Raw genomic sequence first — 57,671 nt, forward strand, 5'->3', positions numbered from 1 at the left:
TACTTCGCAGGGTTCAATTCCTGATTACTATAAACTGGAGGACATGTGGCAGCAGCCGGGGGATAATGCAAAACTTCCGAAATTCAAGTACGGGAATACACGAGTTAATTCTTCACGTTGGTTGATGCCTACCGATTATTTGCGTGTTAAAAACTTGTCACTTGGTTTTAACGTGCCGGAAAACTACCTCACAAAGTTAGGATTCAATAAAGCTCGTATTTATTTCTCAGCAAGTAATTTGCTGACGTGGAAATCGAAAGACTTGTATGTAGACCCGGAAATGCCTGTTGACGGATTGTGTACTTTCGAAACTCCAGCCTTGAGAACTTATACATTTGGTATTGAAATCGGTTTTTAATGAACACTAATTATGATAAAGTTAATATATAAAACATTAGCATTCAGCCTCGTGCTGACAGGTATGACTTCATGCGCAGGCGATTGGTTGGATCGGACTCCGGTAGACGGAGTTGAGGATACGGAGGCTATCAAGTCGAGTTCAGACCTGAATACGGCACGTATCGGCATGTATCAAATATTGAAAGGTTCGTCTACGTTCCCTGATTACTACGGTGCACGTATGTTTTATTACGGTGATGTGCGTGGTGAGGATATGCAGAACGAAGCATCGGGTTCTCGAACTAAAACTTGTTATGATTTTACTTACTCTACAGCGAATAATGCCCCGAATATGTGGCAGGTGCCTTATTTAGTCATTGGACGAGCAAACCGTGTGATTGCTGCTGCCGAAGCAGGCGGTCTGTCTGACCAAGAAACGGCTCAAGCTATCATTTCACAATATGCAGCAGAAGCGAGGGTAGTACGTGCGTTGGCACATTTCGATTTGGTAAGGATTTACGGAAAGACTTATACAGCCGATGATGGAGCTTCTTTGGGAGTTCCAGTGGTAACTTCAGTAATAGATGCGGAAGAGAAACTACCTCGAAACACTGTTGCCGAGGTATATAGGCAAGTTATTACCGATTTAACGGATGCCATTAATTCGGGGGCATTGTCTACCGATGCTTCATCAAATGTTTATATGAATGTATGGGCAGCAAAGGCGTTATTGGCAAGAGTGTATCTCACAATGGGCGAAAATGAAAATGCGTTGGCTGTAGCAGAAGATGTGATTAAAAACTCATCTTATACATTGTGGAGCAATGCTGAATATGCAGGAGCATGGCAGGAAACAAGTTCCGCCCACGGCAAAGAAATCTTGTTCGAGTTTGCTATCACGAACTCTACCGACTGGACTGACCGTGAAGGCATCGCTTATCTGTATAGCGAGGATGGCTATGCCGATGCAATCGTTACCAAAAAATTTCTTGATTTGCTAAATGAAGACCCTGATGATGTGCGTCACAGTATTTTGGTTGCACCGGTAAAGGCCGATTTTATTGATAAGTATAAAACAAATCCGGTCTTTATGATTAAGTTTGGGGATACGAACTCTCAAGATACGGATATCCGTTACAACAATATTCCGTTGTTCCGCTTGTCTGAAGTTTATCTGAATGCTGCCGAAGCTGCTGTTAAAGGAGGAGAGCAAGACAAGGCATATACATATTTGGATGCCATTGTCAACCGTGCGAACCCTACCAAACATGCTGCTTCTCCGGTAACATTGGAGGCTATATTGAAAGAACGTCGTAAAGAGTTGGTAGGAGAGGGACATCGTTTCTTCGACGCTATGCGTAATAACGAGACGATAGTACGTTATATATCTACAGCTGATCAAGGCTGGCAGCAAGCGTTAACCGAAGAAGCGCGTAGTTTTAATCGTGATTTTTATAAAACGTTACTTCCCGTTCCCGAATACGAAATGAATGCTAACCCTGAAATGAAACAAAATCCGGGTTACTGATTTGTTTCATCAGACAATGAATAATAACAGAGAATATTTCGGTTTAAGCCTGAAAGTAACTAATAAAAAAATCCTCCCGATTTCAAAATTGAGACTGGGAGGATTTTTTATAGAATTGGAATGAGATTAAAGATTCGTCTTATCGAACCTGAATAACCAGATAGCGTGATACGCTCCAGAAATCCGTGGGGTTAGTGATTTTCAGCGTCAACTGTCCTTCGCTGTCTTTCTCCAATACGTAAGAACCTTCGGGATGAGTAGTCAGCAGTTGGGCACGTTTTGAATATAACTTGATAACCTTGTCGGTACGGATGTCAATCTGAGTAAAGTAATCTTTGTTAAAGTCATTGTCTTTCAACACGTCTCCGCGTTTTAAAATCTTTTGGTCTTTCAGCTCCGATTTTGTTCCGAAAACATACCATGCCGTGTTCAGAGCCTTGTCTTGAGCCTCCACCGTGCGGGTTTTTACTTCGTTTTCAGCACTCAGCTCGTCAACGTTCTTGTTCAAGTCGCTTACAGCCTCATCAAGTTCCGCTATGCGGATATTCTTGGCAGCCAGTTCCGATTGGAGCGTTTCTATTTGCTGTTGCTTTGCGTTAAGTTCGGCAGTCAGGTTTTTGATGGCTTTTTTGAGCTGTTCCGACTGATAGTTGCTGTTAGCCAACTGTTTCTCCAATTTGGCAATCTGTTCGCGGTTCGACTTTAATTTTTCGCTGATAAAACGGATGTCTTCTTTTATCTTCTCGGCAGCCGATTTGCTTTCAAGTGTTCCCCCTTGCAGGTCTACGCGATTTTCTGCTTCATTGATTTCGCGGAAGCCTTCTTGGATTTCGTTAAATGACCCCATGATGTCATCCAACTCTGAGTCGCGGTTAGAAAGTTCAAGTCTCAAAGAGTCGTTTTGAGCTTGCAAGGTCTCGTTCTGTTTTCCAGTATTCGTACATGATGCCATGAATGCGGCAGCACATAATGAAAATAATACAACCTTCTTCATACTTATTCAGTTTAGATATTTATAATTTAGTTTCTTTCCCTCCTAATACGATAACTATTTCTCCCCGGGGAGGGGTTGCTGTGAAGTGGGCGATAACCTCTTCGAGCGTTCCTCGTACGCTTTCTTCGTGAACTTTCGAAATCTCCCGGCAAACGGAAACCGGCCGTTCTGCGCCAAATGTTTCGGCAAACTGGGTTAAGGTTTTCAGCAGGCGGAAAGGAGATTCGTAAAACACCATCGTACGTGTTTCTTCACGTAAAGCGTTCAGCCTTGTCATGCGTCCTTTCTTTTGGGGCAGGAAGCCTTCGAAGCAAAAACGTTCGTCCGGAAGTCCGGATGACACCAACGCCGGCACAAAAGCCGTGGCTCCCGGCAGGCACTGGACTTCAATGCCGTTTCTCACACATTCACGCACGATGAGAAATCCCGGATCAGATATGCCCGGCGTGCCTGCATCCGAAATCAGTGCAACCGTTTCGCCTGTCTTGATGCGCTCTACCACGTTTTCCACCGTCTGGTGTTCGTTGAATTTGTGGTGCGATTGCATGGTATTTTTTATTTCGAAATGTTTCAGCAAGATGCCGGAGGTGCGCGTATCTTCTGCCAGAATCAAATCTGCTTCTTTTAACACGCGGATAGCTCGCAGCGTCATGTCTTCTAAATTTCCTACCGGAGTAGGTACCACATACAGTATTCCCATCTGCTTAAATAATTACTATAGAAAACAAAGGTAGAAAGTTTTTGCATCCGTGGATGTCATTTACTTAATATTTAACAGATGTTGTGTTTTCCCATCTCGGAGGGGTGCTTTAATTAAACTCTGAATGAGGCTGGAATGGCTTGAAAAACACCTGACCGGCAGGTGGAAAAATTCTACCCATAGGACGTGGCATTTCTATGGGAAGCGTTGGGTAACGCTACCGCTTGCGTATGGCAACGCTACCCGTAGCGTTTTACACTGCCAACTTGAGCCTCAAAACCGCCTGTCCGACTGACAGGTTGTCAGCTAAAATGTCATACTTCGCCGAAAGAAATAAATGGCAGAGAGCCATTTGCTTTTTGGCACGCCGTTTGTGTAATAGAAAGCGTAACGTTTCGGCGTTACAGAATAAACTGATTTGAAAATAATAAAAATAGATACAATTATGGGAAAGATTATTGGTATTGACTTAGGAACTACAAACTCATGTGTAGCAGTATTCGAAGGTAACGAACCGGTGGTAATAGCCAACAGCGAAGGCAAGCGTACCACTCCGTCAGTAGTAGCATTTGTTGACGGCGGCGAACGTAAGGTAGGCGACCCTGCCAAACGTCAGGCTATCACGAACCCGAAACGTACCGTTTATTCAATCAAACGTTTCATGGGTGAAACTTATGATCAGGTTCAGAAAGAAATTGCCCGTGTTCCTTACTCAGTAGTTAAGGGTGACAACAATACTCCGCGTGTCGACATCGACGGACGTTTGTATACACCGCAGGAAATTTCGGCTATGATTCTTCAGAAGATGAAGAAAACGGCTGAAGATTATTTGGGACAGGAAGTAACCGAAGCCGTTATTACCGTTCCGGCTTACTTCTCAGATTCTCAGCGTCAGGCAACTAAAGAAGCCGGTCAGATTGCAGGTCTGGATGTAAAACGTATCGTAAACGAACCGACTGCCGCAGCGTTGGCTTACGGTGTAGATAAGTCGAACAAAGACATGAAAGTCGCTGTATTCGACCTCGGTGGTGGTACATTCGATATCTCTATCTTGGAATTTGGCGGTGGCGTATTCGAAGTATTGTCAACCAACGGTGATACTCACCTCGGTGGTGATGACTTCGACCAAGTAATCATCGACTGGTTGGTACAAGAATTCAAGAACGATGAAGGTGCTGATTTGACTGCCGATCCGATGGCAATGCAACGTTTGAAAGAAGCTGCTGAGAAGGCTAAAATCGAATTGTCTTCTTCTACTTCAACCGAAATCAACCTGCCGTACATCATGCCGGTAGGAGGAGTGCCTAAACACTTGGTTAAGACGTTGACCCGTGCTAAATTCGAACAGTTGGCTCACAGCTTGATTCAGGCTTGTCTCGAACCGTGTAAGAAAGCCATGAGCGACGCCGGACTGAACAATGCAGACATCGACGAAGTAATCCTTGTAGGTGGTTCTTCACGTATCCCGGCCGTTCAGAAACTGGTTGAAGACTTCTTCGGTAAAGTTCCGTCAAAGGGCGTTAACCCCGATGAAGTAGTAGCCGTAGGTGCAGCCGTTCAAGGTGCAGTATTGACCGATGAAATCAAAGGCGTGGTATTGCTGGATGTAACTCCGCTGTCAATGGGTATCGAAACAATGGGTGGCGTAATGACGAAGTTGATCGACGCCAACACTACCATCCCGTGTAAGAAGAGCGAAGTATTCTCAACCGCAGCCGATAACCAGACCGAAGTAACCATCCACGTATTGCAAGGCGAACGTCCGATGGCAGCTCAGAACAAGTCAATCGGTCAGTTCAACCTGACAGGTATTGCTCCGGCACGTCGTGGAGTACCTCAGATTGAAGTAACTTTCGATATTGATGCCAACGGTATCTTGAAAGTGTCTGCAAAAGATAAAGCAACCGGTAAGGAGCAAGCCATCCGTATCGAGGCTTCATCAGGTTTGAGCAAAGAAGAAATCGAACGTATGAAAGCAGAAGCTACAGCCAATGCAGAAGCCGACAAGAAAGAGCGTGAAAAGGTAGATAAACTGAATCAAGCCGACAGTTTGATTTTCTCAACTGAAAATCAGTTGAAAGACTTAGGCGATAAGATTCCTGCCGACAAGAAAGCTCCTATCGAAGCTGCTCTTCAGAAGCTGAAAGACGCTCACAAGGCGCAAGACTTGGCAGGTATCGATGCTGCCAGTGCAGAACTTCAGACTGCATTCCAAGCCGCAAGTGCTGAGATGTATGCCCAGACAGGTAATGCTCAGGCAGGTCCTAATGCCGGACAAGCTAATAACAATGCCGGTCAGAACAGCAATAAGAATGATAATGTTCAGGATGCTGATTTTGAGGAAGTCAAATAATCCTAACTAAAATATAGAAAAAATCCGTGTAGCTCATCGAGTTGCACGGATTTTTTTATGCCCTTATACCTTGTGTTTTCATTGCTTTGTCGGAAATAAGCAGAAAGCTGAACATCTCAGATTTTTAACGAAATTGAGATTAATAGAGTATTTTTACTCATTCATGGAATAAGATAATCATGAAAAATTTGCATTTTTGCAGTAAAATAGTAGTGTTAATCTTAATTGAATTAAGATATTTATGAAAAAAACTTATGTCCTCTGTCCTTTGTTGTTGCTGACTGTGACCGGTAGAGCACAAGTGAGTGAAGCAACTCGTGAGAAACCGAATGTGGTGTTTATTTATGCGGATGATATCGGCTATGGAGATTTGAGCTGTAACGGTAGTCGTACGATTCACACGCCTAATGTAGAGCGTTTGGCGGAAAGTGGTATCCGATTTACTAATGTACATGCTGCTGCGGCTACAAGCACTCCTTCGCGTTATGCCATGCTGACAGGAGAGTACGCATGGCGTCGGCAGGGGACGGGGATTGCCGATGGCGATGCTGGGCTTATCATTCGTCCGGAGCGTTATACGATGGCAGATATGTTTAAGGATGCCGGTTATGATACCGGAGTTGTCGGTAAGTGGCATTTGGGATTGGGGGACAAGCAGGGTACGCAGGATTGGAATCAAGTGATTACGCCGGGTGTCCGCGACCTCGGATTCGATTATTCTTTTATTATGGCTGCTACGGGCGACCGTGTCCCTTGTGTGTTTGTTCATAATGACATGGTTGAGAATCTCGACCCGTCAGACCCTATTCAGGTGAGCTATAAGCATAATTTCCCCGGAGAACCTACGGGGAAGGATAATCCGGAACTGTTAAGAATGCATCCTTCTCACGGGCATAATCAGAGTATTATAAATGGTATTTCTCGCATTGGGTATATGAAAGGTGGAAAGAAGGCTTTGTGGAAAGACGAGAAAATAGCCGAGACCTTGACTGAAAAGGCGGTGGGATTCTTGGAGTCGCATCAAGACCGTCCGTTCTTTTTGTATTTTGCTACGCAGGATGCCCACGTTCCTCGTGTGCCCGATGCTCGTTTCGTGGGAAAGAGTGGCATGGGACCTCGCGGAGATTGCCTGTTGCAGTTCGATTGGTCGGTCGGACAAATTCTGGATGCTTTAAAACGGTTGGGCTTAGATAAGAACACGATTGTAATTCTTTCCAGTGACAATGGTCCGGTGGTAGACGACGGTTATAAAGATGAGGCTGTAGAGTTACTTGGTAATCATAAACCCTCCGGAATTTATCGCGGTGGTAAATACAGCTTGTTCGAAGCTGGTACGCGGGTTCCTTGCGTGCTGAGTTGGAAGGGGAGAATCAAGCAAGGACAAGTATCTGATGCGCTGTTGTGTCAGATTGATTGGATGGCTTCTTTGGCGGAAGTGATTGGAGTTCGGTTGCCCGAGAGCGCGGCTCCGGATAGTGAGGCGCATTGGGAGGCTTGGACAGGCAAGGAGAAAGAAGGACGTAACGCTTTGGTGGTTCAGAATGCGCAGAATAATTTGGCTCTGCTGATGGGCAAATGGAAATACCTTCGTCCGGGCAGGGGAGAGGCTTATATCCGGAGCGTAAATATAGAAACCGGAAACAGTTCCGATGCGCAGCTCTATGATTTGGAGAAAGACCCGTCGGAGACAATGAATCTTGCGGAAAAAGAGGTCGGGGTGAAAGCGCGGATGGAAGAACTGTTGGAAGAAATTGTAGACGGCCGTTACGGACTCCCTTTGTATTGATTAATAACAGGTTGGCTCTTCCGATTCGCCCCATTGAAACGCTACCGTTAGTTTTACTCATTTCATGCGGATAAGTATCACGGTTCTATTCGGAAGGCTTACCGGTTTATCGGGTAGAATTTTCATACCTCATTATAAGACTTTTATCAACTTTAAAAATGAAATAAACATGACACGTAATTTGAAGTTTTTTTTGATAACGTTGTTGATTGGTAGTTTACAAGGTATCTATGCCCAAGTGAGCTTTTCAAAAGACGAACTTTATCATATTTCTCCGAAACAGTATCCTGAAAAAGTCCTTACTATGGAGAGCGGGAAGGCACTGCCTGCTTTGGCTGCAGTGCATGGCCACGACAAATGGCAGCAGTGGAGTGTTACAGAACTTTCGGGAAGTTTCCGTTTCATCAATCTTTTTGAGAACAAGGCGTTGTATGCTCGTGTTGACAATGTGTTGGGTGTAACGGATAACAACGGTTCGGATGAATCGCAACTATGGACGGTAAAACAAAAAGGGGATGCCGTTCTGATTATTCCCACCAATACGCCGGAATTGATGCTTGTGTGTAACCCGCAGGGAGCATTGACGCTGTTGCCTAAAAAGCAGGCAGAAAATATGCCCGAAGCGTTGTTTTTCATTAAGGCAAGTGGCATGAAGTTGCCGGCGGGGATGCGTGATAATCTGGCAAACCGTCCCAAAGTATATTGGGAAGACGAAACCCGCTTCGAAGAAAATAAAGAGAAGGGACACGCTACGTATTTGCCCTATCCTGACGAGCAGGCCATGCTGACCGATACCGCTTTTTATCGTACGCCGTGGGTAGAAAGTCGCAGCAAGAATTATTGTTTGCTCAATGGCGACTGGTATTTCCATTTTGTTCCGGAACCTTCGCAGCGTCCGCTTGACTTTTATAAAGAAGATTACGATGTCTCGGCTTGGGAAACGATTCCCGTTCCTTCAAACTGGGAAATGCAGGGATACGACCGTCCCATTTACGCCAATGTGGAATATCCTCACGCCAATGTTCCTCCCTATATCGAGGCTCGTCCGGGATTCAATGACGGGGGAAAGAATTACGGCATTAATCCGGTAGGTTCGTATGTCCGCTTCTTCGATTTGCCGCAGGGATGGAAGAATAAACGTACTTTCATTCATTTCGGTGGCATTTATAGCGCAGCTTTGGTATACCTGAACGGCAGGTACGTAGGCTATTCTCAAGGTTCGAACAATGTGGCGGAATTTGATTTGACTCCCTATCTGAAGGAAGGGCGAAACCGGTTGGCGGTGCAGGTGTTCCGCTGGAGCGACGGCTCTTATCTGGAATGTCAGGACATGTTTCGCATGAGCGGTATCTTCCGCGATGTGTATCTTTATAATACCCCGATGGTAGCCGTGCGCGACCATTATATAACCTCGCAGTTAGACAGGCTGGCGGATTACCGCAAGGGAACCATGCAGGTACGTCTGTCTTTGGATAACCGTGACGGCAGTCAGGGGAAAAAGCAGTTGCAGGTACGCCTGTTCAGTCCGCAAGGTGAGTTAGTGGCAGAAAAAGAAACCGTGGTAAACTACACCCGGCAAGACACGTTGTGTAATGTCTGTTTGGATTTCCCGTTAGACAATTTGGCATTGTGGACTGCCGAGACCCCGAATCTTTATACGGTCCGTGTGGTACAGCGCGAGGGTGGTAAAGACGAAATGGCATTCTCTACCAAGTACGGTTTCCGCGATATTGAGATTCGGGGTGCGTTGGTTTATATCAACGGTCAGCGTGTATTCTTTAAAGGCGTAAACCGCCACGATACTCATCCGCTGTACGGACGCGCTGTAACCACCGAGTCGATGCTGAAAGACGTGTTGCTGATGAAGCAGAACAATATCAATACCATCCGTACCTCCCATTATCCGAATGCGGCAAAGATGTATGCGATGTTTGATTACTACGGGCTTTATACGATGGATGAGGCCGATTTGGAGGACCATGCCAATCAGTCCATCAGCGATATGCCTTCATGGATTCCTGCGTTTGTCGACCGCATCGACCGCATGGTGTTAAGAGACCGTAACCATCCGAGCGTTATTTTCTGGAGTTTGGGGAATGAGGCAGGCGGCGGAAGTAATTTTCAGGCATGTTACGATGCAGCGAAGCTATTGGATAACCGTCCTGTCCATTACGAAGGAACACGCGACGGAAAGGCGTTTGGAGGGAATCGTTTCAGCGATTTGTATTCTAAAATGTATCCGGGGATGAAGTGGATGGACGAACACGTCAACTCCTTCGATAAGCCCATGTTTATATGCGAATACGCACACGCTATGGGAAATGCCATCGGAAACCTGAAAGAATATTGGGAAAGCATCGAGTCAAGTACCTCGACCATCGGAGGAGCGATTTGGGACTGGGTGGATCAGGCAATCTATGAACCCCATGAAATAAAGCAGGGAATTTACCGTCTGCATACCGGATATGATTTCCCCGGCCCGCATCAAGGCAATTTCTGTTCCAACGGCATTATTCCGGCTACGCGGGAAGAATCTCCTAAGCTGAAGGAGGTAAAGGCTGTGTATCAGTATGTACATTTCGGAGATTGCGAAGTAGACGATAAAGGGAAAGCGGTAAATCTGTGTTTGTATAATACGTATGATTTCTTGTCGTTGAACCGTTTCTATCTGCGTTGGAATGCCGTACTGGATGGCATCTCGTTGCCAGCCGATAGCATACAGCTTACCGATGTGCTCCCCGATGATTCTTTGCGCTTGACTTTGCCTTTGCAGGGTGTCAGTCTGCCTAAGGTCCTGAAGAAGGGACAGGAATTGTTGCTGAATGTAGAGGTTTGTTTGAAGGACGCTACCCCGTGGGCATCCGCCGGACATGAGGTTGCGCGGCATCAGTATGTACTGTCGGAACGTGCTCCTTTGGCGGTTCAGAAGGGTAAGAAAGGTAAATCTGTTTATAACGTAGAGCAGACAGACCAACAGGTGCTTATAGAAAGCAAGGGACTGAAAGCGGTATTTGCACGCACTACGGGACGGTTAACCGAATTGGTTATAAACGGTGTTTCGTTTATCAGCTCCAATGAAGGTTTTGTATATGATAACCACCGATGGATTGAAAACGATAAGTTCACGCAGGTTGGCAACGGGTTGGAGGCGACAGGCACATGCGAAGTATCCGAAACCGAAGGCAGAATAACGGTTACTACGCTTCGCAAAGGCTCGCTGTGTGCAACGGAATTGACTTATACGTTCTTGCCGGACAATACGATGGAACTGGAAGCGCATTTCTTGCCGCAAACCGACCAACTGCGCCGTTGTGGTTTAGTGTGCGGCGTTAACCCGACATTGAACCGGGTAGATTATTATGCGTATGGTCCGTGGGAAAACTATGTAGACCGTAAAGACGGCTGCCGGATCGGACGCTACTCTACCACAGTGGAACAGATGGATGGGGCTTATGTGAAGCCGCAATCTATGGGAAACAGGGAAGGTCTGCGCGAGCTGAAACTCACCGATGCATCGGGTAAAGGTATATGTATCCGTACGGAAGGAAATGTTTCTTTCTCTGCTTTGCGTTATACGGATGAAGATTTGATGAATACCAATCATACATGGGAACTGAAACCGCGTCTTTATACGATACTTCATTTAGATGCTGCCGTAAGAGGGGTAGGTAATGCCAGCTGTGGACGCGATGTAGATACGCTTCCCAAATATCAGATTCCTCAGAAACCTTTGTCCTATAAACTGGTATTCAGTTCGTGCGGGTTTTAAGAGCCTGTTCTATTTGGCTTTGTCTCGAAGTTGAGTTCAAAAAGAGGCGGATGAATTTACCTCATAATTAGAACAGGATCTAAGCGCATTGCATTTTTTCTCCGCAATCAGTCTATGTTGGGATATCGTATCGTCCTGCGATGACTGATTGCGGAGTTTTATTAAGAACTGTTTACTTCAAATTGTTGATAAACAACAGCAGGCGGTTGGTTATGTTTACTTCGCTCACACCGCTGTCGAAGTCCAATGACAGTATTTGCAAGTCGGGACATAACGTTTTTACACGGTTTTCGATGCCTTTCGATACGATGTGGTTGGCTATACATCCGAAAGGTTGCAGGCTGATTACGTGTTTTACTCCCTGATGCGACAGTGAAAGCATTTCTGCCGGGAGTACCCATCCTTCGCCGAACTGAGCGGTCAGCGATACGACTTTAGAGGCTTCTTTTGCTTCATCAAACACATCGTTAAACGGCGTGAAGTAGGGATATGAACTGCCTGCTTGGTTGAATTTTTCCATGCGTGCCCATACCCGCTTGTACAGCCAGCGTACGAAAGAGTTCGGAATGGTTCGTTTGCTTAGTTTGCTGTCTTGGTTTACGATTTGGTTAACGAAGCCTTGAAGAAAGAATTCGGTAAGCAGGGGAGGTACCACTTCTATCTGTCTGTTTACTAACCATTCGCTGAGGCTCTTTTGGGCAAAGGGGTTAAATTTCAGGAAAATCTCTCCTACGATTCCCACTTTAGGCAGATCGCGCTTTTCTGTAATCTGGGCAAAACTTTTGGATGCCATGCTCAGATAAGGAAGCAAGTCATCGGTAGCGTTCCGTTCTATCAGACTTTGTGCAACGTTCAGGTACATGTCTTTCAGTCGTATTGCGCTGCCTTTTTCCTTTTCACGAGCTGCCGCTGCATAGTATAGCTTGGCGATGCAGTCGCTGTATAACAGCGTATTTAATACAGCAGGAAGCATCTTCAACCAGTTCATCCGGAAGCCGGGCTGGTTATTTTTCAGGTTGCTGCCGAATGTGAGCGAGATGACAGGCACATCCCCGAATCCCGATTCCGTCAGTGCTCGTTTTATCAGCGACAGATAGTTCGATGCGCGACATTGTCCGCCGGTCTGCACCATAGCGACGGCGGTTTGTTTCGGGTCGTATCTGCCATGCTTAAACGCTTTCACGATGTCGCCCACTATCAGCGTGGCAGGATAACACACCTCGTTGTTGGCATATTGCAGTCCGCAGTCACACGATACGGCATCACTCATCGGCAGGTTTTCAGCCTTGTAACCGGCCAATTTCATCAGCGAGGGAATCAGAGGAGAAATAAACGGTGTGAAAAACGGAGCCAAAATCGTGCGCTTCCTGTCTGCTGCTTTGAAAGTGGGCGAAGCGATGAAAGGCTGTACGTCGGCGGATTCCCGGTTTTCTGCTGCCTTCAGTTTCAGGCTTTCGATGGCAGAGCGCACGCGCAGCTTGAGCGAACCGATGTTGTCGATGTCGTCTAATTTCAACAGGGTCAGTGTTTTGCCGTACCGTTTCATCAGATGGCGGGTTTCATCGGTAAGGAAAGCATCGGGGCCGCATCCGAAAGAAGTCATTTGCATACATTGGATATCGTTGTCTTGCATGGCTGCCCATTTCACGGCTTTCAGTATCCGGTTTATGTAAGCCCATTGCGGAAGAATGTACGTGTCGTTTGTTTCGATGTCTGTGTGGCGTACTATATCGTCTGTAAGTATATTGACACCCATGCTTGCCGCCATGTCCGACAGTTTGTGCTGTATCAGCGGGTCGGTGTGGTAGGGGCGGCCTGCCAGCAGGATGGCAAGGCGGTGTTTTTTGCGGCTGTCCTCCAATATCTGTCTGTTGTAGGCTGTCATGTCGTTGCCGAAATCCTCTTGCGCGGTTACGGCTTTCCGGAATGCCCGTTTGCAGGTAGAGGTGTCTACGCCGAACTGTTTCAAGTAGGCTTCACACTGTTTAAACAGCAAGTGTTTGTCTTTAAATGTAATGGCGGGCGAATCGATGGCGACGCTGCCGCTCTGTACGCTTTTTACCACCTCTGCATATCCCGTAACGATGGGGCAGTTGTAGCTGTTCTGTCCGCCGTCCATGTGTTCGAATACTACGGCAGGCATGAATATCCGTTCCGCTTTCCGGTTTATCAGGTCTTGGATGTGGCTGTGTACCAACTTGGCGGGGAAACAGATGTTGTCCGACATTACCAGACCGGCTTTAGCTTCGTATCCGGCGTATGTAGAGGGCGCTGAGAGTATAACCCGGATGTTGCAGTAGCTGAACAGCGCGTGCCAGAACGGATATTCTTCGTACATATTCAGACAGCGCGGAATGCCGATTGTGGCACGCGGAGTTTCTATTTCACACGAGCGGTCGAACAGCAATTCCAGTTTGCGGGCGTAGGCATTGATGCCCTGCTGAGTTTCTCCTTTGTTGGTAAACACTTTCTCACAGCGGTTGCCCGAATGGTAACGGTTTCCGTTTGCAAAGGTGTAGGTGGTGATGAAGCATTGGTTTTCGCAGCCGTGGCATTGCCGCTGTCGGGTGGTGTACGAGGCGCGTCCTAACAATTCTGTCAGGGTGGTCGGTTCCGATTGGTGCCGGCGGGCATGGAGCGCACACCCGATGGCACCCATCAGTTCCGGTCGACTGCTGCGCGATGCTTCTCTTCCTGTCAGCTTTTCAAAGGCGCGTACCACCGAGTCGTTTTTCATCGTTCCTCCTTGCACTACGATGTTCTGTCCTAACTCGTCGGTGTTTTTCAGACGCAATACTTTGTACAGGCAGTTTTTTACTACCGAATACGAAAGGCCTGCTGCGATGTCGGATACCGTGGCTCCCTCACGCATCGCCTGCTTGACTTTCGAGTTCATAAACACCGTACAGCGTGTTCCCAAATCGTACGGATGGACACCGCGGCAGGCTTCCGCACCGAATTCCTGTGCCGAATAGCCTAATGAGCGGGCAAAAGTTTCGAGGAAAGAGCCGCAACCCGATGAGCAGGCTTCGTTGATTTCTATCCGGTTGATAACGCCGCCGGACACGAACATGGCTTTCATGTCTTGCCCGCCGATGTCAAGGATAAACGATACGTCTTTGTTCAGGTGGCGTGCAGCCTCGTAGTGAGCGATGGTTTCTACGATGCCTTCGTTCAGGTGGAAAGCGGCCTTTATCAGGTCTTCGCCGTAGCCTGTCACGCTGCTGCCCGTAATGCGGAGGTCTGTAGCCGATCGCCGGCAGGCTTCCTCTAATTCCTCCAGTCCTTTTTCTACGGCGGCTATCGGGTTTCCGTTATTGTTGGCATAGTAAGTGTACACCGGTTCATCGTGAGGAGTCATTGCCACTATTTTGGTGGTGGTCGAGCCCGAATCAATGCCCAATGTTACTGTCTCCGTACCGCTGCCGAGGGATTTGCAGATGAAATCGTGCCGGTTGATGCGTGCCTTCCATTTTTCGTAGTCTTTGTCATCAGAAAAGAGGGGTGTTAAGCCACCTGCCGGTTGCTTGTCTGAGAGAATGCCGGAGCGTAAGGTCTGTATCACATCGGATAGGTGGGTGGTGTTTTCATATTCTGTTGTCAGCGCCGTGCCCCATGCCGGAATCAGGTGACTGTTTTCGGGCAGGACGATGTCTGTTTCGTTCAGGTGGAGATAATCGGCAAAAGCTTTCCGCAGGGCAGGCAAAAAGGTGAGCGGCCCTCCGCAGAACAGTACGGGCGGACGGATTTCACATCCGTGTGCCAGCGTAACGACCACTTGTACCGCCACGGCATGAAAGATGGATGCCGAAATGTCGGCACGGTTTACGTTCTTGGCTATCAGGTTTTGTACGTCTGTTTTGCTGAACACGCCGCAGCGTGAAGCGATGGGATATATACGTTCTGCTTTCAAGGCAAGTTCGTTCATCTGTTCTACGGAAAAGCCCAACAGCAGCGCCATCTGATCGATAAAAGCCCCCGTTCCGCCGGCGCAGTTTCCGTTCATGCGCAAATCAGTAGCCGTACCGTTGCGGAAAAACACCACTTTGGCATCCTCGCCGCCGATGTCGATCATCGTGGTGCAGGCATCGGAGTACTGTTTTACGTACTGTGTGGCTGCCACTACCTCTTGCACGAAAGGCAATCCGCACTTTTCGGCAATTCCCATCCCTACCGATCCGGTAAGCCGGACGCAGACAAGCGCATCGCCTGTTTTTTGCTGTATTTCAGACAACAAAGCCGATAGGCTTTCTTTTATTTTGGCATGGTGACGTCTGTATACCGAAAACATTATTTTTCCGTTTGCCGACAGCACCACGGCTTTTATGGTTGTAGAACCAATATCCAATCCTATTTTATAAACGGTATCCATATCACTTTTCTTGTTTATATATAATAAATGTATATAATGGAAATCAAAGGTTGAGCAAATGTAGTAAAAGAGTTGGTTTATTAAATTTTCATGACGGCTGATTTATGAGCTAATGACAATAAAAAGCGACATTCCGGCTATAATAAGAAGCTGTTCTGAAGCTCTCAGACACGTATTTTTCGCCCCTAAAAAACGCTATGGGTAGCGTTCATCATCCCATGCGGAAGCGTTGGCCATTTCTACCCATAGGACAGACCATCCTTTCGGGTAGAATTTTTGCCTGTTTTCAAGGGCAGGAATCGGGGCACGGAAAGCAGGCAGGATTTCTTCATTTTGTTCATTCAAGATTTATCTTATTTGTTAATAATGCTTAATGGGTATAATATTTCTTACAGCGCGATTGATAAAGATTTTAAAATATAACTACCTTTGTTTTTAAAAAATAGTTAGATATATGAAAGTTAGCCTAAAAAATAAGATATGAAAAAGACATTTCCCCTCAAAAAGTTTGAAAAGCATTGATTTTTATTCGTTTTATCAAAAAACATAGAAGATAAGTTTAATTTATTATAATCACTAAATGTTAAATTTATGAGAATTGGTAGGTTTTCACAAATGTTTTTGTTGCTGATGGCTACGGGAGGAGTTGTATGGGCTGCTCCTGAAAAATCAGCGGATGTGTCTGTTTTACAGCAGGCGGCTACAATTACCGCTCAGGGTACGATTGTCGATGCTACAGGCGAACCTTTGATTGGTGTAAGTGTTGTCGAAGTGGGTACTACAAACGGTACGATTACCGACATCGACGGTAAGTTTTCGTTGAAAGTGGCGGCAGGCGCAACGCTCGAAATCTCTTATATCGGTTATAAGAACCAACAGTTGACGGCTGCGGAAGATTTAGGCACTATCCAGATGTCGGAAGATTCAGAAATGCTTGACGAAGTGGTGGTAACGGCTTTGGGTATCAAGCGTGAAAAGAAGGCTTTGGGTTACGCTTTGCAGGAAGTAAAAGGTGAATCGTTGGTTGAATCTCGCGAAACCAACCTTGCGAACGCTTTGACCGGTAAAATCGCAGGTGTGCAGATTATCCGTTCAAGTAACGGCCCCGGCGGTTCTTCTAAAATCCAGTTGCGTGGTGCTAACTCGGTAACCGGTTTGAACCAGCCGTTGATTGTAGTCGATGGTGTTCCGATGGATAACTTTACAGGTGCTGATAATGCCGACTTCTATAACCCTTCGTTGGATATGGGTAACGGTCTTTCGGATATCAACCCCGAAGATATCGAATCAATGTCTGTATTGAAAGGTGCTTCGGCTGCCGCTCTTTACGGTTCGCGTGCAGGTAACGGTGTTATCTTGATTACTACGAAGAAAGGTACGAAGCGTGAAGGTTTAGGTATTACTGTTTCGGCTTCTGTTTCTGCGGAAACTATTTTTATGAATCCTAAAATGCAGACGTCTTTCGGACAAGGTGATAGCGGTTCGTATAATGCAGAGACTTCCAATAGCTGGGGACCTGCTATGGGTACTGAATATACTTTCAATGGACAAAGACGCATTATGCAGTACTATGATAATGTGGATGCGTATTTTAATACAGGTACTAACCTGACGGAAAGTATTTCTTTCTCTCAGCAATATGATAAAACTTCAATTTATGCATCTTTGAACCGTATGGATGATTCCAGCAAAATCCCCGGTGCTAAATTGGATCGTACCAATTTGACTTTGCGTGCTTTCTATACATTCGGAAAAGATGACCGTTGGAGTTTGGATGCAAAAGTACAATACATAAATACGAATGCGGAGAATCGTCCGATGACAGGTTCAAACGATCAGAACATGTTCCGTACTATTTATCAGTTGCCGTCTTCTATGGATATTCGCGATTATAGCAATCCGTTAACTGAAGAAGGTAAAATCTATTGGTACAATAACAGTGGTATGAACCCTTATTGGGCTGAATTGTATAATACGAACCAAGATAGTCGTAACCGTTTCTTGATGAACGCATCTTTGAAATATAAGTTTACCGATTGGTTGAATGCTGAAATCAAAGCGGGTAGTGATATGTACAACACGGAAAGTAATAATAAACTGTATGCGGGCAGTAATCGTAATAACGGTAACAGCCAGTACAGTATGGAAGAAAAGAAGTTCTATGAAAATAACTTCAGTTTCTTGATTACTGCTCAAAAAGATTATATAGTTGATAAATTTGGCGGATCTGTTACTTTCGGTGGTAACTTGATGGAAAGAAAGACTACGGGCTTGAAAGGTAGTGCAAGTAAACTTACTGTGCCTAACTTGTTTAACTTACAGAATAGTAGTAAGAATGACCGTGATTTGAACGAAACTTATAATCATAAGAAAATCAACTCATTGTATGGTACATTGGGTATCAATTACGATGGATGGGTATTCTTGGATGCTACGTTCCGTAATGACTGGTCGTCTGCTTTGAGCAAAGAAAACCGTTCATTCTTCTATCCTTCTATTTCTACATCATGGATTATCAGCGATATGATTGGAAAGATGGGTAAGACAATGCCTTCATGGTTTACATACGCAAAAGTTCGTGCTTCTTTTGCTCAGGTAGGTAACGATATGGATGCTTATCAGTTGTATAATTATTACTCAATAGGCTCAGACCCCAATGGTAATACAACTGGAAAGCCGATGGAAACTTATTATGATTCTACGGTTCGCAGTGAGTTGATTACTTCTTGGGAAGCCGGTGCTGAATTGAGATTCTTCGATAACCGTTTAGGTTTTGACTTCGCTTGGTATAAATCAAACGCAAAACGTCAGTTGATGAATATTCCGATGGATAATATGTCGGGATACGGTTCTCGTAAGATTAATGCAGGTAACATCCAGAACACGGGTGTTGAATTGATGGTTACCGCTCGTCCTGTTGAAACGAAAGACTTCAGTTGGGATACTCAGTTGAACTTCTCTAAGAACAATAACAAAATTATAGCATTGGCACCGGGAGTTGAAAAATACGAATTGGGTGGTGCTGCCGAATTGAAAGTTTATGCTGTTGAAGGCGGTAACTACGGTGAAATTTGGGGAACGAAATTTATGCGTGTGACGGATGAAAGCAGCCCTTATTATGGTAAATTGTTATTGAATGAGGCCGGTTTGCCTCAAGCTACCGGAGAGTCTTCAAAGATTGGTGACCAACAGGCTGACTGTATGATAGGATGGAATAACACACTCAGATATAAGGATTTCTCTTTTAGCTTCCAAATAGACGGACGTATAGGAGGTGATATTTATTCTTATACAAACTACTCATTGCAGCTTGCCGGACGTGCTGAATGTACAGCACCGGGCGGAAAGCGTGATAACTTTATTGTAGACGGTGTTATTCAACAGCAAGATGGTTCGTATGCTCCGAGTACGGTTGAAGTTTCTCCGCAAGAATACTGGCAGTCTATAGGTGTTGGTAATACCGGTATTGGCGAAGCAAATATTTATGACGCAACAAACATTCGTTTGCGTAATATCGCTTTGAATTACTCTTTCCCGTCATCTATGTTGAAAAAGACTATTTTCCAGCAAGTGAAATTAGGTTTCTCTATTAATAACGTATGGATGATTTACAGTGATATGAATGGAATAGATCCGGAAGCCGTATTTATTACTAATACCAATGCAACAGGTTTTGAAAACTGTGCATCTCCTACGTCACGTTCTTATTTGTTTAACGTAACTTTAGGTTTCTAATTAAAAACAGGATATCACATGAAAACTATTAATAAATTATTTTTGGGGTTAGGCCTGATTGGTTTTGGGCTAACTTCTTGTTCCGATTTTGACGAGGTGAATACAGACCCCTCAAAGACTGAATTAGGGTCTGTTAAATCATACTATGCGTTGAATTACTCGTTCAGTAAGATTCAAATGGACCCCAGTACGGGCGAACGTGTATATGTATATAACTGGGGAGAAGGTGCTCGTCTTTTTACTGAAAAGAAACATTTATCAATAGGCAATTACGATGATGACTATATAAGTTCTTTCTATTATCCCGCGATTGCTTATGCTATAAATAATGCTAATTTGGCTATTCAAATAGCAGAGAGTCCGACTATCGAAGTGGTAGACCAGCAATTTTATCCGAATATGAAGCAATTTGGTCGTATTTGGCGTGCATATTTGCTGGCACAGTTTGCAGACAGTTTCGGTCCGTGTGCTTTGCCTCAAGATTTGACGGGTGGCATTAATCCGGTATATAGCAGTGAGAAAGATACATACAATTATATCTTAGATGAATTGGCTGATGCAGTTAAATCTATAGATACTTCTATTGAACCGACCGAAGATCAGGCAAAATGCGATCCGTATTTCGGATATGATGCAGAAAAATGGGTGAAATATGGTAACTCATTGCGTATGCGTTTGTCTATGCGTTTAAGCAATCTGGAAGGCAGAGATAATGAAATGTATAATAAAGCGGTTGCACAATTTAAAGATGCGGCTTCTGATTTGAGTAAGACAATCAGTGAGGATGCCGACATCATGGAAATTGTACAGAACAACGGATGGGATGATTATTCAGGACCGTACACTCGTACTTATAATCAGCATTGCTTGTCTTGGACAGTGGCTAACCTGATGAATAATTTGGGTGGGGTTTCTATAGAAACTCAACGTCCTGATATTGATGCGAAATATATTAAGCCGTCAAACTATTTGGGCAAGCGTTTTGAAAAACATTTCGTGCAGAATACGGATAATCCGACTAAAGCATATTGGATGGATGGTCTTCCTGAAAATTTGGATCCTCGTGCATTGAAATTGTACTATTTGCCACATGATGACAAAGCAGATAACCTGATTGATATAGGTACGGATGTGAAGAAACTTAAAGGTACTTTTGGATTGATTTCTTTCGAAAATGAGAAAGATACTATAAAAATCGATGGTACGTATTGTTGGAATGGTATTCCGACAGGAACTACAACCAGTTTCTCTCCGTCTATTTCCAAAAATGAATTGGTTAATAGTAGCAGCGCACGTTTGAATAACTATCCGATATTGGGTTCTCAGGCAAGAAATGCCGAAGAAAAGATTACTTATTTCGGTCCGTGGGAAACTTATTTCCTTGTAGCTGAGGCTTTGGTACGTGGATGGGTAACTTCTGCAGAAGTTGGTGGATTGACCGATGAGGCTGCTTATAATAAAGCTATTGAATTAAGTTTCAATCATTTTGGTGTTTCAGAATATTATGATGAATATATAACTTCTGAAAATTATAACCGTGTTGGTACTTCTGTAGCTTATAATCACACAACGCCTGCTTCTACTGAAACGATGGACTACATTGATGGTTATACCAATCAGGCTCAAACTGTACAATATCAATATCCTGATGGTGCTCGTACATTGTATGGTGGTTCATTGAACGATCATTTGGCTAAGATATTCACTCAGAAATATATCGCTCAATTACCTTATTTGGTACAAGAATGTTGGTCAGATTATCGTCGTGTTGGTTTGCCGTTCTTTGATATTCCTGCAAATGAGAGAATCATGACAGCTACTGATATGACTGAATGGAGACCTACATCATGGGAATCAGGTCAGAATTGGCAATATTATCCGCAGCGTATGAGATATCCTACTACGCTTAATAATGCTAACCCGACAGAATATGAACACGTTTTGGAATTATTGGGTGGTGCTAATACCACAATGGTTCCGCTTTGGTGGTCATTGGCTCATGAGCAATAATAATTTAGTATAAACTAATCCCCTTGTTTTGCCTTGTATTGTACTTATCAAGGTTTAAAACAAGGGGATTGTTCTTTTTTTACTTGTGGTATAGGTCAAGCTGTCTTAAAACTTCTTTTGTTAATCCTATAATGAAAAATCTATGAAACGTTTACATGTCTTTTTATTCTTGTTTGCACTTTTAGGTCTTGCGGCTTGTAGCGATGATGATGGTTATTCTGAAGAATCTCCGATTTCAAGAGATTTAGCTTACGAAATGGTGAAAATGAAATTATTTACTTATGGTAAACCCTTTAATGAGATAGACCTTTATGCTACTAAAGATATACTTCCGGCAAATACACCGGTAATAATAAGTAAAGAAGAGACAATGTCATCGGATCGTAATTCATGGCTATTCTTTATAGATGAAATACCGCTTATCGCAAACTGGGGACATCCCTGTAAGTATATTTTTGTGGATGCTTTCGGAAATGTGACCGTTCATGAAAAAACGATGCCTCCATCTGCTCCTTCTTTGGAAGAGATGGATCATTTAAATTGGGCAGATATATGGGATGAGTGGGGTGGAATATATTATACAGGATATTCCCGCTGTTCATTCGAGGGCTATCCGTTCATAATTTATTGTAGCCACAAGAGAAACTATTGAGAATAATTTCTTCGGCTTTGGAATAATTATTTATCTATAAAATTTCGGAAAAAAATACAATAATAGCGCAAGATATATACATTAACGTCATACAGAACAAGTTCCAGTGTATTAAAGATATAGAATTTAATTATACTTTCCCGCATCTTGTTGTCAAATTCTTTAAATAGTATTATATTTGTAATTACAATCATAAAAAATTTTATTAACATGACAAGGAAACAGGTTATAACCTTATTTGCCGCTTTCTGTTATGCGCTTTCTCCGGTTGTGGGGCAGGCGCAGGAAAAAACGCAACAGGAGGTTGAGAAAGAAAAAAAAATGGAGTGGTTTGCAAAAGCCAAGTTGGGTATTTTCATCCATTGGGGAATTTATTCGGTAAAGGGAGTCTCTGAAAGTTGGTCTTTCTTTAATAAATATCTGCCATACGATGAATACATGAGCCAAAAAGACGGGTTTACCGCTTCGAAATACGACCCGAAAGCATGGGTGGACTTGATAAAAGAGAGCGGGGCGCGCTATACGGTTATCACAACCAAACATCATGACGGAATGGCTTTGTGGGACACGAAAGCGGGTGCATTGAGTACGGTGAAGTGTACGCCTGCCAAGCGAGATTTGATTGCTCCCTTTGCGAAAGAGGTTCGCAAACAGGGGCTGAAATTGGGCTTCTACTATTCATTGCTCGACTGGTCGCATCCCGATTATCCGAATATGACGCGCACGGAGGTTCGCTATAAGAATGATTCGGTACGGTGGCAACGCTTCGTCGACTTCAATATGGCGCAGCTAACGGAATTGAACAAAACTTGGAAACCGGATTTGTATTGGTTTGATGGCGACTGGGAACAAACAGCCGAAGCATGGAACGCCAAAGGAATCGTAGATTTGTTGCGCTCGGATAACAAAAATGTGGTTATCAACTCGCGTATTCAGGGATATGGCGATTATGCCACACCCGAACAGGGAGTACCCATTGTTCGCCCGGAAGACAAATACTGGGAGCTGTGTATGACGATGAACGACTCATGGGGCTATCAACATACCGATACCAACTATAAATCGCCATATATCTTGTTGCGCACGTTTGTAGATTGCCTTAGCATGGGAGGAAACTTGCTGCTCGACATTGGTCCGAAAGAAGACGGAACCATTCCTGAAGAGCAAATCAATATATTGAAAGAGTTCGGACGCTGGACAAAGAAACACAAAGAAGCTATTTACGACACTCGTGCCGGTATCCCCACGGAACATTTTCAAGGTTACACCACGCTGAACGAAGCGGGAGATATTTTGTATCTCTACTTGCCGTATAAACCTAACGGCCCGATTGAAGTTAAAGGATTGATGAACAAGGTAAACCGTGTTTGGGTAGTGGGTAACGGTGCAATGTTGTCATATAAAGTATATAACAAGAATTACTGGAACGAGGTGCCCGGAAACCTTTACATCGACGTGCCCGAACAGGTACTCGACCCGCAGATAACGGTGGTAGCCGTATTGCTGGACGGACCGGTAAAATTATATCGCGGAGCAGGACAGGTAATAGAAAGTAATTAATATCAGATACATTATGAAGAAGCAATTAGTATGTAGTTTGTTTGCGTTGGCAATAGGCGGACAGATGCTGGCGCAGAATTTGTACACAAAGTATGAGCGTACGCTGACTCCTCCAGAGGGCTATGTATGCTATCGCACGAACGGAAAGATAAAGGTAGACGGCAAACTGAATGAAACGGATTGGCAGAAAGCACAGTCTACTTCCTCGTTTGTTGACATCAGTGGTGAGGGATTTGCCAAACCGTGTTATGATACTTCTGCTAAAATGTTGTGGGATGACGATTATCTCTACGTAGGAGCAACCTTGCAGGAAGATGACATAAAGGCAAAATTGAGCCAGCGCGATACGATTATTTATTACGACAATGACTTTGAAGTGTTTCTTGACCCGGACTGCGACGGACAGAACTACTTTGAGATTGAAACCAACGCTAAAGGTGTGATATTCGACCTGATGCTTGACAAACCTTACCGTGCGGGCGGCAACTTCATGATTCAATGGGATTGTCCGGGACTCCAACTGGCTGTACAGCGTGACGGTACTTTGAACAACTCGAAAGATAAAGATAAACAGTGGACGGTGGAAATGGCTATTCCCCGCAAAGCATTGGCTGTGAATTTTGCCAATCCGATAGAGGCAGGGAAATACTGGCGCATCAACTTCTCACGTGTGCAGTGGCTGAAACCCGGACAGCGTGAAGAAAACTGGGTATGGATGCCTACCGGAAAGATAGATATGCACATGCCCGACAGATGGGGATTCTTATACCTTTCAGACAAAGTGGTAGGACAGGGAACAGAAACCTTTAAGTATCCTTATAACATGGCTGCGTATAAACTGCTTTGGGCGATGTATTATGCACAGTTGGATAACTATGCGAAAGAGAAAAACTATCTGCGTGCAAAAGAGAACTTCTTCCTTACAGATGCTGAGCTGAAAGATCTTCCGGCAGGGGCGGAAATCACGGTAGAGGCTACCGGCCATACGTTCCGCATGTCGGTTAGTGTTCCCGAAGAGAAAGTACGTTACGTGGTTGACAATACCGGAAGGTTCAGTCGCGAAACCATTGCTCCCCGCCAAGTAAAGAACTGGGTATGGATGCGCATCAACAAAGAAAAAGGAGATGAATATTACAAAAAATATTTCGCACTGCTGAAAGAATGTGGTATCAGCGGAGTAATGTTCGAAGGCTACGATGAAAATACGTATAAGATGTGTAAGGAAGCCGGTCTGGAAGCACACTACTGGAAGTGGACGATGAACCGCCACGAGGTACTGAAAACACATCCTGACTGGTTTGCCGTAAACCGTAAAGGTGAATCGGGCTATGATAAACCTGCGTACGTGGATTACTATCGTTTCCTTTGCCCGAACCATGAAGGCGTTGCCGAATATTTGGCTGCCGATTATTTGAAAGAGGCCAATTTGCCTTACGTAGACGGTGTGCATCTTGATTACGTGCGTTTCCCGGATGTAGTATTGCCTGTCAGCTTATGGAAAAATTACGGTATCGAACAAACGTCCGAATTGCCTGAATACGATTACTGTTATTGTGACGTATGCCGTCAGAAGTTTAAAGAACAGACCGGAAAAGACCCGATGGAATTGAAGTACCCGATGGAGAACCAGTCATGGATAAACTTCCGTCTGGATGCGATAACCCGTGTAGTAAACAAGATTACGCAGACCTTGAAGTCGGAAGGTAAGCGCGTTTCGGCTGCCGTATTCCCCGGACCGTCTATGGCACGCAAGATGGTGCGCCAAGATTGGGGACAGTGGTCGCTCGATGCTTACTTCCCGATGATTTATAACGGTTTCTATTACGAAGGTCCGGAATGGATTGGACGTTCGGTGAAAGAGAGTGTAGAAACCATTAATGGAAGAGCCAAGATTTATGCCGGATTAATGTTCCCGGATATCAAAAACACGTTTGAACAAGCATTGGATGAGGCTTTCAATAACGGAGCTTCGGGTGTATCGTTCTTCGATGGTCCGGACGAAGAATACTTGCATAAATTTAAGGCATATCTGGAAAAGAGAGGTTTTGAAGTGGTTAAATAAAGACGATTAAGATAATATGAGAATAGCAAGTATATGTTTGTCTCTGCTCATGGCTTTGAGCGCATGGGGAGCAGGACACAAAGAATTGCCGGCAAAAGGAGACTTGACATTAACCGTGTTCGATAAGGAAAATGTCCGTTTCGTTCCGGATGTATATGGCGGTTATGCTGCTGCAGAAGCCGATGGAGTTATCCATCTGGTAAACGGACGTATTATTTTAAAGAAAATACAAGTTCCCGATTATCAGCGCGACGTAACAGTGAGTCTGAAAGTAACGGTAGCGTCGAACGGCGATCGTTGGGATAAGTCGGGTTCTTGTTTCGTACTGCCGAAAGAGTCTGCCATTAATTTGCTGAATATTGCTCAGGGAAAAGAAAAGTTTCCTGCCATCGACAGTTTGAAACTGGAAAACATGATTGGTATCGTTCCGGGAAAGAACTACCTGCCTACCATTGAACTGATGCGCTTCATGACTCCTTTCGGGGTAGGACATTACAGTGAAGACGATGATTCACTATCCAGCAAGCGCCGTCCGGTGTACATTCCTAAATGGGAGAAATGCGTACAATGGCAGCAAGACATCACGGATTTGTATTCAACCTTGAAAGGGGAGGCTTACGTAGGTATCTTTATTGATACGTGGACACCCGAAGGATACATAGCAAGCATGGAACTGAAATTCAAAGAAACTCCGGTGGCTTGTGAAAAACTGGTTCGTCGCCACGTAGAACCGTTAATGAATACCGTATATTACGTGGGGCAGTCTTACCCCGACATCTTCTCACGCAAGGCGGTTTCTACCGAATTTACACTGCCCGAAGGAGCTAAGAATGTACGTTTGAAATACATCGTTACCGGTCATGGAGGACATTCGGGAGGCGACGAGTTTGTACCGAACCGCAACATCCTTTCAGTAGATGGGAAAGAAGTGTATAACTTCACGCCGTGGAGAGACGACTGTGCATCGTTCCGCCGCTTTAATCCGGCTACGGGAGTATGGTTAATCAAACGCTTGGCGGCTTATATCGGTGAGAAGGGATATGAGACAAAAGAAGTAGAAGAACCATTGGCTTCGTCCGACTTGTCTCGCTCTAACTGGTGTCCGGGTTCGGATGTTGTCCCCGAAGAAATTCCTTTGACAGGTTTGCAAGCCGGTAAACATACTTTCACGGTAGATATTCCGGAGGCACAACCGGTAAGTAATGATGAGCTGAACCATTGGTTGGTTTCTGCATATTTGGTATGGGAAGAATAAATCGGATTTGCCAATAAATCCTCTTTGAAAAGAATCCCCCTTATTTGCTTTATTGAACTGGGTAAAGTTTTCGTAAGGCAAATAGGGGGATTTTTTTTCTGATATAAGAGCCTGTTTTAACCCAAATCGGTCATTAGAAAATCGGGCTTTCATTTTGCGTGAAATACGTCATGATTATGGCAATAATTAAGGTGTGCAATGCAAATTTGGGTCATAATAAAGGTTACTGTCTTATATTTTGCTTGCAAAAATTTCTAATGACCGATTTGGGTTTAAACAAGTTCTAAAACATCAGGCAAGTTACAGATTGTAATTACTATTTCATTGGGTGGGGATTGTTAAGTGTCAATTTGATAGTCTATTCCCAGTAGTTTCATGTAAAAATACGTTTTTTGTTTTCTCTTATACCTTGAAAACTTCTTTTAAGGGAGCGTAGTGTAAATTGAACCCTTGCATGAATTTTTTTGTTTAAGAATATGAGGGATGAGTCAGTTTCTTTATCGGAAAATTTAAATAAGTTCTAAACCTTTTGTTTTAAGTTATTGTTCTTTATGGAATTTTCAACGTATGGTAAGGTATTGGTGCTTAATTAAATCCGTAAAAAAATCATGTTATCAGAGTTAATTTAAAACGTAGAATAGATGAAATTGAAAATACATATTTTTGTCGTAATGACAGTTCTATGCCTGTTTTCCTGTACCCGTCGGGGAAGTGGTGGTTATAGTATGTCATTGTTGATGCTTGAGGATTCGCTGAATGCCATGCCTGAAAAGTATCTGAATCGGATCATTGATATCGATACAGCTTCTTTGAACAAAGCCGATAAAGCACTTTACTATGCTTTGTTGGTTCAGGCTAAGGCGCTTGTTCCCGATACTCCCCTGCAACTTTCAAACCAGTCGGACGAAGCGTTATCCTATTTCTTGGGGCAAAAAGATTCTGCCCGCCTGTGCAGTCTGTATTTCTCTTTGGGGAAAGTATATGCAGACAACTATGCGTTTTTCAGAGCCAATAGCAGCTATAATCAGGCCGAAAAGTATGTAAGAAATGACAGCCGGATGCTTTTTTCCATCAAATTGGGAGAAGCCTCTATTTATCATTTTAAAATGATGTATCGGATGGAAGAAGAATGTTTGCAGCAAGCCCTGCACATTGCGGTTCTGTTAAAAGATTCTGTTCTTACGGCAGAAGCACTGCACGAGTTGGCGAAACTTCATCTGACGGAGAATAATTATTCCGAATCCGACAATTACTTACGCAGGGCATTGCAACTGTTGCCTTCCCGTAAATCGGCGTTGCGTGCTGAGTATTATAAAGATTTAGGCAAGATTTATTTGGCTATGAACAAGCTCGATTCTGCCTTATATTATGTCGATATCGCTTTACAGAATGATAGCTCATTTAATTTTAAGCTGTCGTGTAACCTGATTCAAGGGAATATTTTTTTGAAAATGCATCGGCTTAATGACGCCGAGCGGATTCTGATGCAAGACATTGACAAACTTCCTTTGAACTGGAAACGAGATACTTATTATAAAATGTCATTGCTGAAGGATGCCGAGAAAGATTATCAGACGGCTTTTCTTTATGCGAAGAAAAGTATTGGTTGCAGAGATTCGCTGGATATGAACAACAAGATAGGATATATCAGTAATCTGAATGCCTTTCAGGAGCACGACCGTCAGCAGCAGAGGATTGTCCGTATCAATATGGAACTTGCCGAACAGAAACTGGCTTATTACAAGCTGGCTGTGAGTTTGTTCTTGATTCTTGGGGTGGGAATCTTGATTGTGTATCGTGTGAAACGGGCGAAAAGAAAAATCGAGGTGACGCTGAAAGAAAAAGAAGAGATTATGGTCGATCTTCAGAATAGCAGGTGTGAGGCAGAACATCGGTACCAGCAGGAAAAAGATGACCGTGAAGCCCTTGAGGTGGAGTCGCTTAATCAGCGCACGGAGTATTATAAGAGGCTCAATGCGCTTACAGTCCCGATTTTGATAAAAAGTCAGAACTCGCAGGGCTTTATGCATCTGAAAAAAGAAGACTGGGATATTATAGTCCAGAACACCAATGCTTGTTTCAATAATTTCACGTATCGTTTGAAAGAAGCGTTTCCGCAGTTGACGTCAGAGGAGGTACATTTTATCTGTCTGTTGAAAATGGAGCTGCCACTGTCTCTGCTTTCGGATGTATATCATATTGCTAAGGGGAGCATTTCGAGAAAGAAAATGCGCTTGAAAGAAAAGATGAAAATCGAGAACATGACACTCGATGATTTTATCAGACAATTTTGATATCCCCCGAAAACGCTACCGTTAGCGTGGGTTATCCCATGCGGTAGAGTTGACCATTTCTATTCGAAAGGCTGACCGGTTCTTCCGTTAGAGTTTTTCATTCTCCTGTACTAATCGTAAAATGCTTGAAACGAGCTTTTTATGAGTTTGAATAAATTCAAAATTTTCTGTCCGCAGGTGTCATGGATTAAGTATTGGCTTTAACGGAAGGATGGGGGCAGACCGTTTTTCCGGGAAAATATAAATGGGTGTGTTGGTTGATGGCGTATATTGCCTGTTGGGGTAATGTACACGCTTGTCTTGTGTAATCATCTGCATATTAGTGTTTTATGAAATTTATTTGTCTATCACGGTTTTTTCTTTCTTCATGTAAGGGGGCGTAATTTTGCACCCGTAATTTATTGAAACAGGCTTTTAGGAGAATCCTACCAAATATAAGAGCCTGTTTAAATTTTCCAATAAGTTGTTTTTATCAGCTTCCTTTTGAGTTTGTTTCCAGTCTGTTCTTCGAAAACAATTCTCAAACTAAAGCCGAGCAAAATTTAAACGAACTCTAAAAGCGATGCAAAAATTAATGTTTATTCCCAGCATGATTTGTTACATGCTGGCGTGTTATTTCCCTTCATTTATCGTAGAAGGAGAAGGCTATCCGGAAGTGGGAGGCTGGTTTCTTTCTCTTTTCGGATGGGTGGGCTTGGTGATGGACAGCAGTTTGTTGAGCCTCTTCTATTTTTCATGGTTTGCTAATGTTACTTACCTCTTTGCTATAATTAGTTTGTTGCATAACCGGTCTAAATCTTTCCACATTTGGATGGTTTGTACGTTTGTATTAGGGATGAGTTTTCTGTTCTGTCCTTCGGTCATAAAAGACGAGTCGGGACAGATGTTTGCCATCGATTCGATGGCTATCGGGTATTACCTTTGGATAGGCAGTTTTTTCTGTCTTTGGATGGGCGGATTATGTGCCTTGAAGCGGTGAGAACAAAAGAATGTTTTATTTGTTATAATGACATAATGTTTACGTGCCTTTATAGATTAATGTAAAAATGAAAGAATTTATCCGAATGCTTAAAAGTTGGGACAATTGGTCCGGTCGGGCGTGTCGTAGAGAATACTGGATGTCTGTACTGATTCTTGTAATCTTTATTTTTGCGGCATGTGCTCTCGATGCTTTGGCAAATACAAAATTTATGTTTGTCGGAGTCTTGTTCCTCTTTTGCTTGATTCCGAGTTATGCTGTCAGTGTAAGGCGGCTGCATGATATAGGAAAAAGTGGCTATTGGTTATTCATTAACTTAGTGCCTTTCGGATGTTTTTGGTTTTTATATTTAGTGCTTCAAGATAGCGATCCCGGGAGGAATCGCTATGGGATAAATCCTAAAGAAATTAAGAGCCTGTTTTAATTTTCCGATTAAGTGTTTTTATCCGCCCCCTTTCTGAGTTTGTTTCCGGTCTGTTCTTCGAAAACAATTCTCAAACCGAGGCAGAGCAAAATTTAAATAGGCCCTGATTGAAATTGGATTTGTGGTATTTAAGAAAGTTAAAATGTTTTGCTGTCCCCTTAATCAGTTTGTACTGATGCAGGGGACAGTGTTTTTTATGGCTCCTGTTTGCGGGTAGCGATGTATATGCCTGTCAGTATCAATATCATTCCTCCCAGTGCTACGAGGGTTATTTGTTCGTTAAGAACTGCATAAGCTCCCAGCATGGTAGCAAGCGGATTCAGATAAAGATAATTGGAACTCTGTATGACTCCCATTTTGCTTACTACTATATTCCATAACAGATAACAGCCTAATGATGCTGCAATCCCAAGAAACAGCAAATTCCCTAAAATGACCGGAGTTACTAACAGGTCGAAATCCATGAACAAAGGTTGGATTAAAAACACGGGCAATATGGTTAAGATGCCATAGAAAAACACTTTGCGCGTTATGAATATCGAAGAATAGTTGTTGGTTATCCGCTTGATTATTAAGCTGTATACGCCCCATAAAAGAGATGCCGATAAAGCCAAGAAGTCGCCTGTGGGAGATAGTTTGAGCACAACGTTTCCGTTGAATATAACCAACCCTACTCCTAACAGTGCGGCTAAAGAGCCGTAAACGAATCTTTTGGTAAACTTCTCGTTGCGCGTACACAATACGGTTAGAATGGTTGCTGATAGTGGCGAGGTGCAAATAATAAAAGACACATTAGATGCTTGTGTCATCTGTAAAGACAGGTTTTGCAGGAAGAAGAATAGCGAACCACCGGTTATTCCGCCGGCCATCATATACAACTCATCTTTCCAATTATCTGCGAATAACTTTAACGGAGAAATCGTCCAGATGCCGATATAGGCTAACAAGAAGCGGTAAAAGAAAACATCTTGAGGGGAAAGTCCGTAGTTGATGAGTATTTTGGTAGAGATAAAAGTTGTGCCCCAAATAAATACAACTGCAATAGCAATCAGTTGATAATACCTCTGTTTCATTTCAAAAAAAGATGTGAGTCGTTTGTTTTTTCGTGCGAAAATATGTCTTATGCGTAAAATAATCAATCGGAATACTTGAAATGTACATGATATAAAAAGTTATATCATTGGTTTATAGTTATTTAATAATTTTATTTGTACATCTGTTTAGATAGGATTTAATGGAAAAAAGATTGGTAGTGATTCTTGGAGGCCGCTTCGTTTGTATATTGAAGCGACCTCCGGAATCACAGTTTATATGAAAAAAGGTAGGGTTTTTATCGGATGATTCCCCGGAAGGTGGATGCCGGCAGTCCGTCGCCATTCACCAGATTAGCCCGGGTAAACGGTTGCCATCCATATCGAACAAACTTCGGATGTTTTACCTTGTCTGTATAGAGGATGACTTTGTTTTTTCTTATTTCGGCTCTGGCAGGGAAATAAAAGCCTTCGTAGGTTGCCACTTCAAAATGCGTAAGCGGTTTCCCATCCGAAGTGTGTAAGCCTTCGCCGTAAGCAAACTCTACCACTACGGTATCGTTTTCCTGTGTGGCGCGTTTGAATAGAGGCCCCGACGGTACTATCGCTTTGCCATATTCGCGGCAAAGCGCCCATCGAGCCAAGCGTTCTCCTATCGGCCGTTTGTCGGTAGGATGTACATCAAGAGAATCTCCTTTGTCGGACGAAACAGCCATTCCGGTGTATGGAATATCTTGCATAAGCAGTCGCTGGCTGTCGCGGAACCACGTCCACGAAGGACGGTTAAGGCTGGAGAGCTGAACAAAATAGAACGGCAGTCGTGCATTGTTCCACTGCTTTCTCCATCCTTCCACTAACAGTTTAAACAGCCGGCTGTGTGCCTGCATGTTATGCGCGTTCGATTCTCCCTGATACCAGATAACTCCTTTTATCGGATATTTTTCGAGTGGCAGGATACCGGCTTCATACAGGTAACACGGCTCGTACGGATGCCGCTTGAAGGGTGATGTGCTTCGCTTCAGGTTCAGTAAAGCCCGTTCGCGTGCCCATTGCTGGGTAAAGTCGTTGGTCGTCCAGTCTTTGAGGATAGCCGGAAAATTTGCCTCCAATGAAAAACGGTCCGTCCATGATTCGGTAGTAGAACCTCCCACGGCATTACAGATGAGTCCGACGGGCACGTGCAGGCTGTCTTGAAGCATCTTCCCGAAGTAATAAGCTACTGCCGAAAAGTTGGCAGCCGAAACAGGCGTACATGTTTGCCATGCCGTTTCTTTGTAATACATCAGTCGGCTCGCCGAATCGATGGCTTGTTCTGTCCATTCGGAAGCATCGGTTTTCCATCTGCCCTGCATGTTAAACAGACGGATGTCCGGATTCGTAGCTTGCGGTATGGCAGACGCCGCGTTCCGGTCTTGTTTCAACATAAATTCCATGTTCGACTGTCCGGAACACAACCAGACTTCCCCCGCTGCCACGTTTCGGAACGTTTGGGAGGTTTCCGGTGTGCTGACCGTCAGCGTGTAATTGCTTCCCGCCCGTATCGGGTCTATTGTCACTTCCCATCTTCCATTCTTTCCGGCAGTTGCCGTTTTATGCTGTCCTGCAATCTTTACGGTTACATGAGTACCCGCATTCGCCATTCCATGTATGCAGAGGGCGGTATCTCTTTGTAACACCATGTTGTCTGAATAGGTGGCGGGTAGTTGCAATCCGCCGTAATTCCCCGTAATGGCAGCATATACGGTCTTTGCCAAAATACCTGCTCCCTCTTCGTTGGGATGAATGGCATCGGGAAACAGATTAGGGAAAGGGTAAAGCGGCGTATGAAAATCAATCAGTTCCGCTCCGCTGATTTCCGACACGGTTTTGATAGCCTCCTGTATCTCTTTGTGCCATTGCTGCGTACCCGACATGAAACGTGGATGTCTGTCGCCTATCGGAGTAATGTAAGCAATCAGGATGCGGCATTGCGGATTGACTTCTCTGAACGAATCAATCAGGCGAAGATAATCTTTCACGAAGTTATCTCGATAATCAGGCCAATCACGCGGGTCGGTATCGTTTACTCCCAAATGAATAACAACAATATCTGCTGCAAACCGAAGCGCATTCTGATACTCCTCCTGCTTCCGGTACGGGCGATGCCCCTTTTCAAGCAAGGTAGCTCCCGGTTTCCCGAAGTTGCCCACCCGGAATCTGTCGCCCAACATATTCTGAAGCTGAGCAGGATAAGACATCTTCATTCTGTCAACGATTCCCGTTCCATAGGTAATGCTGTTTCCCATGCAAGCCACCTTGACGGTTTCGTCAGCTTGCGTCCAGACAGTAATCCAAGAACAAAGAATAAGCAAAACAAAGAATCGTTTCATGGCTATTTTTTAATATAAGGAGTGATAATTGTTTTCCAAAGCAGATACCCTTTACCTAACAAGTGAAGTCCGTCGTTCGTATATTCGGTCTTCATCTGACCTTGTTCGTCTGCAAAATGAGAGAACAGGTCAATATAAGTCACATGTTCCTCTTGTGTCATTTGCCGGATAGCCCGATTGATATCCGGTATCATTTGCCAGCGCGAAGTGTGTTCCTCAAACATCTTGTAATGGGGAGTAACAGGAAGTAAGCTCTGTACAAAAAGTTCGGTATGTGGAGACTCGGCCTTTACTTTCTTGACAATATTCCGAATACTTTCCGTTATATTGTTCGCCGACTCTCCTCTCGGCACGTTGTTGATTCCGATAAGTAAGAATATCTGTGCGGGCTGCCCCTTGAGCAACACCGAAAGTCGGTCGTAAACACCTTCGGTGGTATCTCCGCTGATTCCCCGGTTTTTTACATGCGGATTATTGAACAGTTCGCTCCATTCTCCCCCGTCCGTAATGCTGTTTCCAATAAATAAAATATCATCGGCAGATACGGGTAACTGTTCAAATAATGTAGCCCGCTGATAGTAATATGTAGAATATTTCGGGGTGGCTTGTCCGAAAAGCGAAATATTGGCAGCAAGGCAACACAGGAGGAAAATAAGTTTTTTCATTTTCGAAAAGATATTTAGGGAAAAGCAAAAGAGTATCCTCACAAACTTAGGGAGGATACTCTTTTTCAAAGGACTACTTAATTAATTTTCATATCCGGGAGTTTGCTTCAGCGCTTCATTTTCTCCCAAAGTATTTTCATCAATCGGCCATAACAGGCGTGAAGCATTTGCGTTAGAATATTTCGTAGCATATTCATCACCCATCAGTCGGATGTCATACCATCTCTTTCCTTCGAACAAGAATTCTCTCATCCGTTCTTTCAGGATTGCTTCGAGCGGGTCTGCGTCACTTCCTACAAAGCGGTTGTTAGTGTAGAATGCAGCATCCGTATCGTTCGGATATGCCACTTCTGCTCTGTGGGCATTGAAATATTCTGTTCCGTATGCACGTTTGCGTACTTCGTTGATTTCTGCTGTGATGTCTTCTCCCAAGAATGCTTTTGCTTCCGCAAGAGCTAACAGGCAGTCGGCATATCTGTAGATGGGATAATCATCAAGCCAGCTTCGGGTAGCGTCACCTTCCAGCAATACACCTTGAAACTTATAAGGTATCGGTGCGCTGAATGTAATCTCTTTGGTATTTTCATTTTGTTGATATATACCTTTGATTGAATAACCTTTTCGGGTATCCCCGTCGCGGAACAGCTTGGTGTACAGTTCCTGTTCAACTTGGTAACGGATAAGACCGTTCATATCAGACATATCCGTTTGGCTCAGCGGGGTTCCGTTTTCATCACAATAAGAAGCAAAGAAGTTCTGGTTCATAACCATATTCAGTCTGTACTGGTCGTTCCACATCGTGTATTCGTTTCTTCCGTTGTGGATGGTGAAGATGATTTCTGAGTTCTCTTTGTTGTCATAAGCGAATACTCTGCTGAAATTGCTCTGCAATGTAACGTTGGCATTCTTTACGCTTTCCAATGCGTTTTTTGCCGTCGTGTAGTCGGTATTGCCTCCTCCCATGTGTCTGCCGCTCCACAGATAGACTTCTCCTTTCAGCATCATGGTAGCTGCTTTAGACCAATAACATTTGCCGTTTTTGAAAGAGTAATCATCGCCGAACGCATCTTCCGAACTTTGAATATCGTTCTTGATTTGCGTCATCACCTCGGTTGCGGGTGAAGCTGCTTTACTCATGTTTCCGATGTTGACAGAAGTTCCTTCCGTATAGTCAAGATGAAGAATAACATCACCCCATGAACGCAGCAGGTGGAAGTAAACGTATGCTCTCAATCCGTATGCCTGTCCCAGATAGTAGCTTCTGACATTGTCTGCCAATAAACCGGTTGATTCAGTATGGCTGATCATCAGGTTTAACTGGTTGATGATGGTATAAAATTCACCGTAGTTGCTGATTACCGGATTGGCGGCATTCAGTGTGTTGTCAATCATTCGTTCTACACCTTGTGTAGCTTCGCCGGTAAACGGATTGGTGTTGTAAATATCGGCACGCGGTTCTCCCAATTCGAAGATGGTGTACGTCCGTTCACGAAGCAAGCCGTGAAGACCCACGTTGAAGGCTTCGAATTGAGCTGCATCTTGCCAGTAGTTTGCATCCGTAATGCTGCTGACCGGTTCCATGTCCAGACATCCGGAGAAAGATGTAGCGATACATCCTGCTAAAATATAATTGAATATCTTTTTCATAACTTGTAGTGATAATTTAGAATGTTACAGATAAACCAAACAATACGGTTCTCGGAGTAGGATAACGTCCGTTATCAATACCGCGACCATAAACAGTTGAGAGTGCCGGTTCGGGTGATACACCGTCATAGCCTGTAATGTAGAACAGGTTCTGTCCGGTTACATATACTTGTGCGTCGGTCATTCCCGCTTTGCTTATCCATTTTTTCGGCAGGCTATAGCTTAATGTAATTTCGCGCAAAGCCAAATAATCTCCCTTTTCATAGAAGCGTGAACTGTTGTTGTCTACTGCCGTATTTCCGTTATTTGAACGGGTAATGTTTTTCTTGTTCAACTGGTCGGCGTAAGTAAATACCGGAAGGTCGGTGTCAGGATTGGTTTCACTCCACATGTCGTGAACTTGCGTAATGATGTTAAACTGTCCCTGATACTGTCCGAGTGAGCGGGCTTTCAAGTCATTATAAATCGTATGACCCAAAGCGTAGTCGAAACGTGCGTATAATGACCAGTTCTTATATGAGAGGGTAGTTGAAAGTCCACCGGTTACTTTCGGGAAAATGTTTCCTACCACATCGCGGTCGAGGCTGTTGATTTTTCCGTCTTGGTTGATATCTTTCCAGCAAACGTCTCCCGGTTCGATGGGTTTCCATCCATCCGATTCGGCGTAGGTCACTCCCGTGTTCGGGTTGATTTGGTCTGCCATGCCCGGTCCGTAAAGGTTGGCAACTTCATCGATAACCATGTTGGCGTTAGCACGTACATCGTCCCAGTCTCTGAATACGTGGTGTTGTACGTAACCTACCAAGTCGCCTAACTTACCACCTTCTCTATAACCGCCAATCCATTTGGTAGGAGTGGTTCCGGTTTCGGGGTCGTACGGTCCGGCTGCAACTTCGTATCCGTCTATTTGGTTAAACGGTTTGTCGCTTGTAGGAAGTTGCAAAACCTTGTTCGATACAGAGGTAAGGTTTGCCGAAACTTCCCAGTTGAACCCGTCGGGATTAGAGAGGATGTTTGCTCTTACTTCCATTTCGAAACCGGAGTTGCGCAGTTTACCCAAGTTGGTCTTCATGCTTGAGAAACCGGTATATGCCGGCAGGTTCACATCAGTAAGCAAATCATCGGTAGTTCGGTTATAGTAGTCCAAAATAAACGCCAAGCGGTTGTTGAAGAATCCTAAGTCCAAACCGGCTTCGAACGAGCGGCTCTGTTCCCATCTCAAACCGGTGTTTATCAACGTTGAGTTGTAATATCCGGTTGCACCGTTGTAGTTACCGGCTCCGATTTGTCTGTAAACTCCGTAAATGTCGAAGTTTCCGATTCCGTTTACGTTACCGTTTACACCGTAACTCAAACGCGGTTTGATGTTGCTGATAACATCGGCTACTTTAGATTCTTTCCAGAAATCTTCTTCAGTAACATTCCATCCTACGGAAACACCCGGGAAGAAACCCCAACGGTTGTCTTTCAAACGTGAGATACCGTCGTAACGTGCTACCAATGATACGAGGTATTTCATTTGATAGTTGTAATTCACACGTCCGAATACGGAAGCAATACGATACCCCGTCTTGTTTGAAGTGGTATAAGTACGTGTCGCTCCGGCGTTCAGCGTCGGGATGTCGTCGGTCGGTGAATTTTGGGTTCTTGCCTCCATAGAAAATTCATTATACCCAAAATATTCACTACCTAACATGACATCCAAGTTATGGCTGTCTTTGAACGTGTCGCGATAGTTCAACGTTCCGTTGACCTGTATCTGAGTGTAACGCTGTATCTGCGCAGTTGCTTCGCGCGTATTGGTCGGGTCAGCCGATGTTTGGAATTGGTAAGACTTGTTAAACGATTCATACTGGTAGTCATAATGATAGAGAGATGAGTTGCCGCTCAATGTCAGTTTCTTGGGGATGATGTCCAAATCGAATCCGAAATTGTAAGTTGCCTTGCGCGTTCCGTCTTCGCTGGTAAGCCTTTCTCTGTAATATTCCGGATTACCGTCGCCCGTATTCCATCCTGATGCCGGTGTGCCGTCTTCGTTATACGGATTCCATGTAGGACGTTGTGAGCGCGTACGGTAGAATAATTCGTATGAACCAATCCACAACGACGGCTGTTGAGACCATGTATAAGTAGCTCCTCCTTTTACATTTAAGAAGGGGAATATCTTATATGTTCCGCTGACAGAACCGTTGAAACGCTTGTAGCCTGTTCCCTGAATCTGACCATCTTCCTTGTAATATCCCATGCTGGCGATGTAAGTACCCTTGTCGTTACCGCCGGTGATGTTGATGTAATGGTCTTGGGTCAGCGCTGTTTTGTCGAACACGGCGTCGTCTAACATGCCGCTGTAATCCTTGTAGAGCAACTGTTGTCCTTCGTAGTACGGGTCGTCCATAACCAGCCATCCTTCATTCTGGAGGTGAGAATTTTCGCTGGTAAGGTATTGAACATCAATCAAGTTGTTTTGCGTACCGTAACCCGTTTGCGTATCTACGCTGGCAGCACCCGGCACGTTGTTGGTATACCGCTTGTAACCCAAACGGTTATAGTAGATATAATCGTGTGCGTTACAGAAGTCGTACCCCATGCGGGCAAAGTTTACACCTAATTTGAATTTATAGTTTACAGTAGCTTTCCCTTCTTTTCCGCTTTTCGTTTCAACCAAGATAACACCTCCGTTGGCACGCGCTCCGTAGATAGCTGTTGAGGCAGCATCTTTCAATACCTGTATGGATTCGATGTCTGAGGGGTTGATGTCGCTCATGCTGTCGCGGATAATACCATCGACAACGATTAACGCTCTACTGTTTCCACCCGTAATGGTTGCACCGCCTCGAAGGGTAATATCAGGTTCTGCACCCGGCTGTCCGGTGGTGTTTACTACACGCAGACCGGTTACCGAACCTTGCAGCGCCTGTCCTACGTTACTCATCGCCGCGTTTTTGATAACTTGGTCGTCCATTTTAGAGATGGCGGTAGTCAATGCCGCACGTTTTTGTGAGCCACCGTATCCGGTTACCACCACTTCGTCAAGAATTTCTGTATCTTCTTTTAATACAATGCTGAGAGGTTCGCCGTTCCAAACCATCGATTGGGTAGCATAACCGATAAATGAAATTTCGATAACGTCCCCTTTGTTTACGTTCGACAAGGCGAAATTGCCATCCAAATCAGTTATCGTACCGTTTGTTGTTCCTTTTACTACAACCGAAGCACCGATAACCGCTTCACCTGTTGCGTCTTTCACAATACCTTGACATGTGGCGGCCTGTTGTGTGATGCTGACTGCCATCTCGTCGTTAGTGGGTGTAGCGTTGACTATCCCGGTAGATATGCTACCTAAAAACAGCAACATGCTAACTGACTTAAATCTTTTATTCATACTTATTGAGTGTATTAGGTTAAAACTCATGATTGGTGTCTTGCCGAAACGTTAACAAAAGGTCAACTTTATAAAAACTGGGTTTGACAGGGCAAATATATAAATATATTTTCATAATGAAGAATATTTTGAAAGAATATTTTATTAACAACCCAACTTTTTATGTTTTATATTTTTTATTAGGGCGTTTGTATATGTTTCATTTTAGTTAATAGCTTATTTTGTCAGAATGTAATTTTGAAATTTATGGCTGTGAAAATGTTACTGTTGTTTGAGAGCCATGATTTAACATTTAAAGAGCAAGGTTGGCTTTTGGGGAGCGATGGCTTTCGTTTGTCGGATTAGGAAAGCGGCTATTGGTTTATCCCGCGAAACGCTACGGTTAGTTTGGGGTATTTCATGCGGATAAGTCTTCCGGTTTTACCCATAGGGATGACTTGCTTTTCGAATAGAAATTTTAATACTTTTGGAGGCTGAAAAGTAACAGTCTTTATATATAAGGCATTGTTGCGTATTTGTTCAATCAGAATCTAAGGCTGAAAGTAATAATCTTTGTATGCAAGAACGATGAATGTAAAAAAAACGGCAGGTAAAAAAGCGCTGTTTTTACCTGCCGCAACTGATAAATAATCACTAATGCTAAGAGCTCGTTTAAATTTTCCAATAAGTTGTTTTTATCAGCTTCCCTTTGAGTTTGTTTCCGGTCTGTTTTCCCGTTTTTACTCGTCAGATAGCCCGCTATCCTCCTCGCAAAAACAAAAAAACATCCTCGAAAACAATTCTCAAACTAAAGTCGAGCAAAATTTAAACGAACTCTAAGAGCCTGTTTAAATTTTCCAATAAGTTGTTTTGGGCTTCTTATTCTCGGATAATGTCTTTCAGCTTTATACTTTGGAAAGTCATGTGGGCTACACTGCTTTCATACAGTATGCCTATGGTTTCTTTGTCAATCATGGTAAGACATGAATAGCCCCAGTTATACCCTTCGTCTAACAGAAGTTGATGTTCCGCGCTCCAAGTTTTTCCTCCGTCGGTACTGATTTTGATGGTCATATCTTTTCGTTCGCTGGTAGAGTTGGGGTTCGAGAATATCAGCAAGTCTTTGCCAAGCGCGTTGTCTTTGGCTTTTACACTGATGAGGCTCGCCATACATACCGGTTCAATCAGTGCCGTGCGTGAAGACTCGTGTTCTTTCCACGTCTTGCCCAAATCGGTAGTAGTATATACAGCCCGGCTTCCGCCCCGGTTGTCTCGCATGTTGAGCATGAGCGTTCCCGGTTCCACTTCGGCAACTTGCGCTTCCGTGGTGTTGGTGCGGGCATGGTTGTGGATGTGCCATGTAGCTCCCCGGTCTTTGCTATACATGATGCCGGCGTTCGGGATGCGCGTTTTGTCGATATACTGTATCGGGAAAACCAGTGTACCGTCTTGCATGGTGATTCCTCTTCCCGGCCCTTGTAACAAGAAGTACCATTCGGGCTGTTTTACCTGTTCGGTAACGTTGATGGGTGCCGACCATGTTTTGCCATCGTCCGTGCTCTTCGCCATTACCAGTTGCGCTGTATGGTTCAAATCCATGCCCGGATGCGAACTCCACCATGCGCGCTGGTTGCCCATGCCGTGTGTCCATGCCGCCACAATCCAAACCGTATTGGTTTTGGTATCTACCAAGATAGAAGGGTCGCCCACTCCGTTTTGAGCCGCCGGCAGTCCGTCGTATTCACCAAACGATAGTGGCAGACGCATCTTTTCCCACGTTTTTCCTCCGTCGGTACTCCGGCTCAAACCAATGTCGATATGCTCCTGCAAATCTACGCTGCTGTTATAACGTACGTCGTACACGCCCAAAAGCGTACCCTTGTTGGTCGTAACCAATCCGGGGATACGGAAAGCCGCGGAGCCGTCATCGCCGGCATGACGCACGCCTACGCCCATTCTTCTCACCACTTTGCCTTTGCTCATGTCTTTTACGGGAATAGACTTGCCGTCGGCTTCGATTTGCGAGATTTGCGCACAAACTTTGGTGTGCAGCGAAGCCGAAGGTTTCATCTCGATGCTCACCCAAAAGAAGTTATATCCGGGGAACAGTTTTTGGTTTCCTTCCAGCTTCACGGTGTTCGAAGTAGGAGATACCTCCGATTTTTTTACGGAATAAGACGGATTTGCCGCCAGTGTACGTCCGGGGTTATTGCTTGATATGTATTCTACCGGAGCAAAGCGTTTCTTTCCTCTGTCTTGCGATGCTTCGGTGCCGCCATAATACAGTTTTACCGATTTTATCTGTGAGGTCGGTACTTCTTTGTCGAACGTCAGGGTAACGTTATCCAGCGTTTGGGTCTGCTTGGCATCGAGACGCATGTAAAGTAATACATTGTCATTCCGCTCTATCAGGATGGGCACTTGAGGAGCTTTGACAAAAACCGTGTCGGATGCCTGTAAGCCGATAAATGAAAACAATCCGAGTAGTAGGGATAATAGTTTCTTCATGGTGTTGCAGTATGATTAGATTTTTATTTTACCGATAAGTTTCTTTATTTTTCCCTCGCCGATGATGGGAGCATGAGGGTCTTCGGGGAAAGCAATCAGAAATTCTCCCGGGCGGAGCGTTACGCAGGCGGTAGGCTTGTCAGCGTACAGCGCACAGTCGCCTTCCTTTTCGTAAGGCTTGATTTCGTGGGTAAGGTCTTCTATCGCTTTCCACCCGATGGTTTCCGTTCCTTCAAGCAGCAGGTGGATGTCGATGTAATCGCGGTGTAACTCCAATACTTGTTTATCGGCAGGTACACATTCCGGATTGATATGGTTAATAAACACGTCGTCTCCCTGAACTTCGATGCGTCCGTATTCGGCATTCAGCAGGTCGTGAGTCTTGACGTAATCGAAAAAAGTTTTGAAAAGCGGATGTAACGCCTCTATTCTATCACTGTGAGTCAGGTTTGAAACTATCATAATGATTCGTGTATGTATAGGTTTTTTTATTCAACATTATCTGTTTTCGGGCGTAAGAAGTAAAGCTGTGCGCAAAGTGCCGCAGCCACTACAATCGCCAGCATGGCAAATCCCATTCCCAAGTTACCGCCGTCGGTCCACTGTCCCAGCAGGTCGGTGATAAGAGCCCCGGCAAATACGCCCGTCATGTTCATGATGCCGTATGCCGTGGCGCGTTGCCGGGCAGAAACAAACTGGCACAGGATAGGCATGTTATTCGCATCGAAGATTCCGTAACCGATACCGAATAGCAATCCCGCACCGATGACGGCAACGATGTGATGTCCGAATCCGAGCAGCAACAGCGAAGGAATGGTCAGCCCCAGTCCGATAGCTCCGGTGTAGACACGCCCACGCAGGTTCTTCTGTACCCAGCGGTCGGATAAACTTCCGCCCACTATCACACCGATAAACGAAGACACGGCGATGGTGATGGTCGAAATCGGTCCGGCTTCAGCCATCGGGAGATTCAGGTTCTCGGCAAACAGCGTGGGAAGCCAGTTCTTGGTAGCCCATCCCGGCAGGCTGGGCGCAGCGAAATAAAACAAGATAACCCAGAAAGCCACGTTGCCGAACAGTTTCTTCAAGCCCTTTCCCAGACTTTCTTTCTGAGGAGACTCTGCAAGCGGTTTGTCCGGGATGACTTCCATTTTCTTATCTTTTAAGAACAACATCAGTATGACCGCGTATGCAATTCCGATGATTCCGAACCAGTGGAAGGTAGTGTGCCAAGAAAAAGCAGCAGCCACCGTTGCCCCGAATCCTCCAATCGCCTGTCCCGTATAAAGTCCGGTCATGTGTATTCCCACGGCAAGCGAACGCGAACGTCCTGTATGATAATCGGCGATGAGTGAAAGTCCGGCAGGTATGTACAGCGCTTCGCTGATACCCATGATGGCACGCAGCCAGAATATCTGATGATATGTGTCGGCAATCCCCATCAGGTAAGTCACTCCCGACCACACGAACAAACTTCCTACTATCAGCCATTTTCTGTTAAGACGGTCGGCTATCATCCCCGCAAAGGGACTCATGATACCGTAAATCCAAAGAAATACAGCCATCAGCCTTCCGAAATTGGTTGCAGATTGTAGTTCCACGATGTCTATCTGCATGGCGTCTTTCATGGTACTCAGCATTTGCCGGTCCATATAGTTTAACAGCGCTACGCCCCACAATAAAGCCACTACAACCCACGGGTAAATTTTGGTATTTTTCATGTCGTATCAATTTTCTGTTTACAAAATGGAACTTGCCGGATTATTTTCCGGCAAGTATTTCTTGGCATAAAGTATATGCTTTGGTCATCATTCGAGGGATATGGAATGGCCCTTTGAACAGATTGCCTTTTGCCGGTTGTGCCACCGAACCGTCGCGATGCAGGTAACCATACCATTCGCCGTATTCATGGTCGGGGAAATGAGCGTATGTCCATTCGCTGATTTGACGGTGCATCTGCAAGTATTTCGGGTCTTGAGTGAGTTTATAAGCATATAGCGTAGCGATGATTGACTCGGTTTGAGGCCACCAGAACTTCATATCCTGCGAATAGTCTTGTGCGGGCAAGTTCTTGCAATCCCGGAAGTTGATGATACCGCCGAACTCTTTATCCCATCCCCATTCCCATGACCAGTCGAGGATGGTGAGTCCTAAATCAATCAACTCTTTGTCGTTGCCACGGTCACGTGCCACATCGAAGAGGAACCAAGACGTTTCGATACAGTGCCCCGGATTGATGGTTCGTCCGTTGATGGTATCGATAAATTCACCATTCGGACCTACCGTCTCCAGCAAAGCCTTAAATTCCGGATGGATAAAATAGTTCTTAAGCGCCTGTAATGATTCGTTTATTTGTTGGTCTAATTCCGGGTCACTAATCACTTTTTTGACACAGCTTGCCACATTAATCATAATCATAGTGATAGAGTGTCCCTGCATCTGTACCGTAGGCAGGTATTTGGGTTCCAATATACCCGGAGTATGAAGGAAGCGCCGCATGTCTTTAAACACTTCCAATGCCTTTTGCGCATAGCTTTGGTCTCCGGTAGCCAGTGCATATTCAGCCATGGCAATGGCGGCGAAACTTTCAGAGAATACATATCTTCTCTTTCTCAACGGCGTTCCGTCTGCCATTACTTCGAAATACATTCTTCTGTCTTTGTCAAAACAATGAGCCTCGATGAAGTCGAGTGTACTTTTCGCTGCGTCCAGCCATTCCTGTTTCTGTTCTATGTGATTATAAGCAAAACAGCAGGTAAAGGCAAATCGTCCTTGAAACCATACCGATTTGGTCGAATCCATCAGCTCTCCTTTACGGTCAACACACGTGTAAACACCCCCGTGTGTCTTGTCGAGTCCGTGTTCCATCCAGAACGGCATGATATCGTTGAGCATATCTTCTTTATACAGATTAGCCCAATAACTGAGGTAAGAATCAAGGTTCATGGCAGCTTAGAATTTATTGCAACGTTCAAAGAAATTGATAGCTTCTAGTTCCGCCTTCATGCGTGCTTCTTCCTCGTCGGTCATGTTTTGGAACGGCGTGCGGTTTTTACCCAAATCCAAACCGATGAGTTTCATGATACGCTTGCCGGCTACGATATTGCCGCGATAGTGACAGATAACATTGATTACCGCCTGCGAGAAGTTTTGCAGTTCGCGTGCCTTTTCAATGTCATTGTTTTTCCATGCCTCGATGATGCCCACCAAGTTTTTGCCGTTATAGTTTGTAGTGCCGCCTATTCCGCCTTGCGCTCCGCCCATGGCCAGTGCCGGAAGAATTGTTTCATCTTGTCCGTGAAGCATGTCGTATTTGCCGTTCTTGTATAAGCGGCATTGGTTATATTCGTAAATGCTTTCGTAAGTATATTTGATTCCGGCGAAATTCGGGATACGTCCGTCTACAGCCTCCAAGAACGCAGGCATCGGGAGGTAAGCGCCGTTGAATGCCGGAATGTGATAATAATAGAAAGGCAGGTTGGGTGCTCCTGCTGCTATCTCTTCACAGTATTTTACCAATTCTTCAATTCGGCCTACTTTGGGGAAAGGAGGAGCCATTGCGCCGATACCCCAAGCTCCGATTTTTTGTGCGTGTTCGGCAAGCATCTTGCTTGCTTTTACACAACAGCTTCCTACGTGTACGATTACTTTGAAACCTTCAGGAGCGACTTCAATCCATCGTTCAGCCAATTTCATGCGTTCTTCTTCGGTCAGCATGTATCCCTCGCCTGATGAACCGTTAATGAATACGCCTTTCAGACCGTTTTTAGCCAGCATCTGCGCATATTTTTCAATGGGTTCATAGTTCACTTCTCCATTTTCGTAAAAGGGAGTGAACGGAGCATCAATTAATCCAATGATTCTTTCCATAACAGCTTATTTTGTAAATAAATTTATTTAATAAGGCAAAAATAAGGATATTTATTTTATAATCCAATCTTTTACCTCTTTATTTTTATCTAATTAGGCTTTTTATATCCGGCAAAATAATAATCTCAGGGGTACGGATGCCCGGTTTGATTTCTCCGCATATCATATACAGGCAGTCGTTGTGATACAGCAATATGCCTCCTGCGCGGGCCATTCCGAATGTATTGGGGTGAACTGACCATTTTTTCTGTTTGAAATTAAAAAACAGAACATCATCGTTGAATTTATACCACATCGGATTTTTGCGCATGTAATCTTTATCGGTTTTTCCTTCGATAGCGTTTTTGAAAATGGTGTAATTAACTCCTCCGGTAAGGATGAAATGGGTGGACGTTTGTGTGCCTGCTCCTCCAACCAAGCAACGTTTTTCACCGTCTTCCTCGTTAGGTATTTCCGAGAAATACTCCCATTGATTACGTTCCGTATTAAAGCATAAGATGTCGTCCGACAAGATACTTTCCGTTTCTTTCGTGGGAGCTTGAAATCCTCCTGCCAAATACAAATGGCGACGGTCGTTGACAAGTATCGGCTGGGTTCGTTGCGGTCCGGGATAGGAGGGCAATGTTTCCCATCCTGTTCCTGAATTCAGATTAAACCGGAAGAGTGATTTCCCTTTATTCTGCTGGTTTCCTCCGGTTATGTAAATGACATTGTTTATTGCTGTCGCCGATGCATTGTCGATTGTTTGAGGCAATGAGGGAAGTGTGCGTATGGAAAAACCGCGTTTGTTCTTTTGGGGCTCGATCAGAAAAACGCTCGTAAGACACGAATCGGCATTCATGCCTCCTATGCAAACCAATCCTTGTGTGGTCTCTACCGCACAACCGTATGCCACAGGCAGAGGCAAGTCGGTTATTTGTGTCCACTCCGGAGCCTTTGAGCGTGTGTTTATGGCATAACATTCCTTATAATACACTTTACTTCCTCCGTCGGCGGCCGGCTTGGTGGGGAAATTACATCCTCCGCCTACTATCAGCCAATCTCCTATGAATCCGGCGAAAGGAGCTGAAACACCTTTCTCTATGGGGTAGTTGGGGAGTTGGAAAGAGTTGAAGTTGTCGGCGTAAGCGTATGCTTTCGATAAGATAACAAGGGTAAGAAATAGCATTAATTTTTTCATACTGTTAGATGATTTTTGTGATTTGGTTGCTCTAAAGTAATGAAAAAAATCTGTCGGGCGCTCATAAAAGAGATGTTTTTCTATTTTGTGCTTGATAATGAGGCTGTTCTGCTGGCTCTAAAATAATTGTTTTATCTGGACTGACCCGGCTTGAAACGCTATTCGGAGAACTGGCTAACTCTATTCGGAGAACCGGTCAACACTACCGCATGAAATGAATAACACTAACGGTTGCGTTTTTTGGGGGATGACGGTCTCTGATTTTTACGTGTGCTTTCGACGCGTGGGAAAATCTAAATAAGTTCAATTAATGTTTAAATCCGGTTGGTTCGTTTAAGATAATTGTGTATTTTAGCCTCCTCTAACTGCAAAATAACATTTTTATGGTACATAAGTTGATAGAGGAGTTAGGAAGCGGAACGAAAGGTATGATGACCCATAAGCGGATTATTTCTTATCTGATGCATAACCATTTTTCTACGATTCCTGACTTAGCGAAAGAAATTGATTTGAGTGTACCTACGGTAACCAAGTTCGTGATGGAAATGGTTGAATCGGGGTACATTGTCAACTACGGGAAACAGGAAACCAGTGAAGGACGACCGCCTAATGTGTATGGCTTGAATCCCGATGCTGCCTATACCGTGGGGGTAGACATCAAAACGTTTTGTTTGAACATCGGTTTGATGAACTTTACAGGCGATATGGTGGACTGTCAGATAGGGGTGGACTGCCAGCTTGAGAATAACCAGAACGGGCTGGAAACGCTGGTTCGCCATATAACCGACTTTCTTGACAGGCATAACAGCGTGAGAGACAAGATTCTCCAGATCGGTGTGAATATATCCGGTCGTGTCAACCCTGAGCAGGGATACAGTTACAGTATGTTCAATTTCGAAGAACGTCCGCTGTGTGAGGTGCTGAGCGACAGAATCGGCATTCCTGTCAGAATCGATAACGACACCCGTGCCATGGCGTATGGAGAGCTTTTGAAAGGTGCGGTTCAGGGAGAAAAGAACATTGTCTTCATCAATATCAGTTGGGGACTTGGAGCTGCTTTTATTATTGATGGGAAAATGTACGAAGGACGTTCCGGATTTTCAGGTGAGTTCGGACATTTCAGCGTGTTCGATAATGAGATTATCTGTCGATGCGGCAAAAAAGGATGCTTGGAGACTGAGGTTTCCGGGCAGGCGCTTCACCGTCTGCTTTGCGAGAAAGTAAGAGATGGGCAAAACTCCATTCTTGCGCAAAAGATTCTTTCGGCTACCGATGAAGTGACGTTGGAAGAAATCGTAGAAGCCACCAATAAGGAGGACATGTTGTGCATCGAGCTGGTGGAAGAGATTGGGCGAAAACTCGGACGGTATTTGGCAGGATTGATTAATCTGTTTAATCCCGAACTGGTTGTCATTGGAGGAAGTTTGGCCCAAACGGAAGATTATATATTGCAACCCGTAAAGACAGCAGTGCGTAAATACTCATTGAACCTTGTAAACCGTGATTCGGCGATTATTTTATCGAAATTGCAAAATAAAGCAGGAATGGTAGGCGCTTGCCTGCTGGCGCGGAATGACCTGTTCGAATTATAATTGCAAGCCGTGTCTTGGTAAACGGCAAACTCTATGGTAATACGGAATATGTGGCAACCCTTATCAGCCAAAAAACGGGTGGGGATTTGTTTCAGATAAAAACCGAACAAACCTATCCCGGTACGCATAAAGAACTGATTGACGCAGCCAAAAAAGAAGCCGACGGAAAGGTACGCCCGAAACTGGCTACCCATATCAGGAATCTGAAGGATTACGATGTGATATTCGTCGGTTTCCCTAACTGGTGGTATGACATGCCGATGCCTCTTTATTCGTTTTTCGATGAATACGATTTTACGGGCAAAACGCTGATACCTTTCTGTACGCATGGAGGCAGCCGCTTCTCACAGACAGAGAAAACCATTGCCTCGTTGGAGAAAGGTGCTAAAATGCGGAAAGGACTTGCCATCTCACGCAACAACGTGGGTGCATCCGAAACATCTGTACAAAATTGGTTGCAGAAAATGGGCTTCGGCCAATAGTAACTTGGCTTGGCAAGTCTCACCCCGGATGAAATATATCTGCAAATCCGGGGTGAGACAATCAGTTTTCAGTGCTACTGACGGTTTGATGCCTTGATGTCCCACAGTGAAACATGCTCGTTACGGTATCGCGCCTCCGGATTCTTCTCACCGTTTCTTACAAGCAGATTGCGTTCGCCTTTTGAAAACCCGATAGCTCTTTGCGGGCAGTTCTGTATGCAGGCGAAACAGAATTCGCAATCGCCTTCCATTTTTACACCCTGTGAAGTCATTTTGTAGTTGCCCCTCGGACATACCTCTACACAAGCGGCACAACCGATACAGCGGTCGGTTACAACGAAATAATCCTGACAAAGCAGTTGGAAACCTTTTGCCGGGTCAAGTCCGGTCCGTTGCAGAAACTCCTGATGCTGCATCCGTTCTTCTTCCGTCACCGGTTCGTGCCACTTCCGTTTATGCGAAAGGTCTTCCGATATGCGCCGGAGGTTTGCAGGGATTCCCTTATCTATCTTTATCTGTTCATTCATGTCGAAATTGGGCAGCCAGTTGTCCACCATTATCATCGTGGTGATATAATCGAACGGATTGCCTGCCTCCTGCGAAATCCGCTGCCAAATCTCTGCAGCGTCGCATTTGCGGTTGCCGTACGTTAAGATGGCAAACTTATAAGATGCCTTCAGCTTCGCCTGCTTGATGAAGTTCCGTACCATATTGGGAGGCATGTGCCCATAGATGGGATAAACAACCCCGATTTCGTCGGCTTCGAAATAATACCTGCTTTGTTTGACCATTTGAGGGATGCTGAGTATTTCCGTCTCCTTGTCGGCAAGTTGGCGCGCCACATACAGGCAGTTACCCGTTCCGGTGAAATACAGAATAATGCGTTTTCTCTGCACTTTATCGCAAGCCGTCAGTGTCGATACGCCGGTAAAACTCGCCGCCGTACCTGCCATCAGCAGCCCCATCCGTTTCAGTGCCTCTCTTCGTGTAATACCTTTTTCTTGTTTCATTTTATTCAATGGTATTTGATAATTCATATCACAAAAGTAGGAGACTGTGGCGTTACTTCGCTTATACAAAAAACTGATTATCATATATTTTTTACAGATGAGGCTGTAAGCATCCCGCATCTGTAAAAGTTATACTCTAATCTGTTATCAGGATAGTGCCGGCTTTCTGCCCATCGGCTAATTTTGCATTATCAGGAACTAAAAAGAAAAAGATTATGAGAAAGTTTTATTTATTGGTATTGGCGGCATTAACCGTATGTTTTGTAACGTCTTGTCAAGACGATTTCAACCCGAATTATCCGGCTGATGAAGTGGAGTATGATGGCAATCGCCGGATATTGGTTGCCTATTTCTCACAGACCGGAAATACGGAACGCCTTGCCAACCAAATTGTGGAAGCCACAGGTGCCGACGTGTACCGCATTCAGCCCTCCGAGCCGTATGCCGTTAATCCATACGATGACAGCGACCGTATTCAGAATGAATCGTATAACGACCTCCGTCCGGGTGTGGCAAACCTGCCCACTGATGTGGATGATTATGACGTTGTTTTTGTTGGTTCTCCCATTTGGTGGCATAATCCGGCAATGGTAGTCTGCACCTTTCTTGAGAATTATGATTTGGGCGGAAAGATAATCGTCCCCTTCTTTACATACGGCTCTACGGAATACCTTCAGCAGTCTGTCGAAAAGATACATGAAGTAACCCTGTCCGCTACCCACCTGCGAACCTACTCAGGGGGTGACGTAGAAGAGTGGTTACGTACCATCCACATAATCAGATAATTTACTTCACGAAAACACTACGGGTAGCGTTACTTGGTTCATGCGGATGCGTTACCTGATTCTACCTATAGAATTGGTTGACGGTATGGGTAGAATTTTTTATCAGAGAAAAGGCATCTCTCGTCTCTTTCCTATATGCTTTCGCGCGTGATAACTGGGGGTGATGTCTTTTATTGAAATATATTTTTACTTTTGCTGTGTTGTGTATAATATATTTTTACTTTTTGTCTAATTGTAAATCTATGGAAGAATAAAGTTGTTTCTCCCTATTTTATTGTGAGAATGGGGTGAATGAATTTTACCATAAATAAAATTATGAAAAACTATGAATGCATTATTTAACATTTTGACTTACTCCATGGGTAGTCTGCTATTAGGTATCATATTGACTATTGCGGGGATTGGTCTAATGTTTGTTTTTGTAAAATTGTGGTGGAAAGTGGATACATTTACCCCTATGAGTTTTATTTGCGGTTTTATTCTTTTCTTTTTTCTTGCTTTCCAATCTGTTTTGTTCTGTGGAGCTGTTACCATAAAATCGTATTGTGATGATATAGAAATAGCTATCAATCAAATTGTTGATAAAATACCTTTGAATAATAGATTTTCACAAGAAGATAGTCAACTTATTTTGAATCAAATAAGTGAAACATGGCCGTTGGTAGGATATTATGTTAATATGGCTGATTTTGAAGGACATACTCCAGCAACTATCGCTAAAGCAATGGCAGATGAACTGAGAAGTGTTATGAACTGGTTCATTCTTCGGCGTATAGGTTGGAGTTTGTTGTTCGTTTTTATTGGGGCTGTAGCTATAATAAAGAGTATATCCGGGCGTTATCAAAGCGGGCGCTCTTTATCAACTCGCCGTACTTATGGGGGACGTTCCGTCAGCCGTCCGAATAAACAGCGGGTCAATTATAGAAGACGAAGATAAATACTTTGATAGAATATATAAAACACAAAACAATGGATAATATAAATTTTTGCGATCAAAACCACATTTTAGTAGGCTTAGGAGGTACGGGAGGAAAAATATTACGTGCTTTCAAAATGAGAATGTTTGAAGAGTTTCCTACACAGGAAGAGCGAAAAAAGCTACCGATTTCTTTGCTTTATATTGACTCTACTTATGAAATGATGCCGAAAGATGGAAAGGCTCGCCCTGATTTTCGTGTGATGGGGCAGGATGCTTCGTTTACTAACAATGAATTTTTGAACATCAAGGCAGTGGATGTAGAACATATATTGTCTCATATAAATAATTATCCGCCAGTAAAAGGAATCGTAAATAATGTAGAAGCAGTTAGGAGTGCTATCGGCTCTTTGGGACAAGCTGCTGGGCAGAAACGTCGTGCGGGACGTTTGTTATTTGCGGCCAATGCTATAGGTTATATAAATAGTTTGAGAGATGCTTTTGCACGCTGTGTGGATATTTCTGGCGATTCATCATATAATAATATACATATATTTGCAGGATTAGCGGGTGGAACAGGCTCAGGAGCGGTTGTAGATGCGATTGTACAAGCAAGAAAGACGTATCCCAATGCTAAGATTTTAGTATATGTTATGATTCCTGAAATGGATCTTCCCAAAAGCGACATGGATCAAGGGAGGTATTACCAAAATGGCTATGCGGCAATGAATGAACTTAATGCTTTGCAGGCTGGACGTTGGAATCCACACGATGTAATAGGAAAAGATGCCGCCCAACTTTTCAGCGTAAGAATTAAAGGAGTGGCCGATGGTCTTACTGTATATAGCAATGTAAATGAAAATGGTCTTACGATAAATTCATTATCAGAATTACCGAAGATTGTAAGCGACTATGTATTTGCTCGTATTTTTTTCATCAATAAAGAAGATAAGGTAAATGATGATATGTTACGTGCTTTCAATTTTGAAAACATGGATGATTTTGCCTTTGAATATGATGAAACAGGCATTGCGGATGAAAATAAAATTGTTCCGATTGCACGAACAAAAAAAATATGTTCTTTTGGCATTAAGCGTGTGATGTATCCCGAACTCCGCGTGTTGAAACATATTACTTATACTGTGGGTGAAAGTATTCTATATCAGTTTAAGTATAATAACTGGAGAGAAAATCAAGGATTTACTAATGAAGAACGGAATAAAGATTACCGCAAAGATTATTTGAATAAGGAGAAACTGGCTCAATGGATGCTTGATGATAACCATTTGACATTGGAGCAAAAAATTCTTGAATCGGATGCTGATTACTCTAAATTTAATGATTATTGGCATGATAAAGCTATAGGTTACGCTGCAGAGGCTCAAAAAGCAAGTTGTCCACTGAATGAGCTTGATAATATTATGGGCGAATTTTACAGCAACCATTTCCGTGAAGATGGAGTAGAAAGTTTCTATCAGGGAAAAGAACGTGCAATACCTGAGATGGCTCGTGAGGTTCGTCATAAAATAGAGAATGATCTTTTTGAAAAATGGATGCTCGGTGATATTGCCATTGTAGAGTTACAGAAAATTTCTAAATTGTTACTCGAACGTATTGGTGAAATCCGTATCGAGCTTGAAGCAAAATCGAAGGAAGAGAAGGAAAACTATGAGTTATGTGACCAAGATCGCATTGATAATGCACAAGAATGGAGTCGGCTTGGTATTTTACAGCGTATGGTAAATGCAGGTGCACGACGTTATGCTGAGCATCAAGATATTCTGACAAGTTATTATACTTCGAAAACCATGTTGGTCGCATTAGAGTTCGCAAAGAAACTTGCTGCCAAAATATCTGTTGAATTAGGAAAGATGGATGCTGATATATCTGCTTTTGGCCAAAAAATTAATGAAGCCATAGAAGAAACAGAACGTCTTATTATGGCTCAGCGCAAAGTAAATAAAGGATTGGAAGACATGAAGGGTGCCATTATTGAAGTCAGTGAAGATGAAACCATGAGCGAATTTGAGATGGATGTTAAGACTGACAAAATTGAAATGCCTAATATTGCCCGCCAGCTACGCGAATCTATATTGTCTTTGAATGATTTTGTTAATTTTGGTGTTTTGGCTACAAGTATTAATGTGGAGGATATAAAAGATGCTTTTGATATCAAATTGACTCAAATCATAAAGGCCAAGCATGATGAAAAGACAGATAGCGATAAAAAAGTATTGGGACTTAATATACTTACTCAGTTGCAGCAAAAATTAAAAACTGACGATGATATTAAGGCTTTCGCTTCGAAAATTGTTAACCAAAGTGGAGTATATCTTAAATTGAATAATGATCAAATTCAGTTACATCTAAGGAATAATGAAGGCAATTTGAGTCCTACTAATCCTGCCAGCATTAATAAGAAAACCATTTTGGTGTCTATACCTTCGCCCGATAAAAACGAAGGATTGAAACGTTTTGCGGATAAGTTGGAAGATGCGTTTAAAAACTCATTCAATCAAAGTACGGCTCGTACAACAATTAATATTAATCGGAATAGCCCACGTAAAGACGAGTTGTCCATTATTACTGTTGCCTATTGCTTCCCAATGCGTGCCATAAAATGGATGGAACCATATAAGCAACGATATGAACAGTTTTTACATACAGGTAATCCTAATACCGATATGAGTAATGCCATTCTTTTACATAGCGAGGGTGACGGAAGTCAATTACCTTCACTTTTTGCTGTTGAGAATGCCGAAGAGATCGTTGCTCAAAAACTGGCGAATCGACAGACTCAGCAAATGGCAAGTGTACAACCGCCAATATCTTCACAGCCTATGGTAGGAGCTGCTGTGCCTCCTCCTCTCATTCCACAGCCGAACATTAGTCTATTTATGGCTGTTAATGGGCAACAATATGGACCGTATAATTGGGATACATGTAAGCAAATGGTACAAAATGGGCAATTGGTGGCTCAAAGCATGGTCTGGATGGAAGGACTTTCGGCATGGACTCCTGCTGGGCAGGTACCTGTATTGCAAACCCTGTTTGCTCCTCCTGCTATGCCGACAATGCCTCCCTTGCCTCCGATGAAGTAAAAGCCTGTTTGACTTTTATTGGGCTTTATAGCGATGCATTAAAATTCTATCAAATGAATGAGTAGGTCTTCTGAATAAGATCAATGAGTTTTTGCGACAGAATAGCGGCGGTTTTTTTAACGTTTTCAGTTGAACCGGAAAATTTGCAAGGTTCAAAGGGAATAAATGAATTAAAATTAAACTTTAAAACGATTGTAATCATGAATAATAGAAATAGAGAAGAACGTATACGTTTCAGATATGGAATTTGCTTAAACGAAGGGTGTTCTAAATGTAAATCAAAAGAAGTACAGAAAATACTTGCTCGTAAGGAGTTCGTATGTGAAGAGTGTGGAAAAGCGTTACGAGAATGCCCGCCTCCAACTACTTGGTGGGAACGTAACGGAAAGAAAGTTATAATCGGGGCTGTAGCTATCATTTTAGTTTGCCTTATAGTTGTTTATGTGGTGAGACCAAAGTCTCAAACGATAGTACCCCAAAAAGAACAGAAAGAAACTCCGGTAGACGTGACGAAAGATTCTGACGTTATTAATACAATGGAATCTTCCGCTAAAGCTGTTGATACGATGCAACCCAAAGTAGAGGTAAGCGAAGATAAGGTTCAAGAAACTCCTGTATCTAAACAGCCGACTGTAATTGACGGATATGGCAAAGTGGATTTAGGGTATGGCATGTATGTAGGGGATTTGAAAAATGGGAAGCCTCACGGACACGGTACCATTACTTATACATCTTCACATAAAATCGTAGAATCAAAAGATTTTATTGCTAATCCCGGAGATAAATTTGAAGGTGATTTTCGTGAAGGACGTATTAGTAGTATCGGTTATTGGTATCATGATAATGGAGAACAGACTGCTATAAAACCATGATTCAACGAAAAATAATATTGATAATGATGATGGCATACATTACGGGAATGTATGCCTCACCTTCATTTTATATTAAGCGTTTAAGTGTTATAGCAAAATCAATAGAACTTGTTCTTCCGGATACATTGAAACCTGCTCAGGATTATGACAATGTATGGACTTATAAAGGACGAATGTTGAGAGTTAGAACTAATGATTTCGGAGATGTGGTACACATCGGTTATAAATTGTTTGACCATCAGTTAGCTTCGCATTATACTCCAAGAGAAGCACTTGATTTTATAGAAAGGTATGCATTGGAACAAGATTTGGATATAGATAAGGAAGCACAAGAAAGGAAGAAACTTGCCGATAATGTAAAATGTACGCAAGGAAGTCTTTCCATGTTGGCAAAAGTAACCCCTGATACTCCTGTTACTATTGATAAAATAGAACATCGTAAGTTTCGAGTGAAATGGTCTTTGGGTGCACACGTATTAGAATTTTATTTTCCTGTTGATTATCAATCTATAATTGGCGCTAATACAATAGAATTAGAAGAAGTTTTTGAAAGAAATATAAAAAGAGTGTTACCTATTATCGATGATAATTTGCTTGTTGATTGGGAAAATGTAAAAGTTGTACATTCAGGAAACTTGCTTATAGCTAACGAAGGTACCTATTTGAATGATTCGATACGAAGCGATATTTTTCTTAAAGAGAATAGTGTCAAAAGAACGTTAATACTTGATTCTAAAATGCCTGTTTATTCTGTCAAGAACATTTTGCTTACTGGAGTTTTTCCAGATGAAATTCCACTTCGTCTTACGATAGATTGTTATGGTTACCGTAAAAAGCAGGTGGACGATATAAGTTTACAACAGTTCATTGGCTTATGTCAGTTGGAAAAATGTGAAATGTATGTAGGAATTAAAACATATAACCCAGAAGAAATTACAGCTGTGGTGTTTGCTCTTAATCGAGAAATGGCTTATAATCACGTTTTAAGCGTACGGTTTCCGTTGGGCTTATTACAGGGAGAGTCTATTTCTGTTACAGGAACAGTATATACATATATTCCACTTCAAAATGTTACGGAAAAATTTTTCACACAAGATTTAAATAATTAATCTGTTATGAAAATAGAAAGACTATTTGTTTTTATATTGGCTTGTTTACCTTTAATGGGAATAATGGCTGACAATAATGAAGATGTCAAAAAGAAACTGAACAACATCAAGAAAAGTAGTCTCTACCTTTACGGAGAGGCTACGGCCGAAACAGAAGAAGAAGCCCGAGAATTAGCTGAAGAAATTTTATACGATGAAATTAATTCATGGGCGGCTGGCAAGAAGAAACTCCAAAATAGTGCCAATTTTGCTGTGAATAATACACAAACTTTATGGAGTATTATTTCGCTTCCCCGAGGGAATATGTTCCGCTCTTTTATTTATGTAAAGAAAAGTGATATTATTCCTGTAGAAAATTCGG

General features: G+C 43.7%; 39 protein-coding genes (2 of these 39 cut by a window edge). 23 read left to right on the forward strand and 16 right to left on the reverse strand.

Annotated elements, in window-relative coordinates; translation table 11 throughout:
* Positions 1 to 358 carry the 3' portion of a SusC/RagA family TonB-linked outer membrane protein gene (locus H9626_RS06080; protein ID WP_191709921.1) on the forward strand. The gene continues 2,708 nt to the left of window position 1, outside the view, so 358 of the gene's 3,066 nt are visible here — the last part of the coding sequence; its start codon lies off the left edge, out of view; its stop codon occupies positions 356 to 358.
* Between the two features lie 12 nt (positions 359 to 370).
* Positions 371 to 1,867 (forward strand): RagB/SusD family nutrient uptake outer membrane protein, encoded by a 1,497-nt coding sequence (locus tag H9626_RS06085; RefSeq protein WP_191709922.1) that lies wholly within the window; start codon positions 371 to 373, stop codon positions 1,865 to 1,867.
* 139 nt (positions 1,868 to 2,006) lie between these two features.
* Here the strand turns inward: H9626_RS06085 and H9626_RS06090 are convergent, their stop codons facing one another.
* Complete coding sequence (locus tag H9626_RS06090; RefSeq protein WP_178256453.1) at positions 2,007 to 2,861, reverse strand: Cbp1 family collagen-binding glycoprotein adhesin; 855 nt, start codon at positions 2,859 to 2,861, stop codon at positions 2,007 to 2,009.
* A gap of 19 nt (positions 2,862 to 2,880) precedes the next feature.
* On the reverse strand, positions 2,881 to 3,561 hold the full coding sequence (gene rsmI / locus H9626_RS06095; RefSeq protein ID WP_191709923.1) for a 16S rRNA (cytidine(1402)-2'-O)-methyltransferase: 681 nt from the start codon (positions 3,559 to 3,561) through the stop codon (positions 2,881 to 2,883).
* Between the two features lie 124 nt (positions 3,562 to 3,685).
* On the opposite strand from rsmI, the gene H9626_RS06100 reads away from it, so the two are divergent.
* The 4 genes from H9626_RS06100 to H9626_RS06115 all read left to right on the forward strand — a co-directional run bounded on the left by H9626_RS06100 (position 3,686) and on the right by H9626_RS06115 (position 11,469).
* Complete coding sequence (locus H9626_RS06100; protein WP_191709924.1) at positions 3,686 to 3,856, forward strand: hypothetical protein; 171 nt, start codon at positions 3,686 to 3,688, stop codon at positions 3,854 to 3,856.
* 150 nt (positions 3,857 to 4,006) lie between these two features.
* Complete coding sequence (gene dnaK / locus H9626_RS06105) at positions 4,007 to 5,914, forward strand: molecular chaperone DnaK (RefSeq protein ID WP_178256455.1); 1,908 nt, start codon at positions 4,007 to 4,009, stop codon at positions 5,912 to 5,914.
* 241 nt (positions 5,915 to 6,155) lie between these two features.
* Positions 6,156 to 7,700, forward strand: a complete 1,545-nt coding sequence (locus tag H9626_RS06110; protein ID WP_191709925.1) for a sulfatase family protein — start codon at positions 6,156 to 6,158, stop codon at positions 7,698 to 7,700.
* Between the two features lie 169 nt (positions 7,701 to 7,869).
* Positions 7,870 to 11,469 (forward strand): glycoside hydrolase family 2 TIM barrel-domain containing protein, encoded by a 3,600-nt coding sequence (locus H9626_RS06115; RefSeq protein ID WP_191709926.1) that lies wholly within the window; start codon positions 7,870 to 7,872, stop codon positions 11,467 to 11,469.
* A gap of 172 nt (positions 11,470 to 11,641) precedes the next feature.
* On the opposite strand, the gene H9626_RS06120 is transcribed toward H9626_RS06115, so the two are convergent.
* Both H9626_RS06120 and H9626_RS06125 read right to left on the reverse strand, forming a co-directional pair.
* Positions 11,642 to 15,841: an acyl-CoA dehydratase activase gene (locus H9626_RS06120; protein ID WP_191709927.1), complete on the reverse strand. Its 4,200-nt coding sequence runs from the start codon at positions 15,839 to 15,841 to the stop codon at positions 11,642 to 11,644.
* A gap of 195 nt (positions 15,842 to 16,036) precedes the next feature.
* Positions 16,037 to 16,186 (reverse strand): hypothetical protein, encoded by a 150-nt coding sequence (locus H9626_RS06125; RefSeq protein WP_191709928.1) that lies wholly within the window; start codon positions 16,184 to 16,186, stop codon positions 16,037 to 16,039.
* Between the two features lie 246 nt (positions 16,187 to 16,432).
* Between H9626_RS06125 and H9626_RS06130 the strand changes: the two genes are divergently transcribed.
* From H9626_RS06130 to H9626_RS06170, 9 genes are all read left to right on the forward strand, one after another.
* Positions 16,433 to 19,576, forward strand: coding sequence for a SusC/RagA family TonB-linked outer membrane protein (locus H9626_RS06130; protein ID WP_418833777.1), 3,144 nt, complete (start codon positions 16,433 to 16,435; stop codon positions 19,574 to 19,576).
* An 18-nt stretch (positions 19,577 to 19,594) separates the two neighbouring features.
* On the forward strand, positions 19,595 to 21,586 hold the full coding sequence (locus H9626_RS06135) for a SusD/RagB family nutrient-binding outer membrane lipoprotein (protein WP_191709929.1): 1,992 nt from the start codon (positions 19,595 to 19,597) through the stop codon (positions 21,584 to 21,586).
* A gap of 142 nt (positions 21,587 to 21,728) precedes the next feature.
* Positions 21,729 to 22,238 (forward strand): hypothetical protein, encoded by a 510-nt coding sequence (locus tag H9626_RS06140; RefSeq protein ID WP_191709930.1) that lies wholly within the window; start codon positions 21,729 to 21,731, stop codon positions 22,236 to 22,238.
* A gap of 210 nt (positions 22,239 to 22,448) precedes the next feature.
* Entirely contained in the window at positions 22,449 to 23,798 is a 1,350-nt protein-coding gene (locus tag H9626_RS06145) for an alpha-L-fucosidase (protein WP_191709931.1), read from the forward strand.
* Positions 23,799 to 23,862: 64 nt separating this feature from the next.
* Positions 23,863 to 25,860 carry a sugar-binding protein gene (locus tag H9626_RS06150; RefSeq protein WP_438616939.1) on the forward strand — a complete coding sequence of 666 codons (1,998 nt, stop codon included), beginning with the start codon at positions 23,863 to 23,865 and terminating at the stop codon, positions 25,858 to 25,860.
* A 16-nt stretch (positions 25,861 to 25,876) separates the two neighbouring features.
* Positions 25,877 to 27,115 carry a PNGase F N-terminal domain-containing protein gene (locus tag H9626_RS06155; protein WP_191709933.1) on the forward strand — a complete coding sequence of 413 codons (1,239 nt, stop codon included), beginning with the start codon at positions 25,877 to 25,879 and terminating at the stop codon, positions 27,113 to 27,115.
* Between the two features lie 641 nt (positions 27,116 to 27,756).
* Positions 27,757 to 29,409: a tetratricopeptide repeat protein gene (locus H9626_RS06160; protein ID WP_191709934.1), complete on the forward strand. Its 1,653-nt coding sequence runs from the start codon at positions 27,757 to 27,759 to the stop codon at positions 29,407 to 29,409.
* 562 nt (positions 29,410 to 29,971) lie between these two features.
* On the forward strand, positions 29,972 to 30,388 hold the full coding sequence (locus tag H9626_RS06165; RefSeq protein ID WP_191709935.1) for a hypothetical protein: 417 nt from the start codon (positions 29,972 to 29,974) through the stop codon (positions 30,386 to 30,388).
* A 67-nt stretch (positions 30,389 to 30,455) separates the two neighbouring features.
* Complete coding sequence (locus H9626_RS06170; protein ID WP_191709936.1) at positions 30,456 to 30,812, forward strand: DUF805 domain-containing protein; 357 nt, start codon at positions 30,456 to 30,458, stop codon at positions 30,810 to 30,812.
* A gap of 194 nt (positions 30,813 to 31,006) precedes the next feature.
* Here H9626_RS06170 and H9626_RS06175 read toward each other — a convergent pair whose 3' ends face one another.
* The 11 genes from H9626_RS06175 to H9626_RS06225 all read right to left on the reverse strand — a co-directional run bounded on the left by H9626_RS06175 (position 31,007) and on the right by H9626_RS06225 (position 47,443).
* Positions 31,007 to 31,885, reverse strand: a complete 879-nt coding sequence (locus H9626_RS06175; RefSeq protein ID WP_191709937.1) for a DMT family transporter — start codon at positions 31,883 to 31,885, stop codon at positions 31,007 to 31,009.
* Positions 31,886 to 32,142: 257 nt separating this feature from the next.
* On the reverse strand, positions 32,143 to 34,212 hold the full coding sequence (locus H9626_RS06180; RefSeq protein WP_191709938.1) for a GDSL-type esterase/lipase family protein: 2,070 nt from the start codon (positions 34,210 to 34,212) through the stop codon (positions 32,143 to 32,145).
* A gap of 2 nt (positions 34,213 to 34,214) precedes the next feature.
* Entirely contained in the window at positions 34,215 to 34,877 is a 663-nt protein-coding gene (locus H9626_RS06185; RefSeq protein WP_191709939.1) for a GDSL-type esterase/lipase family protein, read from the reverse strand.
* 81 nt (positions 34,878 to 34,958) lie between these two features.
* Entirely contained in the window at positions 34,959 to 36,524 is a 1,566-nt protein-coding gene (gene nanU / locus H9626_RS06190; protein ID WP_191709940.1) for a SusD family outer membrane lipoprotein NanU, read from the reverse strand.
* Positions 36,525 to 36,540: 16 nt separating this feature from the next.
* Positions 36,541 to 39,816 (reverse strand): SusC/RagA family TonB-linked outer membrane protein, encoded by a 3,276-nt coding sequence (locus H9626_RS06195; RefSeq protein WP_225230908.1) that lies wholly within the window; start codon positions 39,814 to 39,816, stop codon positions 36,541 to 36,543.
* Positions 39,817 to 40,764: 948 nt separating this feature from the next.
* A complete protein-coding gene (locus tag H9626_RS06200; RefSeq protein ID WP_191709942.1) occupies positions 40,765 to 42,393 on the reverse strand; it encodes a BNR-repeat neuraminidase N-terminal domain-containing protein in 1,629 nt (542 codons plus the stop codon).
* Between the two features lie 15 nt (positions 42,394 to 42,408).
* Entirely contained in the window at positions 42,409 to 42,855 is a 447-nt protein-coding gene (locus H9626_RS06205; RefSeq protein ID WP_191709943.1) for a NanQ anomerase/TabA/YiaL family protein, read from the reverse strand.
* Positions 42,856 to 42,881: 26 nt separating this feature from the next.
* Entirely contained in the window at positions 42,882 to 44,114 is a 1,233-nt protein-coding gene (locus tag H9626_RS06210; protein ID WP_191709944.1) for an MFS transporter, read from the reverse strand.
* A gap of 40 nt (positions 44,115 to 44,154) precedes the next feature.
* On the reverse strand, positions 44,155 to 45,339 hold the full coding sequence (locus H9626_RS06215; protein WP_191709945.1) for an AGE family epimerase/isomerase: 1,185 nt from the start codon (positions 45,337 to 45,339) through the stop codon (positions 44,155 to 44,157).
* Positions 45,340 to 45,345: 6 nt separating this feature from the next.
* Positions 45,346 to 46,263: a dihydrodipicolinate synthase family protein gene (locus H9626_RS06220; RefSeq protein ID WP_191709946.1), complete on the reverse strand. Its 918-nt coding sequence runs from the start codon at positions 46,261 to 46,263 to the stop codon at positions 45,346 to 45,348.
* A gap of 85 nt (positions 46,264 to 46,348) precedes the next feature.
* Positions 46,349 to 47,443: a cyclically-permuted mutarotase family protein gene (locus H9626_RS06225; RefSeq protein WP_191709947.1), complete on the reverse strand. Its 1,095-nt coding sequence runs from the start codon at positions 47,441 to 47,443 to the stop codon at positions 46,349 to 46,351.
* Positions 47,444 to 47,826: 383 nt separating this feature from the next.
* Between H9626_RS06225 and H9626_RS06230 the strand changes: the two genes are divergently transcribed.
* Together H9626_RS06230 and H9626_RS06235 are read left to right on the forward strand one after the other, a co-directional pair.
* Positions 47,827 to 49,035 carry an ROK family transcriptional regulator gene (locus H9626_RS06230; RefSeq protein ID WP_191709948.1) on the forward strand — a complete coding sequence of 403 codons (1,209 nt, stop codon included), beginning with the start codon at positions 47,827 to 47,829 and terminating at the stop codon, positions 49,033 to 49,035.
* A 14-nt stretch (positions 49,036 to 49,049) separates the two neighbouring features.
* The gene (locus H9626_RS06235) at positions 49,050 to 49,517 is read left to right on the forward strand and encodes a flavodoxin (protein WP_225230899.1); all 468 of its coding nucleotides are present in this window, start codon (positions 49,050 to 49,052) and stop codon (positions 49,515 to 49,517) included.
* A gap of 74 nt (positions 49,518 to 49,591) precedes the next feature.
* On the opposite strand, the gene H9626_RS06240 is transcribed toward H9626_RS06235, so the two are convergent.
* Positions 49,592 to 50,527, reverse strand: coding sequence for an EFR1 family ferrodoxin (locus H9626_RS06240; protein WP_191709949.1), 936 nt, complete (start codon positions 50,525 to 50,527; stop codon positions 49,592 to 49,594).
* 215 nt (positions 50,528 to 50,742) lie between these two features.
* Here H9626_RS06240 and H9626_RS06245 point away from each other — a divergent pair, with 215 nt between their 5' ends.
* The 6 genes from H9626_RS06245 to H9626_RS06270 form a co-directional block, all read left to right on the forward strand.
* Positions 50,743 to 51,312, forward strand: coding sequence for a flavodoxin (locus tag H9626_RS06245; RefSeq protein ID WP_191709950.1), 570 nt, complete (start codon positions 50,743 to 50,745; stop codon positions 51,310 to 51,312).
* A 325-nt stretch (positions 51,313 to 51,637) separates the two neighbouring features.
* On the forward strand, positions 51,638 to 52,249 hold the full coding sequence (locus H9626_RS06250) for a hypothetical protein (protein WP_191709951.1): 612 nt from the start codon (positions 51,638 to 51,640) through the stop codon (positions 52,247 to 52,249).
* Between the two features lie 32 nt (positions 52,250 to 52,281).
* Positions 52,282 to 55,329, forward strand: coding sequence for a tubulin-like doman-containing protein (locus tag H9626_RS06255; protein WP_191709952.1), 3,048 nt, complete (start codon positions 52,282 to 52,284; stop codon positions 55,327 to 55,329).
* An 83-nt stretch (positions 55,330 to 55,412) separates the two neighbouring features.
* Positions 55,413 to 56,201 (forward strand): MORN repeat-containing protein, encoded by a 789-nt coding sequence (locus H9626_RS14875; RefSeq protein WP_225230900.1) that lies wholly within the window; start codon positions 55,413 to 55,415, stop codon positions 56,199 to 56,201.
* A gap of 23 nt (positions 56,202 to 56,224) precedes the next feature.
* Positions 56,225 to 57,310, forward strand: a complete 1,086-nt coding sequence (locus H9626_RS06265; protein ID WP_225230901.1) for a hypothetical protein — start codon at positions 56,225 to 56,227, stop codon at positions 57,308 to 57,310.
* 6 nt (positions 57,311 to 57,316) lie between these two features.
* Positions 57,317 to 57,671 carry the 5' portion of a hypothetical protein gene (locus tag H9626_RS06270; protein ID WP_191709954.1) on the forward strand. It continues 350 nt past the right edge of the window, so the window shows 355 of its 705 coding nt (coding positions 1-355); its start codon is at positions 57,317 to 57,319; its stop codon lies beyond the right edge, outside the window.

The organism is Phocaeicola faecium (assembly GCF_014837055.1).
GTDB lineage: Bacteria > Bacteroidota > Bacteroidia > Bacteroidales > Bacteroidaceae > Phocaeicola > Phocaeicola gallinarum.

Bases quoted from the DNA above. Each gene is read 5' to 3' on its own strand.
- H9626_RS06085 (WP_191709922.1), top strand. From the start codon at position 371: ATGATAAAGTTAATATATAAAACATTAGCATTCAGCCTCGTGCTGACA.
- H9626_RS06090 (WP_178256453.1), bottom strand. From the start codon at position 2,861: ATGAAGAAGGTTGTATTATTTTCATTATGTGCTGCCGCATTCATGGCA.
- rsmI (WP_191709923.1), bottom strand. From the start codon at position 3,561: ATGGGAATACTGTATGTGGTACCTACTCCGGTAGGAAATTTAGAAGAC.
- H9626_RS06100 (WP_191709924.1), top strand. From the start codon at position 3,686: ATGAGGCTGGAATGGCTTGAAAAACACCTGACCGGCAGGTGGAAAAAT.
- dnaK (WP_178256455.1), top strand. From the start codon at position 4,007: ATGGGAAAGATTATTGGTATTGACTTAGGAACTACAAACTCATGTGTA.
- H9626_RS06110 (WP_191709925.1), top strand. From the start codon at position 6,156: ATGAAAAAAACTTATGTCCTCTGTCCTTTGTTGTTGCTGACTGTGACC.
- H9626_RS06115 (WP_191709926.1), top strand. From the start codon at position 7,870: ATGACACGTAATTTGAAGTTTTTTTTGATAACGTTGTTGATTGGTAGT.
- H9626_RS06120 (WP_191709927.1), bottom strand. From the start codon at position 15,841: ATGGATACCGTTTATAAAATAGGATTGGATATTGGTTCTACAACCATA.
- H9626_RS06130 (WP_418833777.1), top strand. From the start codon at position 16,433: ATGAGAATTGGTAGGTTTTCACAAATGTTTTTGTTGCTGATGGCTACG.
- H9626_RS06135 (WP_191709929.1), top strand. From the start codon at position 19,595: ATGAAAACTATTAATAAATTATTTTTGGGGTTAGGCCTGATTGGTTTT.
- H9626_RS06140 (WP_191709930.1), top strand. From the start codon at position 21,729: ATGAAACGTTTACATGTCTTTTTATTCTTGTTTGCACTTTTAGGTCTT.
- H9626_RS06145 (WP_191709931.1), top strand. From the start codon at position 22,449: ATGACAAGGAAACAGGTTATAACCTTATTTGCCGCTTTCTGTTATGCG.
- H9626_RS06150 (WP_438616939.1), top strand. From the start codon at position 23,863: ATGCTGGCGCAGAATTTGTACACAAAGTATGAGCGTACGCTGACTCCT.
- H9626_RS06155 (WP_191709933.1), top strand. From the start codon at position 25,877: ATGAGAATAGCAAGTATATGTTTGTCTCTGCTCATGGCTTTGAGCGCA.
- H9626_RS06160 (WP_191709934.1), top strand. From the start codon at position 27,757: ATGAAATTGAAAATACATATTTTTGTCGTAATGACAGTTCTATGCCTG.
- H9626_RS06165 (WP_191709935.1), top strand. From the start codon at position 29,972: ATGCAAAAATTAATGTTTATTCCCAGCATGATTTGTTACATGCTGGCG.
- H9626_RS06170 (WP_191709936.1), top strand. From the start codon at position 30,456: ATGAAAGAATTTATCCGAATGCTTAAAAGTTGGGACAATTGGTCCGGT.
- H9626_RS06175 (WP_191709937.1), bottom strand. From the start codon at position 31,885: ATGAAACAGAGGTATTATCAACTGATTGCTATTGCAGTTGTATTTATT.
- H9626_RS06180 (WP_191709938.1), bottom strand. From the start codon at position 34,212: ATGAAACGATTCTTTGTTTTGCTTATTCTTTGTTCTTGGATTACTGTC.
- H9626_RS06185 (WP_191709939.1), bottom strand. From the start codon at position 34,877: ATGAAAAAACTTATTTTCCTCCTGTGTTGCCTTGCTGCCAATATTTCG.
- nanU (WP_191709940.1), bottom strand. From the start codon at position 36,524: ATGAAAAAGATATTCAATTATATTTTAGCAGGATGTATCGCTACATCT.
- H9626_RS06195 (WP_225230908.1), bottom strand. From the start codon at position 39,816: ATGGCAGTCAGCATCACACAACAGGCCGCCACATGTCAAGGTATTGTG.
- H9626_RS06200 (WP_191709942.1), bottom strand. From the start codon at position 42,393: ATGAAGAAACTATTATCCCTACTACTCGGATTGTTTTCATTTATCGGC.
- H9626_RS06205 (WP_191709943.1), bottom strand. From the start codon at position 42,855: ATGATAGTTTCAAACCTGACTCACAGTGATAGAATAGAGGCGTTACAT.
- H9626_RS06210 (WP_191709944.1), bottom strand. From the start codon at position 44,114: ATGAAAAATACCAAAATTTACCCGTGGGTTGTAGTGGCTTTATTGTGG.
- H9626_RS06215 (WP_191709945.1), bottom strand. From the start codon at position 45,339: ATGAACCTTGATTCTTACCTCAGTTATTGGGCTAATCTGTATAAAGAA.
- H9626_RS06220 (WP_191709946.1), bottom strand. From the start codon at position 46,263: ATGGAAAGAATCATTGGATTAATTGATGCTCCGTTCACTCCCTTTTAC.
- H9626_RS06225 (WP_191709947.1), bottom strand. From the start codon at position 47,443: ATGAAAAAATTAATGCTATTTCTTACCCTTGTTATCTTATCGAAAGCA.
- H9626_RS06230 (WP_191709948.1), top strand. From the start codon at position 47,827: ATGGTACATAAGTTGATAGAGGAGTTAGGAAGCGGAACGAAAGGTATG.
- H9626_RS06240 (WP_191709949.1), bottom strand. From the start codon at position 50,527: ATGAAACAAGAAAAAGGTATTACACGAAGAGAGGCACTGAAACGGATG.
- H9626_RS06245 (WP_191709950.1), top strand. From the start codon at position 50,743: ATGAGAAAGTTTTATTTATTGGTATTGGCGGCATTAACCGTATGTTTT.
- H9626_RS06250 (WP_191709951.1), top strand. From the start codon at position 51,638: ATGAATGCATTATTTAACATTTTGACTTACTCCATGGGTAGTCTGCTA.
- H9626_RS06255 (WP_191709952.1), top strand. From the start codon at position 52,282: ATGGATAATATAAATTTTTGCGATCAAAACCACATTTTAGTAGGCTTA.
- H9626_RS14875 (WP_225230900.1), top strand. From the start codon at position 55,413: ATGAGTTTTTGCGACAGAATAGCGGCGGTTTTTTTAACGTTTTCAGTT.
- H9626_RS06265 (WP_225230901.1), top strand. From the start codon at position 56,225: ATGATGATGGCATACATTACGGGAATGTATGCCTCACCTTCATTTTAT.